The organism is Ruegeria sp. BHSC029, from assembly GCF_059613085.1.
This window is the reverse complement of sequence record NZ_JBXWRU010000003.1, coordinates 282,446-337,474: the sequence shown is the minus strand read 5'-3', so window position 1 is coordinate 337,474 and position 55,029 is coordinate 282,446. Positions and strand designations below refer to the sequence as shown.

Here is a 55,029-nt window from a genome sequence, read left to right as displayed (position 1 = left end):
TGGATGCATCTGATCGGCAACATGCTGTTCCTGTGGATCTTCGGCGACAACATGGAAGACGAGATGGGCCACCTGCCCTTCCTGCTGTTCTACATGGTCGCGGGTATCGGCGCCGGGCTGGTCCATATCGTTACGGCTCCCGGGTCGCTGGTACCCACCATCGGCGCGTCCGGCGCAATTGCCGCAGTGATGGGTGGGTACCTGCTGATGTTCCCAAAGGCGCGCGTCGATATCCTGCTGATTCTGATCATCTACTTTCGGGTCTTCACCATCCCGGCCTTCGTGATGCTGGGCGTCTGGCTGGGCATGCAGTTCCTTGGCAGCGTGTCCAGCAACCCTGACGCCGGCGGTGTGGCCTATTGGGCGCATACGGGCGGTTTCGTGATCGGTTTGGTACTGTGCATCCCACTGTGGCTGAAACGCGGCGGGCCGGCCTATTGGAACCGCACCCACGGCCAACCGCCGCATCCCGAACACCGCTACAAGCTCAGCCAGTCCCGCATACCAAGAGTGCCACGCCGATGAGCCAAATGACCGCCACCTGCCATTGCAGCGCCGTGAAGATCGAGGCCGAGTTCCCCGGTGGCCTGTCCACGGCTGCCCGATGCGACTGTTCCTTCTGCATCCGCCGCGGGGCCGCCGCCGTGACCGCCATAACCGAGAGCCTGCGCATTCTTGAAGGCGCCGAGAACCTGAGCCTCTACACGTGGGGAACGCATACGGCGAAACACTATTTCTGCAAGACTTGCGGGATTTACGTTTATCACCAAAGACGCTCGGATCCGGCGGAGTGTGGCGTCAACCTTGGCTGCATCGAGGGCGCAAACCCCAGAACCCACGGGCCGATTCCCTGGAACGACGGGGTCAATCACCCCTCTGATCGGCCTGACTGATCCGGACTTTGACCACCGCTCAACCGCGTGATCTCTTGCGCAGCCTGAACGACGTGGGCGGCAAGCTCGGGTGCCCGGTCCGGATTGAATCGCGCGGTCGGCCCCGAGACAGAGATTCCGGCACAAGGCTCCTGCTTGTCGTTGAAGATTGCGGCTCCGATGCAGGACATGCCCGAGTGGCGCTCCTCTCGATCATAAGACCATCCGCGCAGCCGCGTTTCGGTCAGATCCTCGCGCAAGGTATCCAATGTGGCGCAAGTATTGGGCGTATATGGCACAAGCTGGGTGTCGGCCAACACCTTGGCCCGGGATGCCTCGGTCATGGCCGCCAGGATCGCTTTGCCCGTACCCGAGGCATACATCGGCGTACGAGCGCCCGGCGGAAAGAACGCCCGGATCGGGTTCGATGTCTCGACTTGCCCGACAAACACAACTTCCGACCCGTCGGGAACTGCAAGGTTCGCAGTTTCTCCGCTGTCCTGCATCAGGCGTCTAAGAACTGACCGGCCGATCTCGACAACGCTGTTGTGCCGCAGAAACGAAGCGCCTGTGCGATAGGCTTCGACTCCGATCATCCATTCCTGACGTTCTTCGCTGAAGCTGACGAACCCATGCTTTTGCAAGGTCGTCAGGATGCGATGTGTGGTTGCAGTAGGCACGTCGATCTCACGCGCGAGGTCGCTGAGCGCGGTGCGTTCAAGCCGTGCGACCGTGGTCAGGACCCCCAGCGCACGGTCCAACGCCTGCATGGTTCCGGCCGAGCTTTCCTTGAACAACGACTTGGGCCGTCCGCGCGGCCGCTTCTGGGCTGACATTGTGATTCTCCCTCATTTTGGCCGAACGGCCGTCTGGCTTTCTCAGCTGATCACAAACACTCAGCGAAATGAGAAAGTGAATATCCTGCATTTATGGCAGGTTACGCATTTTAACAAAATAATGAAAATATTTTTCAAGAAAATTGCATCACCGCCGACGCGGAGACAGACTTGGGGCAAAGCGGAGGACATGATGATGTCAAAACAGAACCCGGTCTTCATTCCCGGCCCGACGAATATCCCGGATCGCCTCCTGCGCGCGATGCAGGTCCAGACCATTGACCACCGCGCGCCGGATTTCGTTCAGGCCTTTGCTCCGGTACTCGAGGGCCTCAAGCAGGTCTTCCGGTCGACCACGGGTCAGATTGTGACCTTTCCATCCAGCGGCACAGGTGGGTGGGAAGCTGCGATCAGCAACACACTGAGCCCGGGCGACAAGGTTCTTGTGGCCCGCCATGGCGTATTCAGCCATCGCTGGATCGACCTTTGCCAACGGCATGGGCTGGACGTGCAAGTCATCGATTGCCCTTGGGGCAGCGGGGCACCTGCCGAACGGTTTCAGTCGATCCTCGCCGACGACCGAAACCACGACATCCGGGCGGTTCTGGTGACGCATAATGAAACGGCCACCGGCGTGCGCTCGGATATCCTGTCGGTCCGATCGGCGATGGATGCCTCGGCGCACCCTGCCCTGCTGATGGTCGATTGCGTCAGTTCGCTGGCCTCGATGCCGTTCGAATTCGATGGCTGGGGCGTCGATATTGCGGTTTCGGGGTCGCAAAAGGGGTTCATGCTGGCCGCTGGAATGGCAATCCTGTGCGTCAGCCCCAAAGCGCTGGCAGCGATGGATGGTGCGCGGCTGCCCCGCACCTATTTCGACTTTCGGGACATGTTGGACGCCAATGCCTCGGGCGGGTTTCCTTACACGCCGCCGCTGCAACTGATATGCGGGCTGCAGGAAAGCCTGTCGATTCTGTTCGATGAAGGCCTGGACAACGTCTATGCCCGTCACTTCCGTCTGGCTGAAGGCGTGCGTCGGGCCGTCGACGCGTGGGGATTGAACCTGGTCGCTCAATCGCCGGACCTCTACTCGGACACTGTCAGCGCAGTCTATGTACCCGATGGGTTCGACAGCAATGTCCTGACTAACCATACCTATGACACCTATGGAGTGTCCTTCGGGATCGGCCTGGGCCAATTGAACGGCAAGGCGTTTCGCATCGGTCACCTGGGCAGCCTGACGGACGTCATGGTTCTGTCCGGCCTCGCCACGATCGAGATGGCGATGGCCGATCTGAACTACCCGATACAACTGGGCAGCGGCGTGGCGGCAGCGCAGGAATACTTCCGTGCAAACGGCACCAACCGCTCGCGCGCTGCGGCATGAGGAGATCGGTATGTTGGACACGCTTTCGGCTGCAGATCTGACGATCGACGACATGCGCGCAGCGCATGAACGGATCAAACCACATATCCGGCGTACACCCGTCCTGTCGTCGGAGTATCTGAACGCACAAACCGGCGCACGGCTCTTTTTCAAGTGCGAGAACCTGCAAGAGGCCGGAGCCTTCAAGGTTCGCGGCGCCTGCAATGCGGTATTCGGATTGCCCGACGAGATCGCCGGCAACGGCGTCTGCACCCACTCCAGCGGGAACCATGCACTGTCCCTGTCATATGCTGCCGGTCGGCGGGGCATTCCCTGCAACGTCGTCATGCCACGCACCGCACCTCAGGCCAAAAAGGACGCGGTCCGCAGGTTTGGTGGCACGATCACCGAATGTGAGCCTTCGACAACATCGCGCGAAGCGACCTTTGCCCAGGTGCAGGCCAAAACGGGTGGCGAATTCGTGCACCCCTACAACGATCCGCGTGTCATTGCAGGACAGGCCACATGCTCGGCCGAGATGCTGGAACAAACAGGTGGGCTTGATGCCGTTATCGCTCCGATCGGCGGCGGCGGTATGGTTTCGGGCACGTGCCTGACAGTATCGAATCTGGCCCCTGACACCGCGATCTATGCCGCGGAACCTCAGCAGGCTGATGACGCATACCGATCTTTCAAAGCCGGTCGGATCATCGCCGACGACGCACCCAAGACGGTGGCCGACGGCCTTCTGGTTCCGCTCAAGGAAAACACCTGGCACTTCGTGTCGCGGAACGTTGCCGACATCTTCACGGCCTCCGAAGACGAAATCGTGGCGGCCATGAAACTGGCCTGGAAACACCTGCGACTGGTGATTGAGCCATCTTCGGCCGTTCCGTTGGCAACCATTCTCAACAACCCCGAAGTTTTTCGAGGCAGACGCGTCGGCGTGATCCTGACCGGCGGCAATGTGGATTTGGACAAGCTGCCCTGGCTGGCCGGGCAAGGAGGAGAAGGATGAACAGACCCGTGAACATCGATCAATTGGACGTCGGCTTCGACATCCCCGCAGCAATCGGCATGGATGAAAGCGAAATCCAGACTCCTTGCCTGATACTGGACCTCGACGCGCTGGAGCGGAACATCCGCAAGATGGGCGACTACGCCAAAGCGCATGGTATGCGCCATCGGGTGCATGGCAAGATGCACAAGTCTGTGGACGTCGCGCGCCTGCAGGAAAAACTGGGCGGCGCAGTTGGCGTGTGCTGTCAAAAGGTCTCGGAGGCCGAGGTTTTTGCGCGTGGCGGGATCAAGGACATCCTTGTGTCAAACCAGGTGCGCGATCCGGCCAAAATTGACCGCTTGGCTCGGCTGCCGAAGCTGGGCGCGCGAACGCTGGTCTGCGTTGACGACATCGAGAATGTGCCCGAGCTGTCCTCTGCGGCGCAGACCCACGGAACGCAGCTGGAGATCCTGGTCGAGATCGATTGCGGCGCGGGGCGCTGTGGGGTGACCAGTACGGTTGACGTCATTGCCATCGCCCACGCGGTCGAGGCGGCACCAAACCTGAAGTTCACCGGCCTCCAAGCCTATCAGGGCGCGATGCAACATCTCGACAGCTATGACGCGCGAAAGGAAAAACTGGATGCAGCAATCGCCATGGTGCGGGACGCTGTCGACGGGTTGAAGGCGGACGGGATTGAGTGCGAACTGGTCTCGGGCGGCGGGACGGGATCCTATTATTTCGAAAGCAATTCGGGCGTCTACAACGAATTGCAGTGCGGATCCTACGCGTTCATGGATGCCGATTATGGGCGGATTCTGGACCGGAATGGCCAAAGGATCGATCGGGGCGAATGGGAAAACGCCCTGTTCATACTCACCAGCGTCATGAGCCACGCCAAACGGGACAAGGCGATCTGCGACGCAGGGCTCAAGGCACAGTCGATCGACAGCGGTTTGCCGGTGATTTTTGGCCGCGATGGTGTCGAATACCTGAAATGTTCGGACGAACACGGTGTGATCGGCGACCCCAACGGCGTGTTGCGGGTGAACGACAAGTTGCGTCTGGTCCCCGGGCACTGCGATCCGACCTGCAACGTGCACGACTGGTATGTCGGCGTGCGCAACGGAAGGGTCGAGACCCTGTGGCCGGTCTCTGCTCGCGGCAAGGCGTTTTGATCATGAGGGACGAGATGAACGCTGAAACCAATCTGATACAGATCGTTGGCGAAGACCTATGCAAGCAGCTGGTCAACCGCAAGCTGGCGTTTGACGCAATCCAAGACGTGTTCTCAGCGATGGCACGCGGCGGAGCGCGCAACTTCCCCGTCATCCGCGAAGGGCTGGGTCATGCCGGCGCCGTATATGGGTTCAAATCCGGCTTTGACGCCGAAGGCTTGGTTCTGGGTGTCAAATCTGGTGGCTATTGGCCGGGAAACACCAATCGCGGACTGACCAACCACCAATCCACCGTCATCCTGTTCGATCCCGATACCGGACAGCCTTCCGCGTTGGTCGGTGGAAACTATCTTACGGCTATCCGCACGGCTGCGTCCTCGGCAGTGTCGATCGCGCACCTGGCCCGTACGGACGCCAAGGTGCTTGGCATGGTCGGCGCGGGCCATCAATCGGCCTTTCAGTTGCGCGCCGCCGCCTATCAACGCGACTTCGAAAAGGTGGTGGCATGGAATCCCCATCCCGAAATGCTTCCGAAACTGGCCGCCGTCGCGCAGGACATCGGACTGGATTTCGAATCCGTCTCGCAGCGGGAACTGGGGGCACAGGCCGACGTTATCATCACGATCACATCGGCGTTCGAACCGTTGTTGATGCGCGATTGGATCAAGCCCGGAACGCATCTGGCCTGCATGGGCACCGACACGAAGGGCAAGATGGAAGTCGACCCCGAACTGGTTGCTTCCGCTCAGGTCTTCACCGACGAGGTTGCCCAGTCCGTCACTATAGGTGAGGCGCAACACGCCGTGGCTTCGGGCGCGCTGGATCCTGACGCCATCACGCCGATTGGAGCAGTCATTAATGGCGATCATCCCGGCCGAACAAAGGCTGACCAGATCACCTTGTTCGATGGGACCGGTGTTGGGTTACAGGACCTGGCCGTGGCATCCGTGGCCGCGCGGCTGGCCTCCGAGGCAGGTCTGGCAAGTACTGTACGGCTTTGAAACAAAACGCGCGGCCCATTCGGCCGCGCGAACTTAGAAATTGGTTCTGGTCGTTTCCAGCCGCCGTATAGGCGGATCAGCCGCGGATCACCTTGGCGAACTGGTCGAAAATCGGTTCGTTGGCGCAGATCACTTCCCCGTCAGACAGAATGCTGCTTTCGGGGTTCAACGGTTGAACGAACCCACCCGCTTCTTTCACGATGATGATGCCGGCGGCCAGATCCCAGGCATTCAGGCGACGCTCCCAGAAGCCTTCGTAGCGGCCAGCGGCAACATAGGCCATATCCAGCGCAGCTGCACCCCAGCGGCGCACACCCGCGCAGGCGGGCATCAGACGGGCCAGGTCCTGCAACGTGGCCGGCAGGTCCGAGCGGCCACCAAACGGCAAACCGGTCGAGAAGATCGATTCGATCATCCGGCTGCGGCTCGACACGCGGATACGCATGTCGTTCATCCAGGCACCCTCGCCCTTTTCGGCAAAGAACATCTCGTCCTTCGCGGGATCGTAGATGACGCCCGCGACGATCTTGCCCTTGTGTTCAAGTGCGATCGAAACCGCCCAATGTGGCAGGCCGTGCAGGAAATTGGTCGTCCCGTCCAAAGGATCAACGATCCAACGCCGGGTCGGGTCTTCGCCCTCGATCACACCACCTTCTTCAGCCAGCCAACCGTAGGTGGGTCGCGCGCCCAGCAGTTCTTCTTTCAGAATGTTCTCGGCTGCAATGTCGGCCTTCGAGACGAAATCGCCCGCGCCCTTCATCGACACCTGCAGGTTCTCGACTTCGCGAAAGTCTTTTACCAGCGATCGGCCCGCTTTGCGCGCGGCCTTGATCATGATGTTGAGATTTGCACTGCCAACCATAGTTCCGAGGCTCCTGTCCGGTCAAACCGCGCGTATACTGGCGCAACGCCCCCTTGCCAAGAGGAATGATGCGCATAGCAGCATGCCGTTTCCCGCGTGGCCAAAACCTTATTGCTGCTGCAGCTTGCGCGCCTCTAGGCTGGCCAGCTTGACCAATTCCTGCACAAAGGGTTTTTCCATGTCCTCGGTACGCACCGCGGCATACAGCCGACGCGTGATGCCATCCTTGGTCAGCGGGCGGGTCACATAGTCCGAGTTGTACTTGACCTCGCGCACCACCCAGTCGGGCAGAACGGATATTCCACGGTTTGACGCCACAAGCAGCAGGATCACGGCGGTCAACTCGACTTGCCGGATCGCAGCAGGCTCAACGCGGGCCGGGATGAGAAGCTGGCTGAAGATATCAAGCCTCGTGCGTTCGACCGGATAGGTGATCAGCGTTTGACCGCGAAAATCCTCGGCCTCGATATACGCTTTCCCGGCCAGAGGGTGGGTCGAGGCGGCGACAAAGACAGGATTGTAGTCGAACAGTTCGATGAACTCGACGCCCGGCAGGTCTTCGGGGTCCGAGGAGACGACCAGATCGACCTCTTCCTTCTGCAGCGCGGGCAGCGCGTCAAAGGCCAGACCCGGCCGGATATCGACATCCACATCCGGCCAAGACTTGCGGAAGGCCTCGAGCACCGGGAACAGCCATTCAAAACAGGCGTGGCATTCGATCGCGATGTGCATCCGCCCCGTGCGCCCGTCGCGCAGCGAGGAAAACTCCTCCTGCATCGCTTCGACCTGCGGCAGAATCTGCTCGGCCAGACGCAGAAGGCGCAGCCCAGCGGCCGACAATTTCATCGGTTTCGACCGGCGCAGGAACAGCTCGACGCCGGCCTGATCCTCCAGCCCTTTGATCTGATGACTGAGCGCGGACTGCGTGATGTTCAGTTGATCCGCCGCACGGGCCAACCCACCACATTCATGGATGGCTTTGATCGTGCGCAGGTGTCGAAATTCGATATGCATCTTTCGCGTCATTCATGTTGTTCTTGAATAATATGAGTTTGTCTCACAAAGAACTCCATGGCACAAGAGCCGCAACACAACCTGCGAGACTGCCATGACCCAGCCCGAGATTTCCTTCGAATTCTTTCCGCCTCAGACGCTCGAAGCGTCGTTTCGCCTGTGGGATACGGTTCAGACACTGGCGCCACTGGCACCCCGTTTTGTCTCGGTCACATATGGTGCGGGGGGCACCACCCGCGAATTGACCCGCGATGCGGTGGCGACGTTGCACAATTCCTCGGGATTGAAAGTCGCGGCCCATCTGACATGTGTCGACGCTTCACGCAGCGAGACCTTGGCCATTGCCGACAGCTTTGCCGCGGCCGGCGTCACCGACATCGTTGCGTTGCGCGGCGACCCACCCAAGGGGCAGGAACGGTTCGTCCCGCATCCCGATGGGTTCGCCCACTCGGTCGAATTGATCGCAGCACTGGCGGAAACCGGCAGTTTCACCATCCGCGTCGGTGCCTATCCCGACATTCACCCCGAAGCGCCACATGCACAGGCTGACATCGACTGGTTGAAAGCCAAGTTGGACGCCGGCGCAGACGAGGCTTTGACGCAATTCTTCTTCGAGGCCGAAACGTTTTTACGCTTTCGTGATGCCTGCGCCAAAGCCGGGATCGACAAGCCGATCGTGCCGGGCATCCTGCCAATCGAGAACTGGGCCGGTGCCAAGAAATTTGCCAAACGCTGTGGCGCGCAGGTGCCGGACTGGGTCGACCAGGCCTTTGACAAAGCAATCCGTGACAACCGGCACGACTTGTTGGCCACTGCGCTATGCACCGAGCTGTGTTCGGACCTGATCGACGAAGGCGTGGACAAGCTGCATTTTTATACGCTGAACCGCCCCGAACTGACCCGCGATGTGTGTTTTGCCCTTGGGGTCACGCCCAAAGCCGATCTGCAAAACGTCGCCTGACTGTTCCCTGCATTTGCACAAGCCAAAGGGGGATTGCCCCCCTGCGACCCGCTGCAAGGTGCGAACAATTCGCCATGCAACGGCGCACTGTCCCCGCCAAGCCTACCAATTCACTGGATAATTTGACAGAAACTCAAGGCTCCGGAAAATAGGAGCCAGTTGTTTTATCGAGTGATTTTGGTATGGAGCCAGTCGAGAAAATTCAGGCTCGCGTAGAAGCACTGCACGTCTTGGGCCTTGATCAGACCGCCACCGCATCGGACATCCGGAATGCGTGGCGTGACATCGCCTTTCATGCACATCCCGACCATACAGGCGGCGACTGCAATCAGTTTGCGCAGGCGAAGTCGGCCTATGACTATCTGCGCAAAAACGGGTTGGCAGGAAAAGGCGCCGGGCCGGCCCAACCACGACGCCCGAAACTCAAAAAGCGTATCATCGAGCTGGACGAGAAGGATATTTCCGCCTGCCTGAAACTGCTCGATCCAAGTCGCGCCCTATCCTTTGGCGAGACCAGCGCGGAAGATTGCCCGCTATCGACGCGCAATTCGGACCATGTACCAGAGGCGATCGGCTGCTATGGCCGCGACCTGACCTATTTCGTTGCGACGCCGGTTTGCGAAGGTGAAAACCGCGTTGCCCTGCCGACATCCGTTCTTGCCGGCTTTCGGACGGTCGAAACCGAGATACTGTCCTTCCAGGCCAAGAATGGCGGAGCGGGCGAGGTCGTTGTTCCCGACACCATTCGAGAACGCAAGTTTCCCGGCGCGCGCAGCGTCCGGATCCGGTTTGAGGCGGATCAGGCCACTCGGGAACAGTTCTGGCAGGCTTGTTGAAGACCAAGCATTGAAAAAGGCCCGGCGGGTCTGCCGGGCCTGCAACGCGCGTAACGTCAGTTCGCGATCGGGCCCTCGGACGTGAATTTCGGGATCACGTTGGTCGAAGCGTCATTGCCCTCGAGCCCCGGCCAGTTCCCCTCAGCAAGGTTGATGTTGCCCGGGACGTCTTCCTCCCAGAATCCGACCACGACATCGGTGATGTTCAGATACAGCTTGTCGTCAACGATCCGCCAAAGGTTGGGGTTGCCGGGAACCTTGCCACCCTTGGACACGCCATAGGCGCAATGGCCATCATATTGCGGCGCATAGAACGCGGGTTTTTCAAGGAACTTCGCGCGGTTTTCTTCGCTCGCAAAAGCCCAGGTCGCCCCGTTGTATTCCGCAGTGATATCCGACCGTCCGCGCACGCCTTCGGGCTGCGACTGTCCGATCGGCGACTGTGCAAGCCCACGGTAGGCCACCACATCATATCCGGACACGGCGAAGCCGGTCCCATCGACATATTGCGGGCCGGCAAAGGCGGGCACGGCCAACGCCATTGCAGCAGCAAAGGTCAGAGCAAATCTGTTCATGTTTCATGTCCTCGTGTCTTGACGGGTTGCAGGGCCAGAGTGGCTGTCTGCAGAGACAATAAGCAATTCCCTTCGTCGGCGAAGACCCGTTAACGCCGCTGTGACCATTGACGAGCAAACGTGAGCAGTCTTGCCGCAATTGTTACAGAACAGCCGCCACGTCGGGGGTTGGCGTTCTTGTTCTGCAACACTAACTCTTGTCGGGCCGGGCGCGGCTCGGCTCTGGGACGAAAGGCAGAAGATGAGCGACACCACCACATACACCCCACCAAAAGTCTGGACATGGGATAGTGAAAGCGGAGGGCGTTTCGCGAATATCAACCGCCCCATCGCAGGGGCGACCCATGACAGGGAATTGCCCGTCGGCAATCATCCCTTGCAGTTGTATTCGCTTGCAACGCCAAACGGGGTGAAAGTGACGGTCATGCTGGAAGAGCTTTTGGCCCTGGGTCACGCGGGCGCGGAATATGATGCATGGCTGATCAATATCGGTGACGGCGATCAGTTCGGCTCGGATTTTGTCGCGATCAACCCGAACTCGAAAATCCCCGCCCTTATGGACCGCTCGGGTGAAGCGCCGATACGGGTGTTTGAAAGCGGCTCCATCCTTGTCCATCTGGCCGAAAAGTTCGGAGCATTCCTACCCGCATCCGGCCCTGAGCGCACAGAAGTGATGAACTGGCTTTTCTGGCAGATGGGCAGCGCGCCTTATCTGGGTGGTGGGTTCGGGCATTTCTACGCTTATGCGCCAGAGAAATGGGAATACCCGATCAACCGCTTTGCGATGGAGACCAAACGCCAGCTGGATGTTCTGGACCGCGAGCTTGCCGACAAAACCTTTATCGCCGGCTCGGACTATTCGATCGCTGATATGGCAATCTGGCCGTGGTATGGGCAACTGGTTCTGGGTCGTTTGTACGACGCGGCCGAGTTCCTTGATGTGACGTCCTACAAGAACGTCATGCGATGGGCGCAAGAGATTGACGCGCGGCCAGCCGTGAAGCGGGGCCGCATGGTCAACCGCGCCTTCGGAGAGTTGCACACCCAACTGCGCGAACGGCATAACGCAAGCGACTTCGAAACCCGTACGCAGGACAAGCTGGAGACAGCTGCCGAATAAATCTGTTCATTTGGCGCAGGGAGCAAACCATCCCTGCGCCGAAGCCTCGATTTCACTTCAAGATCGGGGGACTGTCCGGGTCGCTTCCGGGCGAAGGTCGGGACCCGGAGGCGCGCACAGGCTCGGGGATATCAAATCGCAGGCCCACTTTCGCCAATGCTGCGGCGGCAGGATCGCTGGCCGCGAAAAAACCGACATCCATGGCACCAGCCTCAATCCCCGAAAATGTCAGAGCTTCGGACACCGCCTTGGCCAAGGCCGTCTGGGCACCGGGCACCGCGTCCACGAAACCAAGAAGATGACCCTGCCCACCGCCCTCGGCGCGGGTTCCGGCGAGATATGCGGCGGAGGCCAGACCTGAAGCTGTGGCCAGTTTGGTGTCCAGCGCCGTCAGCAAAATGTCGGGCAACCCCGCGGGCGGAAGGAACTCCGTCAGACGGGATTGCACTTCTTGCGGGGCATGGCTGAGGGTTTCCGCAAGCCAGGCCAACGCTTCGGCAGGGATGAGCATCGACGACGGCGCCACCTCGAGGTTCAGCCCCAACCCGATGCCCTGCCCTGCAAGCATCCCCGCCAGAACACGTCCGGACAGAGCGGCATAAGGGGCAGGACGGCCCGCAAACTGCGCCAGTCTGTCTTCGCGGTCAAAGGCCAGCACAAACCGTCCATCTGCCACGTCAAACAGCTCGGGCGAGATGTTTTCGTCTCGCGCCTCTTCGGTCAGCAACAGAAACAGTTCGTTGTCCGCGAGCCGTTCGAAAAACCTCAGCCGCGCGGCATCGCTCTGAGGGTCGGCCTCCATCTGGGCATGCGCAATGTCCAGCGCGGTCGTGTCAGTCATCCATCACCTCTTTGACCCGGGCACGCAGCACCGGCAACAGGTCCGTTTCGAACCAGGGATTCTTCTTCAGCCATGCCGTATTGCGCCATGACGGATGAGGCAAGGCAAATACCCGCGGCGCATGCTGTCGCCAATTGCGCACCGTATCGGTCACCGAAGCTTGTGCGCCCAGATGGAATTTCTGCGCGTGGCCACCGACAAGAATGGTCAACGGAACATCGCCAAGTTCACTCATGACCCTGTGATGCCAGGTCTTCTTGCAGATCGCCGGCGGCGGCAAGTCCGCCTTTCGCGCATCGTACCCCGGAAAACAAAACGCCATCGGAACGATCGAAACCCGCGCCTGATCGTAGAATTGTTCTTCCTCCAACCCCAGCCAATCCCGCAGCCGGTCGCCTGAAGGGTCGGTGAACGGTCGGCCGCTCTCATGGACTCGTGCCCCGGGAGCTTGCCCCGCGATTAGGATGCGCGCACCGGGGCGGAACCACACCACCGGGCGCGGCTGATGCGCGGTCGCAGTCGCAGCAAAGCGGTCGGCGCACAACCGGCACGATCTGATTTCCTCAGCAAGTTGCTTCACCTGATCTCCAGCCCTTTGGCGCTTGTTGCAATCCTAGGATGGATCATAGTCGTTCCCGCAAACCGATCCAGTTGTCGGCTCTATGCGTCACAATTGTTGTCAGGCGTATCGAACGCGCATTGAACATTTGTTTCATATTTCGACATAATGTGGCCAACATGGAGCGGTAGAACACCCGGCCGTCAGCCAGCCACCGGTGGCCGCACCCAAAGCAAAAACATGAGCAGGCAGTGAATGCTTGAGTTCGAGAATGTCAGCAAGTCCTTTTGGACCGGGACTCGCCGCAAGGTGATCCTGGACAGGGTCTCGTTCCGGGTCGAGCTGGGAAAATCACTTGGCGTTCTGGCCCCGAACGGCACCGGAAAAACCACGCTTATCAACATGATGGCCGGCCTCGAAAAGCCCGACGAAGGCGTGATCCGCCGAGAGTGCCGGGTGTCTTTCCCCATGGGCTTTGCCGGCGGCGTTTCCAAGAAGATGTCCGCACTCGAGAATGCCCGTTACATCGCCAAGATTTATGGAATGGACCCCGACTATGTCGAGGCTTACTGCAGCTGGATGTGCGACTTGGGCGAGTATTTCAACCAATCCTTGGCGACATACTCAGCCGGCATGCGCGCCCGTTTCACCTTTTCGTTGATGCTGGCCCTGGATTTCGACATGTACCTGATCGACGAGGGCATGCCTGCCACCACCGATGTCGAATTCAACAAAAAAGCAGGTTCAATCCTGCAGGAACGCTTGCGAACCACGACTTTGGTGATTGTGTCACACAATCCCAAAACCCTCGAAAAATTCGCCCGCCAGGCCGCCGTGCTTGTGGATGGGCAGCTTCATATGTTTGACTCCTTGGAAGAGGCGACGCAGCTATATGACTACCAAACCCAAGGTTAAAAAATACGACCCGAACCATGCCTCGCAGGCCGAAGGCACGGTCGAGGCGCGTACCGAGGCGATTTCGCGCATCAGAAAAGCAACTCAACCGGCCGAGGAAGCCCCGGCCGGAACTGAACTGGATGCCATCAAGAAAGAAGGGTTGACCGGTCGTCAGCTGCGCATAGCCCGACGCCTGGCGCAGAAACACGGTCTGGCTGCGACGTCGGACTACGATGCCGTGCGTCTGCTACGAAAAAAGGGGATCGATCCGTTTCCGCGCTCCAACCTTCTGGATTTTGCGGCGGGTTCTTCCGATACCGCGGATGCGGAAGACCAGCCAAAAGACAAGGTCACGATCCAGCTGCCGCAAACGGTGAAAAAAAAGCAACAGACCCTTCCCGGCCCCGAATGGAGCCCGGCACAGCGGCGCGAATTCGAAATCGGCCAGATTCAGAAGGATATCGCCCGTCGGCGCAGACGAAAGCTGTTTGGTCTGTTTGCCCGTCTATTCGCCTTTGTTCTGCTGCCCACGATTATTGTCGGCTATTACTTCTATCGCATAGCCACTCCGATGTACGCCAGCGAGTCCGCGTTTTCCATTCTACAGGCAGATGGTGGCGCTGGTGAGATCGGCGGGCTTTTGGCCGGGACGCAATACGCAACCACGCAGGACTCGGTCGCGACCCAGGAGTTCCTTGAATCCAAGGATGCGCTCAACCGTCTGGAACGGGACACTGGTTTTGCCGAGATTTTCAAGCAGGACTGGATAGATCCGATTCAAAGACTGCCTCAGGACGCCACGCTGGAAGAGGCGTTCAAACTGTACAAGCGAATGGTCACAATCGGCTATGATCCCAGCGACGGTATCATCCGGATGGAGGTTGCGGCACCCGACCCGGACACTGCCGTCGACCTGTCAAATCTGCTGATCTCCTACGCCGAAGAAAAGATCAACGGCCTCACCGAACTGAAGCGCGAAGATCAGATGCGGGACGCTCTGCAGTCCTTCGAGGACGCTCAGGAAGAACGGCGCAAAGCCCAGGAAGCGCTGATCGAACTGCAGTTGCAGGGTGCCGTTCTGGACCCCGAAAACGTGATTGCCGGGCTGCGCGCCCGCATCAACGAGATCGAGATACAGCTTCAAGACAAGGAATTGGAACTGGCGGCGTTGCTGGACAACCTTCGGCCGAACAAAGCCAAGGTCGACGGCGTTCAAGCCGACATCAACCGGCTTGAGGCCTTGCTCGAAGAGCTCAATGCCGAGATGCTGGACGCCTCCGCCGGCGAAAACTCGCTGGCGCGGTTGAGCGTTCGGATCCAGATGGCACAGGCCGATCTGGCCGCACGGGACATGATGCTGCAATCGGCCATGCAGCAAATGGAAACCGCCCGGACCGAGGCCAACCGCAAGGTTCGATACCTCACCGTTTCCGTGAACCCGGTCGCCAGTCAGGAGCCCACCTATCCGCGAAAGTTCGAAAATACGATTTTGGCTTTCCTGTTGTTTGCTGGTATCTACCTGATGATTTCGCTGACTACGTCAGTCCTTCGTGAACAGGTATCCTCGTAGAGCTCATGAAACATGTAAAAATAGCCAACGTCACCGTTGGCAACGACCTTCCGCTGACCATCATCGCGGGCCCTTGCCAGCTTGAAACGGCGGATCACGCACAGATGATCGCGGGAAGGATGAAAGAAGCCTGTGAAGCCGCGGGGGCACAGTATGTGTTCAAGGCCTCATATGACAAAGCCAACCGTACGTCCCTGTCCGGGAAACGCGGCATGGGGATCGAGGCCGGGCTGAAGGTGCTGGATGACATTCGCAAAACGATGGGTATTCCGGTCCTGACGGATGTCCACACTGAAGCGCAATGTGCCATCGCGGCCGAAGCAGTGGATATCCTGCAAATCCCGGCCTTCCTGTGCCGCCAGACAGACATGCTGCTGGCAGCCGGAGAAACAGGCAAGGCCGTCAACGTCAAGAAGGGTCAGTTCCTGGCCCCCTGGGAAATGCCGAACATCGTCGAAAAGATCGAAAGCACGGGCAACCACAACATCCTGCTGACCGAGCGCGGAACCTCGTTTGGCTACAATACGCTTGTCGCCGACATGCGATCCCTGCCGCAAATGGCGCAAACCGGGTATCCGGTTGTCATGGATGCAACCCATTCCGTTCAACAGCCCGGTGGCCGAGGCGGCTCGTCCGGCGGGCAGCGGGAATTTGCACCGGTAATGGCCCGCGCGGCCGTGGCCCTGGGCGTCGGTGCCGTATTCATTGAAACGCATCAGGATCCGGACACGGCGCCGTCTGATGGGCCGAATATGATCCCGTTGGACCAAATGGGCCAACTGATTGACACATTGATGCGTTTCGATGCCCTGGCCAAGGCCAACCCAGTTCAGATTTAACGATCGAGATTTTCCATGACCAAACCAATCCCCGAGGTGACCCCGAACACCTGGAGCTTTCTGCGCGATGCGATGATCAAACCCACCGGGTTTCGTGAATACGATGCCCGCTGGAAATACCCGGACGAGATCAACCTGCCGGGGATGACGGCTCTTGGTCTTGGTTTGGGCACTCAGATGCACAAGCGTGGGATCGAGCCGCTGATCGCGGTCGGCAACGACTACCGCGACTATTCTCTGGCGATCAAGAATGCGTTGATTCTGGGCCTCATGCAGGCCGGTATCCAGGTCAAGGATATTGGCCCTGCGCTGAGCCCGATGGCGTATTTCGCCCAATTCCACCTGGATGTTCCCGCGGTCGCCATGGTGACGGCCAGCCACAATCCCAACGGCTGGACCGGGGTGAAGATGGGCTTTGACCGTCCTCTGACCCACGGCCCTGACGAAATGGCCGAGCTGCGCGATATCGTGCTGAACGGCGAAGGCGTGGCACGCCCCGGCGGGTCCTATGAATTCGTGGACGGCGTGAAAGAGGCCTATATCGACGATCTGGTCGGTGATTTCAAAATGTCGCGCCCCCTCAAGGTGGTCTGCGCGACGGGGAACGGCACCGCATCTGCCTTTGCCCCCGAGATCTTTGAGCGGATCGGCGTCGAGGTCGTACCCAGCCACAACCGGTTGGATTACACCTTCCCCAACTACAACCCGAACCCCGAAGCGATGGAGATGTTGCACGACATGGCAGACGCCGTCAAAGCCAGCGGGGCGGACCTCGCGCTTGGGTTTGACGGAGACGGCGATCGCTGCGGTGTGGTCGATGACGAGGGCGAGGAGATCTTTGCCGACAAGGTCGGTGTCATCATGGCCCGCGATTTGGCCAAGCTGCATCCCGGCGCGACCTTCGTGGCCGACGTTAAATCGACCGGCCTGTTTGCAAGCGATCCCGAACTGCAGGCCCATGGCGTCAAGGCGGATTACTGGAAAACCGGCCACAGCCACATGAAACGGCGCGTGAAGGAAATCGGCGCGTTGGCGGGGTTCGAAAAGTCGGGCCATTACTTTCTGGCCGAGCCAATCGGGCGTGGATACGACTGCGGAATGCGGGTCGCGGTGGAAATCTGCAAACTGATGGACCGCAATCCGGGACAGAGCATGTCCGATCTGCGTCGCGCCCTGCCCAAGACATGGTCGACCCCGACCATGTCGCCCTATGCTGCCGATACCGAAAAATATGACATTCTCGCCCGCTTGGTGGACAAGCTCGTTGCCAAGGCAGAGGCGGGTGAAACATTGGCCGGTCGGCCGATCAAGGAAGTCGTGACCGTCAATGGTGCCCGCGTCATCCTCGACAATGGCAGTTGGGGCCTGGTCCGGGCGTCTTCGAACACGCCCAACCTGGTGGTGGTCTGCGAAAGCAGCGAGAGCGAAGATGAGATGCGGGCAATTTTCGCCGATATCGATGCCGTAATCCGCACCGAGCCGGGTGTGGGCGACTACGACCAGACGATCTGAGCAAAAAAGGGGCGCTGCGGCGTCCCTTTCTCAATCCCGTCCGAGCAGTTTCAGCAAGCCCTTCTTGGCCTCATCTTCAAGCTTCTGCTTTAGCGCGTCTTCGACCTGTTCGCTGTCGGAAATGGTTGTATTCAACTCCTCTCCGACCTTTTTCAGCGCCTTGTCCTTCGCGTCCTGCTCCAGTTCCTTGAGCTTCTCTTCTGTCGCAGCTTCGATCACCTTGCTCAGGTCGGGCTTGATCGACGGATCGCTCCACGGCCCCTTGATCCGCACGGGCACGGCAATGCCATTGCCGCCGTTCGCCCGCAGCGCGACCGGCGTGAACACATAGTCGATATCCCGCGCACCCAGCCCGACACGGCCCGCGCCATCGGCACGGAAATTGTCAAGCTGCATCAGAAGATCGTTGTTCGTCAGGTTGCCGTCCTGCATCGTGTAGGTGGCAGTCAGGCTGTTGAAGACGGTGGTCCCTCCACTGCCTTCGCCGCGCCCCATCAAACGATCCAGATCAAACCCGGAGATCACCCCCTTGTCGACGTCCACGCTGCCCTTGCCGCTGAGTGAGCGCATGATCTGCGCTTCGGTTTGCCCCACCCCCAGGAATTGCAACGTTCCCGACGCAGTACCGGACAGACGTTCGACACCGCCCAACGTGGTCAAAGCCTGCTTGAGGTCGATACCCGTGGCGGTCAGGTTGCCCCCGACCGACAGTCCGTTTCTATTGTTGGCCACGACTTCTCCGGTCAGCTTTCCGGAAAACAGCGTGGCCGGTTCCATTTTCAGAACCGCACGCGACCGATCCAGGCTGAGGCTCAGATCGCTGGGACCAAAGGTCATATCAGGAATGGCGATCGAATTGGCTTTCAACCGGATCGTTCCATTTGCCAATGCAAGGGGTGACGCGTCGATCGGCGCCTGGGACCAGCCTTCGGGCGCCTGTTTCCCTCCGCCCGTGCCGCCGCCGCTGCTGGGCGCGCTGCCGGCTGTTGCCTGCGTCAGGTCAAGGTCACCAGTACTCAGCCGCGCAGTAATCCTTGGTGGGTTTGCGATAACAATATCTGCGGCACCGTCAAAACTGTTCTGATCCAAAGCGGCGCGCATATCCCGCAAGGAAATGCGCCCATCCTTGGTGTAGGTCATCTTGCCGGACACATCCGCGACCCGTCCAAGTCCCATGGGGACTGACACCCCACCCTGACCAAAAGCGGCCAGCATCGCGTCGGTGTTTGTGGTCCGGACATGAGTTTTGCCGTCCATTTCACCGGCCAGGTTGACGCGTCCGTCAAAGTTGATCTCTCCGCCCAGCGCTGTCAGGCCAAGAACCAATGGCGTCACCGCGCCACTGGAAAATGCAGGTAAATCAGGAATTTCCAGATCAACCTCAACTGCGCCACCGGGCACCGGCATTGAGGCGCTCATCTTCATCGGCGCAGTGACATCAGGCCAGCTGGCCTTCAGATCGACCCCGGAAAAATCCATCTGAGGGACACCGTTTTCCACATAAACCAGACGCGCGTTGCTGAGCTCCAGTTGGTCAAGGGTCACGGTTCCGGTCTCGGCCGGTGCCGCAGAGTTGGGTGCGGGCGCATCTGCATTGCCAGAACCCGTGTTTGACGCCCCGGATTGCGGCGCCGACATTTCCCAGTTGCCCCGCCCTTGCGACAGTTCCAGCCGCAAGACGGGATCCTCGGCCACGACGCGCCGGATGCGCACATCCCCCGCCAACAGCGCTGATGCGTCCACGCCAACTGCCAGGCTTTGCGCGCTCAGCATCGGTTCAGAGCTGGCCCAAGGCGCGTTCCCAAACGTAACCGGCCCGGTTTCCATTCCCAGAACCGGCCAAAAGGACAGGCGAACATCGCCGGACAACGTCAGCTCACGCCCGGTCTGCGCCTTGACCTGTTCGGCGAGGATTTTGCCCAGCTTGTCGCCGGGCATCAAAAGCAACGCCCCGATCACCAGCCCCGCGACCGCAACCAGAATGAATAGAATGCGTATCAGCCACTTCATGATTTGCTCTCTGCCTTGCCGGCTTTTTGCCTCAGCTTCGATGTTCCTCGCGTGCGAAGGATTTGCAAGGGGAAGATTTCCCCACTATATGCCGCGCAATGAGCACCAACCCGCCAAACCTACGCCCCGATCTGGCACCCGCAGCCCGGATCATCGACGCACCGCGCAGCGGCCAACCCACCATCGGAATGGTGTCCTTGGGATGTCCCAAGGCACTGGTCGACAGCGAGCGCATCCTGACGCGCCTACGCGCCGAAGGATACGGGATCTCGCCCGACTATTCAGGTGCGGATGCCGTGATCGTGAACACCTGCGGGTTTCTCGACAGCGCCAAGGCCGAAAGCCTCGAGGCAATCGGCGAGGCGCTGGTGGAAAATGGCAAGGTCATCGTGACCGGGTGCCTGGGCGCGGAACCTGACTACATCCGCGAACATCACCCCCGGATCCTGGCCGTGACCGGGCCGCACCAGTATGAACAGGTGCTGGATGCCGTTCACGCCGCCGTTCCGCCTGATCCCAATCCGTATGTGGATCTGTTGCCGGCTTCGGGCGTGAAGCTGACCCCGCGCCACTACAGCTATCTCAAGATATCCGAGGGCTGTAATCACAAGTGCAAATTCTGCATCATCCCGGATATGCGCGGAAAACTGGCCAGCCGACCGGCCCACGCCGTTCTGCGCGAGGCTGAAAAACTGGTCGACAGCGGTGTGCGCGAATTGCTGGTGATCAGCCAGGACACCTCGGCCTTTGGCCTGGATCGAAAATACGACGTGAACCCCTGGAAAGACCGGGAGGTGCGCAGCCACATTACCGATCTGGCCCGTGAACTGGGCCAACTGGATGCGTGGATACGACTGCACTACGTCTACCCCTATCCACATGTGCGCGAGTTGATCCCGCTGATGGCGGATGCAGGCAGCAACCTTTTGCCCTACTTGGACATCCCGTTCCAACACGCGCATCCGGACGTTCTGAAACGAATGGCGCGCCCCGCTGCCGGCGCCAAGACACTGGACGAGATCGCCGCCTGGCGCGCGATTTGCCCCGACATCACGCTGCGATCGACCTTCATTGTCGGCTACCCGGGGGAGACCGAGGCCGAGTTCCAGACCCTGCTGGATTGGATGGACGAGGCGCAGTTGGATCGCGTCGGGTGCTTCCAATACGAAAACGTTGAAGGGGCCCGCTCGAACGACTTGCCGGATCACGTCCCGGATGAGATCAAGCAAGAGCGCTGGGAGCGCTTCATGCAAAAGGCCCAGGCGATTTCCGAAGCGAAACTGGCGACGAAAGTGGGCCAGAGGATCCAAGTGATCGTGGATGAGGTGGATGCCGAAGCCGCCACCTGCCGCACCAAGTCAGACGCGCCCGAGATCGACGGCAACCTGTTCATCGACGACGGTCACGAAAACCTGAAACCCGGTGACATCGTCCTTGTTCAGGTCGACGAGGCTGGTGAATACGATCTGTGGGGGAAGCTGGTGCGCTGAACCGCCATCCGGCGGAAGAAGGCAGACGGCCCCCAAATCGGGACCGTCTGCAAAAAGCTTATTGAGTGACCGGGTTACACACGGTCTGGCCGGCCTCGGTGGTGGCCAGTTCATAGCCTGCCGAACAGCTGGGCGAGCCATATTTGTCATAGCTCGGCTGAACGTAAACCGGGGTGGGCTCTTCCTGCTGCGAGCAAGCAGTCAGGATCAAAACAAAGGCGCCGGCGGCAGCGAATTTCAGTTTCATGTCCATCAATCCTTTAATACTTTTCTGATATTGCCCAACTTTTCGGGGCCAGGTTAAGGATACGGGCAGTTCGGCTTTCTGGCAACAGATACGGTCACATCCGTGTGATCAGAGGCGAATCCACGCCTGCACCGCGACGTGCCACCGCCGGACCGGGACGCGCGAACTACACATTTCTCTGCGTTGGGCTAAGCTCTCGGATGTCCCTTTCAACAGCCGGAGCGCCAGAATGCCAAATGGATCTCAAATCGCCCAGAAATCGCCCTACCCCATCGAAGTGACTGAAGGCAAAAGCTACTTCTGGTGCGCTTGCGGACGCTCCAAACGTCAGCCATTCTGCGACGGTTCGCACAAGGAAACCGGGATCGAGCCGGTAAAATATGTAGCAGAATCAAGCAAGAAGGTCTTCTTCTGCGGATGCAAGCAAACCGCTAATCCGCCGCTGTGCGACGGAAGCCATTCCAAGCTTTAGGCCAATCAGGTCAGCGCATTCAAAGCCTTGGCATTCGCGCAAAATTCCGGGGCGGCGGTCGCCCGGCTCTGTTGGCACGCAAGCCAGACGGCACATCTTTCGCTGCAGTCAGCGGCTCGACAACGGGTCACCATTTCGCTGTATCCCTGCGCGGTCAGCCGCCCTTCGGCGATGGCTTCGGACAGCGAGATTTCCATGCAGCGCGCAACCGACCGCGTCAGCCAGAAGTGTTTTTCTATGTCTCCGAGTCGCACAAGTTTCATTGTTTTTCCTGATTCTGCAGCGTCTTAAGTTTGGCGAATCGGTTCCTGTTCGGACATGTCTCCGGGGCCTCAACCCTATCACCTCGGTGCGTCTGCCAGTCGCTACAGTCGCAAGCCCACTCGCAGCCCCGGCACCGTCCCACCATGCGCGCCCATTCGTCGGGACTGAGCCGACCCGTGAGATGGGCATCTACAAGGTCAACGCCGGTCGCCTGCCCCATCCGCAGAACAAGGCGTACATGCTTCATGGTCTGGCCAAGGACGTTCATGGTTCTGCCCGTCCGCGCTAGGGTGCAAGCCTGGCCAGCAAATCCTGGTTTCGGCAATACTCCGGTGGCCGTCCGTCGCTGTTTTGAAGCGCCAACGCGCGGTCGCAGTGATAGGGGTTTGTACAGCCTGTACAGCGCAGCACCGCGTCGGTGATTTCGTCGATGGAAACCGAACCGCCGATTGCGGCCTCCTGCAGGTCAACGCCCAGTTTCAGGGCCATTCGATCCACCAAAGCGGCGTGGCGGCGCAATTCTTCGCGTCTGGACATCCGAGTTCCTTTCGCTGTCTCGCTGAAAAGAACCCTAGCGCCATAACCCCACGGCGCCCTTGATTCAGGTCAAGAGACGATCCCCAGGTCGTCCAGGTAGGCCCGTGTGGCGTCCTGGACCCGCCTGAAACGATCTCCGCCCAGCTTTTTGCCGCCATACCATCGGGTCACAATGACCACGTGATCCTGCACACCGGCGCGTTCCAACATGCGCAATATGACCATCCCCGCACCAGTTTCGCCATCATCTGCCTTGAGAGCGCCGGTCGGCAAAATCGCGGCCCACGTGTTATGGGTCGCCTTGGCATATGCCTTGTCCGATTTAAGGTCGCGCAATACCGCATCGACCTCATCCCGCGACCTGACGGGAGCACCGCTCACCGCGTATTTCGAGCCTCGATCCGTCAGAACAACCCCCATCCGCTGGATCTGGGTCATTGGGTCAGGCCGAGCTGGGCGGCTGTTTCCAGAACAACTTCGATGCGCTTGGCATTGGGCGGATGAGACGCCAGAAAGCGGTCACCCGGATCTGGAATCCGGCCGAAATAGGCCATGCCGACCAGCGGATTGTACCCAGCCGAATAGGTGATCAAAGTTCCCATCCGGTCCGCTTCCAGCTCGAATTCTTTCGTGTAGCTCTGAACTCCGACTTCAGCACCCAGCTTCTGAGCACGTTCAATTCCTGCCGCGTCCTCGCCTTGCGCCTCAGCCAGTTCTCCGAAAATGCGGGCCCCTTCCTTGGCGTTTTTTACCTGCCGGGCGATGTGGCCCAGGATGTGATGCGCCGCCTCGTGTCCCATCACGAACGCCATCTCGTCAGCGTTCTGCGTCGACTTGACCATTTCCTGCGTGAAAATGATGAACGGGCGCCCATCCTTGTCCAACGTCTGGAACGCATTTGGCTCGGCAAACGGATCCGTGTCGATCAGAATCCCGAAATCGCAGTTTTGCCCCCGTGTCTCGCGCTGACAGACTTTTTGCGCGGCTGCCCCGACCGACCTGCTGACCTGCTGAAACGTCAGTGCCGAGTCGCGCAGTTCGGGCGAGGATGGTGACCAATCATCAACAGCAATGAACCCGCCCGCAGTGCACGCGGACACAACCAAGACCAGCAAAAACCTGAGGCGGTGCATTCCGGATCCTTTCTGTTCGTGCCGGCAGGAAAGCTTAGCGCGATGTGGCCTCCCTGACCACAGCCCGAAACCCAATCAGCGGGTTGCATTGCGATCGCAGGCTGGGCAGTCTGGGAACATGTTTTCGATTGAGCATGAATTCGACTCGACAGTCATTACCCTGGTGGACGAAGGCCCGGAGCCTTTGCAAGAAGACGTGGTGATCAACAGTTTCGCCGAGTGCGTAACGATCGAGCAGTTGGACCCCCGAACGGACCAGATGCAGAAAATCACCCTTTCGCCCGAACAGGTGCGCGACCTTGCCGCCGCTCTGGATCTGCCCGAAGGGGTGTATCAAATCAGGGAGACACCAGCCTAGGGATCGTAGACAAAGACCTTGTCGCGCCCTGTATGGCCTTTTTTCAGCGTCAAAGCCGACGGTGAGGCACCCATGACCCGGGCCAGCAGCTTGACCACGGCCTGGTTCGCCTTTCCATCCTCGGGCACGGCGGTGACAGCGATGTGCACTGTCGCCCCGTCGAAAGAAATCCGGTCCTGCGCAGCTTTGGGAGTCACCCGCACGGGAATCGATTGCCCGGGTCGCGCCAGATGCGCAAGGTCCGGCAGGTTTCGCAGTTTCGGTTTTGCCACCACATTCTCTTCCGCATTTGGACGGTGCCAGGTGGCACAATATCCAACAGTTTTACATCTTGCCCTTGAAACCGGCGCGTGTCTGCCCGAGATACGACAGAACCATGTAAAGGAATTTAACATATGACGCTGAAAAACCCGGCTGCGTTCGAGTTCCTGCAGTCGCGCAGGTCGCGGCCCGCCAAGACGTTGATGGCCCCGGCGCCGACCCGCGACGAATTGATCCCGTTGCTGACCGCAGCCGCTCGCAGCCCCGATCATGGCAAGTTGGAACCTTGGCGGTTCATCGTCATCGAAAAAGGCGCGATGCCGCGATTGGCCGATCTGACCGAGGAACGAGGCGTTGCGCTGGGGAAAAGCCCCGAAGACATTGCCAAGGCCCGTAGTCAGTTCGATATGGGGCATCTCGCCGTTGCCGTCATCGAAGTGCAAAAACCATCGCCGAAAATCCCGGAAATCGAACAAACCTACTCGGCCGGGGCGGTCTGCCTTGCACTGCTCAACGCAGCCCTTGCTGCGGGTTGGGGTGCCAACTGGCTTTCAGGTTGGCAGTCGCACGACCGCGAATTCTGCGAACGCGGTTTGGGCTTGGCCGACAATGAACGCATTGCCGGACTGATTCACATCGCAACCGAAGGGGCCACTCCGCCCGAAAGGCCCCGCCCGGACGTGGCCGCGATCACCGAGTGGGTGACGGAATGATTATCCTCAACGCGTTCTTCGCGGCTTTGGGGCAGCTCGGCGATTCTCGTTTCAGATCGGTGCTACTGCGCGGTGTCGGCCTGACGATAGTGCTGCTTGTTGTTGCCTGTGCGGCGGCGATTTGGGGCATCAACGCCCTTGCTGGTCAGGAGATCTCGCTGCCATTTGTCGGCGACGTCCCGTGGTTGAACGACGTTCTGAACTATTCAGGGATCTTTCTGGTTCTGATCCTGCCGGTCTTTCTGATGGTGCCGGTGGCCTCAGCCATCACATCGATGTTTCTGGATGAGGTCGCACAGGCCGTTGAAGACCGGCATTACCCGAACCTACCCCCTGTTCCGTCCGTCCCGATCTGGGATGCGGTGCTGGACTCGCTGGGATTCTTGGGCGTGTTGATTATTGCCAACGTATTGGCGTTGGTCCTTTACGCGCTGTTCACACCCCTCGCTCCGTTCATCTTTTGGGGGATGAACGGGTTTTTGCTGGGTCGGGAGTATTTCACGCTGGCGGCAATGCGCCGGATCGGGCGCGACGGTGCGCGGGCGTTGCGGGCACGCCATGCCGGGACGATCTGGGTCGCCGGAACCTTGATGGCCATCCCCCTGTCGGTCCCGCTGGTGAACCTTTTCATTCCGATCATCGGAGCCGCAACGTTCACGCATATCTTTCATGGGCTGTCGCGACAGGCCGAGCGCTGATTACTCGCGCGGTTCCATCTGGTTCAACCAGTCGAAATCACGAACTGAGATTACGCCAGAAACAATGATCCCTGCGATCACCGCCCACAACACGATAGAAATACCGGTGGTGATCCAGATCTTTTTCTTCATGTGGTGAACTTCCGGAGCGCCCGCATGGGTCCCCGGCACGATGTCGCCCAGGTCGCCTTGCGTCTTGATGCGGACCGGCAGCACGACCAACAAGGTCATGAACCAGATCACGGCGAACAAAACCAACGCAGCAGTGATTGTCATTTCGACGCCTCCTCAGCCCAGCTCAGACTTGCTCCAGCTCCACAAGGCACCCGTTGAAATCCTTGGGGTGCAAAAACAGCACAGGCTTGCCGTGGGCGCCGATTTTGGGCTCTCCGGTTCCCAGAACGCGGGCACCGGTCGCCTTCAGGTGATCCCGTGCGGCGATGATGTCCTCGACCTCATAACAGACATGGTGGATGCCACCCGCCGGGTTCTTTTCCAGGAAGCCGTTGATCGGGCTGTCGTCGCCCAGCGGGTACAGCAGCTCGATCTTGGTATTGGGCAGTTCGATGAAGACAACCGTCACGCCATGATCCGGTTCATCCTGAGGTTCACCAACCTTGGCGCCCAGCGCGTTGCGGTATTGGGCGGATGCGGCCTCGAGGTCGGGCACGGCGATGGCGACATGGTTCAGGCGGCCAATCATGGCGGTCTCCTCTGTTCTGCGTTGCAGCGTTTATGGGGGCTGCCCTGTCAAAGGGCAAGTGCGCCAAAACGCGCGTTAACCCTGTGTTAGCCAGGAGTTCCTAGCGTGAGGCATCTGCTGAAAGGAGTTCTGCCATGGACGATTCGGTGCCGTTCGCCCCATCCACCGTCGCCCCCAGCGCCACCCGGCCTTTGCTGGGTCAGACCATTCTGGTTGTCGAGGACAGTCGTAATACCTGTGATGCAATGCGACTGATGTGCCTGCACAGCGGCGCCCGCATCCGCCGGGCCGATTGCCTGAGGTCGGCGCGCAGGCACCTTCAGATCTATCGCCCGTCGGTGATCGTGGTGGACATGGGCCTGCCGGACGGCTCCGGCGCAGACCTGATCGCGGAACTGAACGCGGTTTCCCCACGTATCAGCGTCATCCTTGGTATGTCCGGCGATGACTGCGCCGAAACGCTTGCCTTGCAAGCCGGAGCCGATGGCTTTCTAGCGAAACCGTTGAATTCGCTGATCAGCTTCCAAAGGGCCATCCTGGAAAATCTCCCCGAAGACCGCCGTCCGGGTTCACTCCAATCCGTCAAAGACGAACAGATCTGCCCCGATCCGCTGGCTTATCAGGATGACATGGCGCATATCGCAGATGTTCTGACCGGGCCGGCGGATTCACGCACTCTGGACTATGCCGCTCAATTCCTGCGCGGTGTTGCCCGAGATGCCGAGGATACGGTTCTGGAACAGGCAGCCCATGACCTCGCATCCTCGCGCGCCAAGAGCGCTCCGGTAACAGCCTTGGCCGCGCGGGTTGCCGGCCTTGTCCAAAGCCGTCTTGAAAGACGAAAGGCGATCTGAATGACCTTGGCCTACTTCGTGACAACGGCCATGCTCTGCGCTTGGTGGTATTGGCACACCCGCAGATCCGCGCGGACCATTCGCGCCAACCGCGAGAAACAGCCGAACTGGGTGGACTGAATTCGAGTTCAAGGGGTTTTAGCCACTTGGAAAACGCGGGCACCGATAAGCACTGAAGTGCTTGGCGGAAAGTTCGCTTCGCGCCACCGCAGTAGTTTTGACCGCACCCAAAGGTTTTTCACACTTTGGGTACGGTCCTTGGCTCATTCCTGAGGGATGACCCGTAGGCCCAGTTCCATCAGCTGATCCGAGGTCGGGTCCGACGGCGCCTGCATCATCAGATCTTCGGCGCGCTGGTTCATCGGGAACATCATGACCTCGCGGATATTGGCCTCATCCGCAAGCAGCATAACGATCCGGTCGATGCCGGCGGCGCAGCCCCCGTGCGGCGGAGCACCATAGTGGAACGCGTTGAACAGCGCGCCAAAGCGGCTTTTGACCTCGTCCTCGCCGTAGCCAGCCAGTTCGAAGGCCTTGAGCATGATTTCGGGCTTGTGGTTCCGGATTGCGCCCGACACCAGCTCGTAACCGTTGCAGGCCAGGTCGTACTGATAGCCCTTGACCTCAAGCGGGTCGCCCTGCAGCGCCTCCATGCCACCTTGCGGCATCGAGAACGGGTTGTGTTCGAAATCGATTTCGCCGGTTTCCTCGTCCTTTTCGTAGATCGGGAAATCCACGATCCAGGCAAAGGCGAACCGGTCCTTGTCGGTCAGACCCAGTTCCTCGCCGATAACATCGCGCGCCTTGCCGGCGACTTTTTCAAAGGCTTTGGGCTTACCACCCAGGAAGAACGCCGCGTCACCTTTGCCCAGACCCAGTTGCAGACGGATGGCCTCGGTGCGTTCGGGGCCGATGTTCTTGGCCAGCGGGCCGGCTGCTTCCATCCCGTTCTCGCCCTCGCGCCAGAAGATGTAGCCCATACCCGGCAGGCCTTCCTTCTGGGCAAAGGCATTCATGCGGTCGCAGAACTTGCGGCTGCCGCCACCCGGCGCGGGGATCGCGCGGATCTCGGTGCCTTCCTGTTCCAGCAGCTTGGCGAAAATCGCGAAACCGGACCCGCGGAAGTGTTCAGACACCACCTGCATCTTGATCGGGTTGCGCAGATCGGGCTTGTCGGTGCCATACCACAGCGCCGCGTCTTTGTAGGAAATCTGCGGCCATTCCTGATCAACCTTCCGGCCACCGCCGAATTCTTCGAAGATTCCCGTCAGAACTGGCTGGATCGTGTCGAACACGTCCTGCTGGGTTACGAAGGACATCTCGAGGTCGAGCTGGTAGAAATCCGTGGGTGACCGGTCGGCGCGCGGGTCCTCGTCACGGAAGCAGGGCGCGATCTGGAAATACTTGTCGAAGCCCGACACCATGATCAGCTGCTTGAACTGCTGCGGCGCCTGCGGCAACGCATAGAACTTACCCGGATGCAGGCGCGAGGGCACCAGGAAGTCGCGCGCGCCCTCGGGGCTGGACGCGGTGATGATCGGCGTCTGATATTCGCGGAAGCCCTGATCCCACATGCGGCGGCGCATGCTGGCCACCACGTCCGAGCGCAGTGCCATGTTGCGCTGCATCGCCTCGCGACGCAGGTCCAGGTAGCGATAGCGCAAGCGGGTTTCCTCGGGGTATTCCTGATCGCCGAACACCATCAGCGGCAGCTCCTCGGCCGCGCCCAGCACTTCCAGTTCGCGGACATAGACCTCGATCTCGCCGGTGGGCAGCTTTGGGTTCACCAACTCGGCATCGCGCGCCTTGACCGTGCCGTCGATGCGGATGCACCATTCCGAGCGCACTTTCTCCAACGCGCTGAACGCAGCACTGTCGCCGTCGCACAGAACCTGGGTCACGCCATAGTGGTCACGCAGGTCGATGAACAGCACGCCGCCGTGATCTCGCACCCGATGAACCCAACCCGACAGGCGGACGGTTTCACCGACATTGGCGGCGGTCAGATCGGCGCAGGTGTGGCTGCGATAGGCGTGCATGGATGATATCCCTTCGGGCGCTGAATTCGTCGCGCCGATACACCGCGATCGGGTCGGGAAGTCAAGGGTTGGAGCACGATGCGCCTCCATCGGAGCCCGGAATGCAGACAAATTCGAAAAAATCGCTATCTTTTGGACATGTGAACTCGAATAGTTTTCCCGGCACGCGGGAGCCAGGCCCCTTGAGCAAGGAGGTGTTCGGCCGATGTGGCAAACTGTTTTGGATCGCGTATTGCGGGGTTTCATCACCCGCGGAACTCTGCGGATCACCTATCCTGACGGGACGGCGCGCACCTATGGCGACGCCACGCAGCCCGAGGCGCATATCACCCTGCATGACCCCGCATTGATGGCGCGCTTGGTGCGCAATCCCGAGATGGCTTTCGGCGAGGGCTACATGAATGGCACCCTGACCGTCGATGAGGGCGGCCTGGAAAGTGCCATGCGGATCGCGATTCGATGCGCGGCCAGCGGGTCATTGCCCTTGCTGCAGCAGATCCAGGACTGGGCGGGGTATCTGCTGCGACCGATCCTGCAGCGCAACTCGGTCCACTCGGCGCGGCGCAATGTGGCGCATCACTATGACCTGTCCGACGACTTCTACCGGCTGATGCTGGACCCTGACATGCAGTACAGCTGCGCCTATTTCCAGCAGCCCTGGATGACTTTGGAACAGGCACAAGCCGCCAAAAAGGCGCATATCGCGCGTAAGCTGTGCCTTGAGCCCGGAATGCGCGTGCTGGACATCGGCTGCGGCTGGGGCGGTCTGGCCCTGACGCTGGCGCGTGACCACGGCGTGCAGGTGACCGGGCTGACCCTGTCGCAGAACCAGCACCGTACCGCGACCGCGCGGGTGCAGCAGGCCGGGCTGACCGACCGCATCGACATTCGGCTGATGGACTACCGGCAGATGCAGGATCAGTTCGACCGGATTGTCTCGGTCGGGATGCTGGAGCATGTGGGCGCGCCACAGCTGCGCACCTATTTCGACCGGGTCGCAGCCTTGTTGAAGCCCGACGGCGTGGCATTAATCCATTCCATCGGCCGCAACGGGCCGCCCACCGGCCAGTCGCCCTGGCTGAACAAATACATCTTCCCGGGCGGCTATGTCCCGTCGCTCGAGGAAATCGTCAAACCCGTGGCACGCACCGGTCTGTGGTTTCTGGATGTCGAAAGCCTGCGGCTGCATTATGCCCTGACCCTGCGCGCCTGGCGCGACCGGTTCGAGACCAACCTGGACCAAGTGCGCGCGATGTATGATGACCGGTTCATCCGCATGTGGCGGTTCTATCTGACCGCCTGCATACTGGTGTTCGAAGAGCGCGACCAAACCGTGTTCCAATTGCAGCTGGGCCACCGGCGCGACGCGGTGCCTTTTACGCGTGACTATCTGTACCAGCCCGATCAGGACATGCGCGACGCCGCCGAGTAATGCCCCTAAAACGGGCGCTGCACGTTGCCGGAATAGAAGAACACGCCAAGCCCGGCGGCAAAGATGATGTTGCCGGCGATCGCGTGCAGCAGCACCGCATAGAAGAACGACCCGCGCTTGCGGTAGGCCCAGGAAAACAGCAGCCCGCCAGCGAATGTCATCACGGTGACGATCCAGTTCCAATACATCAGGTGCGCAAAGGCGAACAGCCCGGCGTTCAGCAGCGGCAAGGCCGCGCCGTCAGGCAGGATCGCGTGATAGCGGCGATAGAACAGCGTGCGGAACAGCAGCTCTTGCGGCAGCGCCGACAGCAATGGATAGCCCAGCCAGATCACGGCCAGAAATTCGGGCCGGTTCAGCAGCAGAAAAAAGGCCGCATCGGGGCGCGTGGCCATCACCAGGGCCGAACAGATCGCCGCCATTGCCAATGAAAACCCGATCACCTCGGCCCAGCGCCAGTTGCGCCAGCCATAGCGCAGCTCGGCCCAGGAAAAGCCCGGGGTGCGGTGCAGCAGGGCGATCCCGACAGCGGTGAAGAAGAACAGAGCCGGAAACATCCAGTCGGGTGGAAACAGAACCGCGATCAGCAAGGGGACCGCGACATAGAACGCCACGAATTCAGCCTTCAGGCGCAGGTTCGATACCTGCAATCCACGCGCAGAGCTGCGGTCGCTCATGGCAGCATCACCTTGGCCGGTATCAAACCGCGCAAGGAATTGCCCATCCAGATCCGGTGCGCGGCGGCCAGGTCACGCAGGGTCAGGACCGCCTCGGCCGCGCGTCCGGTTTCGAGCAACTCCTCGCGCAGGATCCCCGGCAGCAGGCCCGCCGCAACCGGCGGTGTCAGCAGACGCCCGTCTTCCGTTTCGACGAACAGGTTGGTGATGGTGCCCTCGCACAGTTCATCCCGTTCGTTCAGGAACAACATCTCATCCACGCCGTCGGGTAATTCCGCCCGCGCTTGATCGTAGATCGCGCGGCGGGTGGTCTTGTGGCGCAGCCAGATGTCCGAGGACGTCAGCCTTGTTGTCGCCAGACCCACCGTCCAGCCCGGCGGGTTGTCTGCCAAAGGCCCCGAGGTGATCTTGGGTGCACCGGTCAAGTCCAGAGTCAACCGGCACCGCAGCGGGTCCGCGCCGGACAGGCCGGCCACCACCTCGCCCACGCGCCGCAGGTCGAACTGAACACCCAGCCAGTCCGCTGTCCGCGCCATGCGCCGCAGGTGGCGCTCCAGCCGCACGACCCCCTGCCCGGGCCGAAACGCAAAGGTTTCGATCAGGCGGAAATCAGGCTCAGTTGGTGCGCGAACCGGGCTTTCCATAGCGCTTCCTCATATTCCGACGCGGCGGTGCTGTCCCAGACGACACCTCCGCCGACGTTCAACGTGGCCCGATTGCCCTCGACCATCAAGGTGCGGATCGCGACGTTGAACTCCGACCGCCCGTCCGGGGCGGCCCAGCCGATGGTGCCGCAGTAGATGTCGCGCGGCCAGGGCTCCAGATCCGACAGAATCTCCATCGCACGGATCTTGGGCGCCCCGGTAATCGATCCACAGGGAAACAGCGCCCTCAGGATGTCGGACAGCCCCGCCCCTACCTGCAGCCGCGCCTGCACCAGCGACACCATCTGATGCACGGTGGCGTAGGTCTCGACCTTGAACAGCTCGGGCACCTGAACGGTTCCCGGCAGCGCCACGCGACTGATGTCATTGCGCAGCAGGTCCACGATCATCAGGTTCTCGGCCCGGTTCTTTTCGTCCGAGGACAGGAAATCGCGCCGCCGCGCGTCCTCGGCCAGATCGGCGCTGCGCGGCTGGGTGCCCTTCATCGGCCGGGTCTCGATCATCCCGGCGGCATCGGTGCGGAAGAACAGCTCGGGCGAGCGGCTGAGCAGATCGGGCAGCCCGTCCTGCTGGACCAATGCGCCATGGCCGACCGGCTGTCCGGCGGTCAGCGCGGCATAGAGCGCGGCGCTGTCGCCCTCGGTTTCCAGGTCGATGGGAAAGGTCAGGTTGGCCTGATAGATGTCCCCGGCCCCGATCGCATCATGCACGGCGCGGAAGGCTTCGGCATAGCGCGCCTCGCTCCAACGCGGCTGGAACGCAGTCAGCCCGGCCGCACCGAACGGCAGGTCCTGCACGCTCGGGCCGTCGAACACCCCAAAGCACAATAGCGGCAATCGACGGGTCGCGGGCAGCCTTGCGGCCAGCTTGGGCTCAAGCGCATAGCCAAGCTCGTAGCTGGCATATCCGGCCAGCCAGCCGCCCTGCGCGCGCGCGTCATCCAGCGCCGCCAATGCCTGGGGCACCTGCTCCGCCCGGTCGGCGCGGATCACCTGGGCAGGCCGGTCGAAACCGGTGCCCGGACCGGCGGGTCCATGATCGAAACGAATGCGCAATTGCTTCCTCATCTGTCGTGCAGCGGCATATAGAGAATACGGTGCCAAGGGAAAGGGGGGAAAGCGGCAATTTCGCTTCCGTTTCCGATCCCCCTTGCACCTTTTGCCCGGGTCCCTATAACGCACGACAATTTGGGCGCATGGGCGGCGCCCGCGACTCGTGCAAAATCGAAGGGGCCAGGCCATGCCGAAGAGAACCGACATCCAGTCGATCATGATCATCGGGGCGGGGCCCATTGTCATTGGGCAAGCTTGCGAATTCGACTATTCCGGCGCCCAGGCCTGCAAGGCGCTGCGCGAGGAAGGGTATCGGGTCATCCTGGTGAACTCGAACCCTGCCACGATCATGACCGACCCGGAACTGGCCGACGCCACCTATATCGAACCGATCACGCCCGAGGTCGTCGCCAAGATCATCGAAAAGGAACGCCCCGACGCCCTGCTGCCTACGATGGGCGGGCAGACCGGCCTGAACACCTCCTTGGCGCTGGAGGAGATGGGCGTGCTGGAAAAATTCGGCGTCGAGATGATCGGGGCCAAGCGCGAGGCCATCGAGATGGCCGAGGACCGCAAGCTGTTCCGCGAAGCGATGGACCGCCTGGGCCTTGAAAACCCAAAGGCCACCATCGTCACCGCCCCCAAAAAAGCCGACGGCTCTGCCGATCTGGATGCCGGCGTGCAGATGGCCCTGGACGAGTTGGAAAACATCGGCTTGCCCGCGATCATCCGCCCGGCCTTCACTCTGGGCGGCACCGGCGGCGGTGTGGCTTACAACCGTGAGGATTACATCCACTTTTGCCGCTCGGGCATGGATGCCTCGCCGGTGAACCAGATCCTCGTCGACGAAAGCCTTCTGGGCTGGAAAGAATATGAAATGGAGGTGGTGCGCGACACTGCCGACAACGCGATCATCGTCTGCTCGATCGAGAACGTCGATCCGATGGGCGTGCATACCGGTGACTCGATCACCGTGGCCCCTGCGCTGACGCTGACCGACAAGGAATACCAGATCATGCGCAACGGCTCGATCGCCGTTCTGCGCGAGATCGGCGTCGAAACGGGCGGATCGAACGTGCAATGGGCGATCAACCCGGCAGACGGCCGCATGGTCGTGATCGAGATGAACCCGCGTGTGTCGCGCTCGTCAGCGCTGGCGTCCAAGGCGACAGGCTTCCCGATCGCCAAGATAGCCGCCAAGCTGGCGGTGGGCTACACGCTGGACGAGCTGGACAATGACATCACCAAGGTCACGCCTGCGTCTTTCGAACCGACCATCGACTATGTCGTCACCAAAATCCCGAAATTCGCTTTCGAGAAATTCCCCGGATCCGAGCCTTACCTGACCACCGCGATGAAATCGGTGGGTGAAGCCATGTCCATCGGTCGTACCATCCACGAATCGATGCAAAAGGCGCTGGCTTCGATGGAATCGGGCCTGACCGGGTTTGACGAAGTTGAAATTCCGGGCCTGAGCATCGGCCCATGGGATGCGGTCGAAAGCAGCGACGACAAGGCACATGTCATCAAGGCCATCAGTAAGCAGACACCCGACCGTTTGCGCACCATCGCGCAGGCGATGCGCCACGGTCTGACCGACGACGAAATTTTTGCCGTCACCAAGTTCGACCCGTGGTTCCTGGCCCGTATCCGCGAGATCATCGAAGCGGAACGCACCGTCCGCAAGGACGGCCTGCCGATGACCGAGGACGGCCTGCGCCGGCTCAAGATGCTGGGCTTTACCGACGCGCGTCTGGGCAATCTGGCCGGCCGCGACGAGGCCAACGTGCGCCGCGCCCGCCACAATCTGGGCGTCACCGCCGTTTTCAAGCGGATCGACACCTGCGCCGCCGAGTTCGAGGCGCAGACGCCCTACATGTACTCGACCTACGAGGCCCCAACGATGGGCGAGGTAGAATGCGAGGCGCGCCCCAGCGACCGCAAGAAGGTCGTCATTCTGGGCGGCGGCCCCAACCGGATCGGCCAGGGGATCGAGTTCGACTATTGCTGCTGCCACGCCTGTTTCGCGCTGACCGACGCGGGCTATGAAACCATCATGGTCAACTGCAACCCCGAGACGGTGTCGACCGACTACGACACCTCGGACCGGCTGTATTTCGAGCCGCTGACCTTTGAACACGTCATGGAAATCCTGCGGACCGAGCAGCAGAACGGCACACTGCACGGTGTGATCGTTCAGTTCGGTGGTCAGACCCCGCTGAAGCTGGCCAATGCGCTCGAGGCCGAAGGTATTCCGATCCTGGGCACCACGCCCGACGCGATCGACCTGGCCGAAGACCGCGAACGGTTCCAGGCACTGGTCAACGATCTGGGCCTGAAACAACCCAAGAACGGCATCGCTTCGACCGACGCGCAAGCGCTTGAGATTGCAGAAGAGATCGGGTTCCCGCTGGTGATCCGCCCGTCCTACGTGCTGGGCGGCCGCGCGATGGAGATCGTGCGCGACATGGATCAGCTGAAGCGCTACATCAACGAGGCCGTGGTGGTCTCGGGCGACAGCCCCGTGCTGCTGGACAGCTACTTGGCCGGGGCGGTCGAACTGGACGTGGACGCGCTGTGCGACGGCAAGGATGTCCATGTGGCCGGCATCATGCAGCATATCGAAGAGGCCGGCGTGCACTCGGGCGACTCGGCCTGTTCGCTGCCGCCCTATTCGCTGTCGAAAGAGATCATCTCCGAAATCAAGGACCAGACCTACAAGCTGGCCAAGGCGCTGAACGTCGTGGGCCTGATGAACGTGCAGTTCGCGATCAAGGATGACGAGATCTACCTGATCGAGGTCAACCCGCGCGCCAGCCGCACCGTGCCCTTCGTGGCCAAGGCGACCGACAGCGCCATTGCCTCGATCGCCGCGCGGGTGATGGCGGGCGAGCCGCTGTCGAACTTCCCGCAACGCCCACCCTACAAGGAAGGCCAGGACACCAAGATCGCCGACCAGATGACCCTGGCCGACCCGGACATGCCCTGGTTCTCGGTGAAAGAGGCGGTGCTGCCCTTTGCCCGCTTCCCCGGTGTCGATACCATCTTGGGTCCCGAGATGCGCTCGACCGGTGAGGTCATGGGCTGGGACCGCGATTTCCCGCGGGCCTTCCTCAAGGCGCAGATGGGCGCGGGCATGGTGCTGCCGTCCAAGGGACGGGCTTTCATCTCGATCAAGGATGCCGACAAGGGTCCGGCGATGATCGAGGCTGCGCAGGTTCTGGTCGAGCAGGGATTCTCGCTGGTGGCTACCCGCGGAACACAGACATGGCTGGAGTCCAAGGGCGTGCCCTGTGACGTGGTCAACAAGGTCTACGAGGGCCGCCCCGATGTGGTGGACATGCTGAAGGACGGTCAGGTCCAGTTGGTCATGAACACCACCGAAGGCGCGCAGGCAGTTGAGGACAGCAAGGCCATCCGCTCGATCGCGCTGTATGACAAGATCCCCTACTACACCACGGCCGCGGCCAGCCATGCCGCCGCGCTGGCCATCAAGGCGCAGGCTGAAGGGGATGTGGAGGTCAAATCGCTACAGGGTTGAAGCCCGCAGCGGACAAGCAAAAAGCCCCGGCCTTTCGCCGGGGCTTTTTTTGGGGATCATGCAGTCTGGGCCGCCAGCCTGCGCTGTTCTTCCCGAGTGAAGAACAGCAGGTAGAACACCGGCGCGGCGACCATGGTCAGGATCGTCGCGAAAGCCAGACCACCCATGATCGTCACTGCCATCGACACGAAGAACGCGTCGGTCAGCAGCGGCGCCATCCCCAGGATCGTGGTGATCGCTGCCAGCATGACCGGGCGTAGACGCGAGACCGAGGCTTCGATGATCGCGTCGCGCAGAGGCTTGCCCGTGGCGCGGACAAGGTCGATCTCTTCGACCAGAACAATACCGTTCTTGATCAGCATCCCCGACAGGCTGAGAAGCCCGAGAAGCGCGGTGAATGTAAATGGCAGGCCCGTGCCCAGCAGCCCGATCACCACGCCATTCACCGACATCGGCACCAGCAGCCAGATGATGACCGGTTGCCGGATCGCGTTGAACAGCAGTACCGAGATCAGAACCATGATCAAAAGGCTCAGCGGCAACTGTTTGCCAAGGCTGGCTTGCGCTTTGCCGGAATCCTCGAACTCGCCGCCCCATTCCAGCTTGTAGCCCAGCGGCAGTTCCATGTCCTCGATCGCATCGCGAATCTCGGAATGAACCTGTGCCGCGGTCAGGCCAGCCGGGATGTCTGCGCCCACCGTGACGGTCAGAACGCGATCGCGCCGATGCACCAGTGTATTGAGCGCTTTGTACTGGAACCCGTCCACCATCTGCTCGATCGGCACGAATTTCTGTGACTGGTCCGAATACACCACTTGATCCACAATCGAGTATTCTCCGTCCGCCGGGCGACGCAAGATAATCGGGATCAGGCGGTCCCTCTCGCGGAACACGCCGCCGGTGATGCCATCCGTCGAGAATTGCAGGGTGGCGGCGATGTCTTCGCGGGTAACACCGGCCGTCTGCGCACGTTCGGTCGCATAGATCGGCTGGACCGCCAATTCCATTTCCCGCCAGTCGTGATGCACGTCTAGCGCATTTGGCGATGCAGCCGACATGCGCCGCACCGCCTCGTCGGCCAGTTGCCGCAGGACGACCGGATCGCTGCCCGAGAACCGCGCCTCGATCGGGGTACCGCCGCCGGGGCCGAACACCAGACGCTTGGTCCGGAATTCGCCTTCGGGGAATTGGGTTTCACCAAAGGCCTCCAGATCAGCACGCAGGACGGGAATGTCCTCGAGCGTTTCGGTCCGGATGATCATATGCCCATAGCTTGGGTTGGGCTTCTCGGCCGAATAGGTCAACATGAACCGCGTCGCGCCCTGCCCCACGAAGGTGGTGACCGAGACGACATCATCCCGCTGGGCCAGCCAGTCCTCGAAGACTTGCATATCGGCACTCGTCCGCGCGATCGGAGTCCCCTGCGGCAGCTTGTAATGGACGAAGAACAGCGGCGTGTTGGAGTCCGGAAAAAACTGCTGTTTCACCATCGCGAAGCCGGCATAGCAGATCACGGTAACCCCAACCAAACCGGCCACCACCAGCCACCGGAACCGCAATGCCCAGCGCAGGATCGCCCCGTAGGTTCGGAACAGGATGCCGCTATAAGCGTCGACATCCACGTCCTTGCCCTGTTTGAAGAAATAATGCCCCAACAACGGTGTTGCTGTGATGGCCAGCACCCAGCTCAGCAGCAACGAGATCGCGATCACCGCAAACAATGAGAACAGGAATTCGCCCGTCGCATCCGGGCTGAGCCCAATCCCAGCAAAGGCCATGATTCCGATGACCGTGGCCCCCAGAAGGGGGATCTGGGTCTTGGACGCGGCCTCGTCGGCAGCATCGCGCGAATTTTTTCCCTTGAGCATGGAGATCTGCATCCCCTCGGCCACCACGATTGCATTATCGACCAGCATCCCCATCGCAATGATCAGCGCGCCCAGCGAAATGCGCTCCATCTCGATGGAAAACAGCGCCATGAACAGCAGGGTCCCGACAACGGTCAACAAAAGGGTCGAGCCCACAACGACCGCCGCGCGCCAACCCATGAATATTCCAAGCACCGCCACCACGATGGCAACCGACATGGCCAGGTTCACTAGAAAATCGTTCGAAGCCTGCTCGACCACGACGTGCTGCTGGTAGATCGGCAATACATCGACGCCCGCGGGAATTTCCACATCCAGTTCGGCCAGCTTGGCGTCGACGCGCTTTCCGACCTCCACGATGTTTTCCGTCGATAGGCCGGCAATACCCAGGGTGAAGGCTTCGACGCCGTTGAACCGGATCATGATGTCAGGATCGGTCTGGCGGGCCCGGTAGACATCGGCCATGTCAAAGAGGTTGATCACTTGCCCCTGAGAGCCAACCGACAGCCCTGCGATCTCGGACACGCTGTCCGATCCGTCCGCCGTCAGGATCGTGGTTCGATCGTCGTCTGACCGAAGCGTCCCTGACGACTGAACCGAATTGGCGTTGGCGATCGCTTCGTTGATCGACTGCAACGGCACGTTCTGGTTGACCGAAATGGCCAGGTCCGGCTCGATGAAAATGGCTTCGTCTGGCAAACCCTGCACTTCAACGTCCGCAACGCCCTCAACGGTCAGCAACTCGCGCCGCAAGAAGGTCGACAATTCGTGCTTTTCGGCGTCGCTGAACCCTTCCGCGGTGACCGCATAGAAAAGACCGAACACGTCACCGAACCCGTCATTCACATAGGGCTGGCTGACACCGGACGGCAATCCACGGGCCGCATCCCGGACCTTGGCGCGCAGTCGGGTCCAGATATCCGGCAATTCGCTGCCATCGTAGGTGGACTTGATCTCGACTTCGATCAGCGATTGACCGGGACGGTTGACCGAGGTGATGACATCGACCTCGCCCATCTGCTGGATGGCAGATTCCAAAGGCTCCGAGACCTCCTCGGCCACCTGTTCAGCCGTCGCACCAGGATACGTGGTCAACACTACGGCGTTCTTGATGGTAAAGGCCGGATCTTCGAGCCGCCCGAGCGACGAAAATCCCCAGATCCCACCCAGCAAGGCGATCAGGATCACCAGCCACGTATAGATCGGCCTGTCGATCGAAGCGCGTGCGATATTCATCATCGCCCCCTTCAGTTCGCAAAGCCGGCAAAGCGGCGCACGGTCTGCCCATCGGTCAGAACGGACCCGCCGGCCACCACGATTTCGTCGCCGTCCGACAATCCGGTCAGAACCCGGACGTCTCCTGTCTGGGTTGGTTCGATGGTCACGGGAACACGCCGTACGGTGCCGACATCCGCACCGACCGGCGAAAAGACCATGACGCCCAGATTGCCCTCGGCGTCGGCGACAATCGCGGTCGGAGGAACGATGATGCCAATGCGTTTGTCATCGACCTGAACATTGACGGTTACCGACGAGCCGGGCAGCACCCGCAAGTCTTCCGGCGGCGTGAGGCCGAACTGAATCCGGAACGTCTGGCCGACGCTCGAAGTTTCAGCGTCGAATTCGCGGATTTCCAACGGGAAGACCTCGTCACTTGCGGGGAATTTTGCCGTGATCGAAATGCCATCTTCCTGGCTGGTCCTCTGGAACAGGATTTCGGGCACATCGACCTCGATCCTCAATTCGGACAGATCGTGGATCCGGACGATCGGCGTTCCGGCGGCCACGGTGGTGAAGTTTTCGACCTCACGCCGCGATACCAGCGCATCGAACGGCGCGGTCAGAGTCGTGTGCTCGAGGTTGTACTCGGCGTCACGCACCGCGATTGCAGCCAGTTGGGCGGCGGTTTCAGCGTCATCGACAGCGACCTGGCTTGCAGTCGTCCCCCGCAGGCGCGACAGGCGGGCCACGGTGCGGTCAGCCTGATCCTTCTGAAGACGCGCACGTTCCAGTGCCAGTTCGAACGGCTCTTGGTCCAGCTTTGCAATCAGGCTGCCCTTGGGCACCTGGAACCCTTCGTTGACGGGCAGTTCCACGATCTGTCCGGCGACCTGAAACGCCAGATCGACAGTCTGCCGCGCGGCCACGCGCCCGAAGAACTGGCGTGAGAATCCGGGAGCGGTCTCATGCACCACCATAAGTTTTACAGGCTTGGTGTCGTCTTGCGCCGCAAGCGGTGCGGCCAGTACGGCAAGGGCAAGGCCCAGCGAAGTCAGCAGCTTCATTTCGTCAATCCCTCGGGTATTCCCGTTTTCAGAATGTTGTCCCGGATCTTGCGGGCAAGCCGGGCAAATTGAGCAGTTTCCTCGTCATCCAACCCAGAGGCACGGTGAAACAGCTCACCGGCGGTGGTGACCAGCATGTTGCGGGCCTCGGCACCTTTGTCGGTCAACACCAGCAACCACGCACGGCGATCATCGGGGTCCTGTTGGCGGGTCAGATAACCGGCCGCCTCAAGCGCATCGGCGGTGGCTGTAATCGTCGACGGCACGGTCAGCATGTCGGCCGCCAACACTCCCATCCGCTTGGGCTGATCCAACTTGATCAACATATGGCATTCCTGATGGCTGAGATCGGTATCGATGCAGCCGAAACTCTCTTCCAGTTTCCAGTACAGCGCATAGACGCCCATCATCGCCTGGATCTCAGGGGTCAGTCGGGCCAGCCGTTCACTGATGTCTTTGGTCATGGATGCTCTCCGCACGAGTCGAGCGGTGATATACTTCGGATTCCGAACTATTCAAGATGTGAAGTTGAATTTGCGCAAACCTATGCCGTTCCCTTGGGTCAACATCTCTTGATCTGGGGGCGCTGTGACTGCATTTTGGGCGAATCCGAAACATTCAGGACCCGACATGTACACGCCCGCAATCACCGGTACCGGGGTTTTCACGCCCGAAAACGTCATCACCAATGCCGAGCTGGTCAAAGCCTTCAACGCCTATGCCGACAAGATGAATGCTGCCAACGCCGATGCCATCGCCGCGGGCGAGATGGAGCCGATGCAGCACTCCTCGGAAGAGTTCATCGTCAAGGCCTCGGGCATCGAGAACCGCTACGTCATGGACAAGACCGGCGTGCTGGACCCGGACGTGATGCATCCCCTGCTGCGCCAGCGCAGCGATGACGAGCCGGGCATCATGACCGAAATGGCGCTGGACGCCTGCAACAAGGCGCTGGCGCAGGCCGGGCGGACGGCGGCGGATGTCGATCTGGTGATCTGTGCCGCGTCGAACCATGAACGCGCCTATCCCGCCATTGCGGTCGAAATCCAGAACGCGTTGGGCATCGCTGGTTTTGGGTTCGATATGAACGTGGCCTGTTCTTCGGCGACGTTCGGCATTCAGGCCGCGGCCGACATGATCCGGTCGGGGTCCGTACGGGCGGCGCTGGTGGTCAACCCCGAGATCTGCTCGGGACACCTGGAATGGCGCGACCGGGATTGCCACTTTATCTTCGGTGACGTGGCCACCGCCACGCTGATCGAGCGGATCGAGGATGCAAAGGGCCCGCATTTCGAAATCCTGTCGACCCGCTGCGCAACCGAGTATTCGAACAACATCCGCAACAACAACGGTTTTCTGCGGCGCACCCGGCCCGACGGATTGAAGGACCGCCGCGACATGCAGTTCATGCAGAACGGCCGCAAGGTGTTCAAGGAAGTGCTGCCGATGGTCAGCAAACACATCAGCGACCACATGGATTCCGAAGGGATCGAAAGCGGCGATCTCAAGCGGCTGTGGCTGCACCAGGCCAACAAGACGATGAATGATTTCATCGGCAAAAAGGTCTTGGGCCGAGAGCCGGAGCCGGGCGAACAGCCCAACATCCTGCAGGACTATGCCAATACATCGTCCGCCGGGTCGATCATCGCCTTTTCCAAATATTCAGACGATCTTCAGGATGGCGATGTCGGCCTGATCTGCTCGTTCGGTGCAGGATATTCGGTGGGGTCCGTCATCGTCAAACGCCACGCCTGACACGCCGGCGCCGCCGGTCCACGTCCGGCGCAACAAGCGATAACCTCGAATATTTCGCCCGCGCAGGCGGACTGTTTTTGTATTCCTAAAAACTTCTTCAGAATTGATACAGCGCAACTTAACCCGCGGCCTCCATCTGGAAGGCCATGCAATTCCGCATGTCAGGTGACGCTAGGTTAAGAAAGGTGCGCCATGTTCAAGAGTTCTAAGTCAGGAATGGCGGCCTGGGTTGTCGCCCCGTTTTTGGGGGTTGCTGCAGCCAGCGCGGCCATGGCCGAGCCCCAGGTTTGCAACGCCAACACAGCACGGATTGCAGCCAACAATGGTGACTATGCGGCCCTTTGCGGCTGTTCGCAGGTTACGCCCAGTTTCCTCTCGCATCTGCAACAACGGGCAGATTTCGGGTCGGTTCTTGCCAATACCTCGCAGCAATGTCCGGGGCTGGCCAATCTGCTGAGCGATTTGCCGACCGGATCGATTTCCAACGCCAACAGCTTTGACGGCCGCGAAAACGACCCCAGCGGGTTTCAACCCGCATCCAGCACCGGCCCATCCGCCGGCGGCGGATCCGGGTCGGGCGGCGGAAACAGCGGCCCCGGCAATGGCGGGGGGAACGATGACCCCGGTGATGGCGGATCCGACGATCCGGGCAACGGCGGCGGGAATGATGATCCCGGCAACGGCGGCGGCAAGCCTGGCGATGGCGGTGGCAAGCCCGGCAAGGGCGGCGGCAAGCCCGGCCATGGTGACGGCAAGCCCGGCAAGGGTGGCGGTCACGGCGGCGGCAAAGGCAAACACGGTGACGGGAAAGGCGGCGGCAAGGGCAACAACGGGGGCGGAAATGGGCCCGAAGGCTCAAGCCCCGGACGCGGAAACAATGCCAACAACGACGAAAACTGACAAAAGCTAAGAGCTACTTCAGCTCAGCTTGAAGAAGGCGATGCTCACATCGCCTTTTTCACCGCCCCATGGCGGCTTTCCGGAAACTAGGTCAGCTGACGCTTTCCTCTTCGAGGTGCAATTTCATCTCGATCAGAACCTGTTGCAGCAACGAAGTTTCTTTCAGCAGACGCTTGGCTTCGTTGACGGTAATGATGCCATCCTCGATCGCGGCCTGGTATTCGGTCATCAGCATCGCAAACCGCTGGCTCAGTGCGATCACGTCCGAATTGACGCCCCCGGTGCGCGTACGGGTCGAATTGCGCTCATCATAGGACAAGGTGATGTTCTTCAGGTCCGCCAGGGCCGAGGTCACATGCGGGTAGCTGGCCGCGTTTTCGAGACGTGCGACCGCATCCACCGGCATGAACCGGTCGCTGTGCTCGGGATTGTCGGAGTAATACCGGCCCAATGTGGCCTTGGATTTCCCTGTTATCTCGCATGCTGCCTCGATCCCCACGTCCTTGACCAAAGCTTCGGTGTGCTTTTTCAGATAGGCCCCGATATCTGCCATTTTTGTACCTTTGTTCGCTGCGCCCTCTTGCCCGGCTGTCCGCACCGGGGAAAGGGAGGGGAAATTTCCCATACTCGAGTCATAATTGAAATGTCATATGTTGGCTATCCCTCAGATATGCGGGGGTTTTGTGAGTGAGTGGCGGCAGTTAATGCCGGTAAAGAGTGTTTGCGGGGCAGTATTTCAGGCCCTGCGCTGTTTCGGCCATTTCGTGGCCGGCGGTGTCGCTGTTGCGGAAGCGGGGTTATCCATCCCCAAGAGCATCTGCTCGGCCTCTGCGACTGCAATGGCGGCGTCGATTTTTTTCAGGACATTGACGACTTGCTCGCGCAGCGTGAGCCGATTAGACCCAGCCCATGGCCAAGCTGTACTTTAACTACTCAACCATGAACGCAGGCAAGTCCACGGTGCTGCTTCAGGCGTCGCACAACTATCGCGAGCGGGGCATGGACACCTATCTGATGACCGCAGCCATTGACGGGCGCGCGGGCCAGGGGCGCATCGCATCGCGGATCGGAATCTCGGAACAGGCCGATACGTTCAATCCCAACGACAATGTGTTCGCGATGATCCAAGACCGTCTTGATCAGGGGAAAGTGGCCTGTGTTTTTGTGGACGAGGCGCAGTTCCTGACCGAAGAACAGGTCTGGCAATTGGCTCGTGCGGTGGATGACCTGAAAGTACCGGTTCTGGCCTACGGGTTGCGGGTGGATTTTCAGGGCAAGCTGTTCCCAGGATCAGCGGCTCTGCTGGCCCTGGCCGATGAAATGCGCGAGGTCCGCACCATCTGCAGATGCGGGCGAAAGGCCACGATGGTGATCCGTCAGGACGAAAACGGCAAAACCATCACCCAAGGCGCGCAGGTGCAGATCGGCGGAAACGAGACCTATGTTTCACTCTGCCGGAAACACTGGCGCGAGGCAGTGGGCAGTTAGACCAGATTTGGCAGCGGTCGCCCGGCGACAAAAGCCGCCACATTGTCCAATGCCATGTGCCCCATATCCGTGCGCACTTGCTCGGTCGCAGTGCCCAGATGCGGCAGCAGGGTGACATTCTCCATCTCGCGCAGCGCCTGCGGCACGGCGGGTTCAAACTCGTAGACATCCAGCCCGGCCCCGGCGATCTGGCCGTTATTCAGCGCATGGATCAGTGCAGCTTCGTCCACGACTTCTCCGCGAGCGATGTTGACCAGAATGGCCGACGGCCGCATAGCTGAAAGAACCGAAGCGTCTATGAGGTGGAAGGTGTCAACACCACCGGGGACGGCGACGACCAGAAAATCGGCCACAGCAGCCAGGGCCGCCAAATCGGGAACGAACTCGGCAGGGAAATCCAGATCCTTGGGCGTGCGGGATTGATAACTGACCTGCATCCCGAATCCGAAATGACAGCGCCGGGCAATGGCTTGCCCGATCCGTCCCATTCCGATGATTCCGACCCATTTTCCGGTGACGTGCTGTCCCAGCATTTGGGTCGGGTGCCAGCCCTGCCAATTGCCGGACCGGACCAGCCGTTCACCCTCGCCCGCGCGGCGGGCCGTTGCCAGCAGCAGAGTCATGGCAATGTCCGCCGTTGCATCCGTGACCGCCCCCGGTGTGTTGGTCACGCGAACACCAGCAGCCTGCGCTGCCGCCACATCAATGTGATTGAAACCCACCCCAAAATTGGCCAGCAGTTTGCACCGCGGAGCCGTGACCATTTCAAAGACATCGGCCGAAAAGACATCACCCAAAGTCGGAACGACCACGTCGTAGTCCCGCAATGCGCGCGCCATCTCATCAATGCTGAGCGGTGCGTTGCTATCTCGGATATCGACGTCGAACTCATCCCGCGCGCGGGCCGTGACCGCGGGGGTCATCGGTCGGGTGATCAACAGCTTCATCAGTGCATCCGCCCGCCCACGGGAACTTTGCCATCAGGACCGATCAAAACAATCTCGCCCGATTCGTCCGGCAGACCCAGAACAAGAACCTCGGACATGAACCGCCCGATCTGACGCGGCGGGAAATTGACCACGGCCAGCACATGTTTGCCGACAAGGGATTCGGGCGTGTAATGCGCGGTAACCTGCGCCGAGGTCTTGCGCTCGCCGATCTCGTCGCCGAAGTCGATCCACATTTTGATCGCGGGCTTGCGGGCCTCGGGATAGGGTTCGGCCCGGATGACCTCTCCTACGCGAATGTCGACCTTGAGGAAGTCGTCGAAGGAAATTTCACTCACCGGACAGCTCCTTGGATCGATCGGTTGCCGCCTTTACGGCACGGTGCAACAGGTTTGGAAACCCATCCTGTTCATGCATCAGGACTTCCAGTGCTGCCTGCGTCGTGCCGTTGGGTGACGTGACATTGATGCGCAATTGCGAAGGATCTTCCTCGGACGCCATGGCCAGAGCCCCTGCCCCGGCGACGGTCGCCTTGGCCAAGCGCATGGCCAAATCATGCGGAAGGCCTTGCGCCTCACCAGCGGCGGCCAGCGTCTCAATCAAATGAAAGACATAGGCCGGGCCCGAGCCGCTGAGACCGGTGACCGCGTCCATCTGCGCCTCATCCTGCAGGCGCACGGTATCACCGATGGCCGAAAGCAGATCTTCGGCCAGGGTCATGTCAGAGCCCGACGTGCTGGCATTTCCAATCAGCGCGGTGATGCCCTGCCGGATCGCCGCAGGCGTGTTCGGCATGGCCCGAATGATCGGAGTACCAGCACCCAGAACACGCTCGAACGTGGCGATGGAAGTTCCGGCGGCGACCGAGATGAACAGGGTTCCGCCGCCCCCCAACGCCTGAATTGCCGGCAATGCCTCGCCCATCATCTGAGGTTTGACGGCAACCAACACGACGGCAGGTTTTTCAGGAAGTGGGGTGTTGATATTGACCCCTTGCGCCCTGAGCCAGTCGGAAGGGTTGGGGTCGATGACCCATACTGATGCGGCTGGCAGGCCATGTTCCAGCCAGCCGGCCAACATGGCCGACCCCATCTTTCCGCATCCCAGAAGCACCAGCCCCTGATCCGCAACGCGTGACATGTCCATGATTGCCCCTCCCCTGCTTTTGCGGTTTGGGGCAAAGCTTTACGCGCGGCCGTAAGCCTCTGCAATGGCGACTTGCATCGCATCCTCGGGCGTACGGTTGCCCCAGGTTACCAACTGGATCGCAGGATAGTAACGCTCGGCGCTCAGGACCGCGGCGGTGATCATCGTGTCGATCTGTTCGGGGCTGGCCGATTGCCCGCCGCTGAGCACCAGGCCGTAGCGGTAGACCATCAGCTTCTGATTGCCCCAGTAGGTGAAGGCGCCGGCCCAGCATTGGTCGTTCATGCGGTTCAGCAGTTCATAGAGATCAGAAACCCGGCCCTCGGGCGGCTCCATCTCGAACGAGCAGACCATCCGCAGAGTCTCGTCATAGTTGGACCAGGCCAGCGTGATCGAGTAGGTGCGCCACTGTCCTTCGACCGCCATGGCGATCTGGTCGTCTCCGATCCGGTCGAAATCCCAATCGTGGTGTTCAGCCAGATGTTCGACAATATCAATCGGATGAATGTCTTCTTCGAAATACTGCTCGGAAAGTGCCATGGTGCCACCTCACTTAATACCTAGCATTTCGGGGCTGGCAGCGCCCCAGCGCTAGTTGCCTGCTCTACAAGCCGGGCTTCCCCCATAGGCCTGTACTAAATATGGTGCGCTGTGGCTGGGACTCTGGCAACCCCCATTCTTGGGGATAACAGCAATAAGTTGTGGACAGCTGGCAACGGCCACCAAAATATTGGCGCACCCTGCAGCTTTGCCTTGATTTATTTTTGCAATGCGGCAAGACTCCCCACACTGCAAAACCCAGCGCGGGTTGAGCGGTGTAGGGTCTTGCCAAAAATTCTGAAATGCCGATCTGCGGCTGGGCTTATTTGTCCAGCTTCGCTTCAAGCGCGGCGATCCGCGCTTCCAGCGCCGCGTTTTCTTCGCGCGCTTTCTGGGCCATAGCTCGGACGGCATCGAACTCTTCACGCGTGACAAAGTCGCGATCCGCCAGCCAGCGGTCGACCAAGGACTTCATCGCCGTTTCAGCCTCTTCCCGCGCACCCTGCGCCACGCCCATTGCGTTGGTCATCAACTGGGACATATCGTCCAGAAACTTGTTGCGGGTTTGCATGTGTCTACTCCGGAATCGCGAATGCCTTCTATATGGGGGATAGAGAGCCCAGTCTCAAGGTTGACTTGGTCAGCCAACCCCGGGCAATGAGACGCACATGCAAGCTGTTTTGAATTTCCCCGATCTGTCACCCGAGCTGTTCTCGATTTCCGCCTTCGGGATCGAGTTCGCGCTGCGGTGGTATGCGCTGGCCTATATCGCGGGCATCCTGATCGCGTGGCGCATGGCGGTGATGGCGGTGCGCCGTCCCGCTTTGTGGCCGGATCAATCCCCGCCCCTGAGACCGGACCAGTTAGAGGACCTGATCACCTGGATCATCCTTGGGGTCATCATCGGCGGGCGATTGGGCTTTGTTCTGTTCTATCAACCCGAATACTACCTGTCCCACCCGCTTGAGATCCTTAAGGTCTGGCAGGGTGGCATGTCCTTTCACGGCGGCCTTCTGGGTGTGGTGATCGCATCGCTGGTCTTCGCGCGACGCCATTCGGCCCCCTTGCTTTCGCTGGCCGACCTGATCGCCCATACGGTCCCCCCCGGCCTGTTGCTTGGCCGTTTGGCCAATTTCGTCAATGCCGAGCTGTGGGGCCGACCCAGCGAACTGCCCTGGGCGGTGATCTTTCCCGGCGCGGCAGCTCAGGATTGCGCAAATGTCGCTGCCGGACTTTGCGCCCGCCACCCGTCGCAGTTGTACGAGGCTGCACTGGAAGGCGTGCTGTTGGGCCTGCTTTTGTTGTGGCTGGTGTATAGGCGCGGCGCATTTCATTGGCCCGGCCGCATCATGGGCGTATTTCTGGCGGGCTATGGCGCTTCGCGCTTCATCGTCGAGTTCTTTCGTCAACCCGACGCGCAATTCGTCTCGGTCGGAAACCCGCTGGGACTTGCGTGGCATGTGGGCGGCTACGGCCTGACGATGGGCCAGATCCTATCTGTACCGATGATCGCAGTCGGCTTGTGGTTCGCCCTACGGGCACGGCGGGCGGCATGAGCCTGCTTGGCCATCTGACCGACCGCATCCGGCAAGACGGGCCGATGAGCGTGGCGGACTACATGGCCGAATGCCTTCTGCATCCAACGCACGGCTACTACACCACCCGCGACCCGTTGGGCGCGCATGGAGACTTTGTCACCGCTCCGGAAATCAGCCAGATGTTCGGCGAATTGATTGGTCTTTGTCTCGCGCAGGGCTGGATTGATCAAGGCAGACCCGACCGGTTTGCGCTCGCCGAGCTGGGCCCGGGGCGTGGAACACTCATGGCCGATATTCTGCGGGCCACCCGGGGCGTGCCCGGGTTTCACGACGCCGCGCAGGTGGTATTGCTCGAAGCCTCGCCCGTTCTGCGCGGACTTCAGGCCGAGGCCCTGGATGCGCACGCACCGAACTGGATCGTTTCGGTGGGCGATCTCCCAGAGCTTCCGCTATTTCTTGTGGCCAATGAATTTTTCGACGCTTTGCCCATCCGCCAGTTTCTGCGCGACGGCGACGGCTGGTGCGAACGTCTTGTGGGCCTGCAGGGCGATCAGCTGGCATTCGGCCTTGGCCCGAGGGCGACGCAAGCGGCCTTGGCGACGCGCCTCGAGGATACACGGGACGGTGATCTGGTCGAGTTGTGCGCGGCGGCGGTTCCCATCGTGACCGAAACGGCCCGCATCATCCGTAGCCACGGTGGTATGGCTCTCGTCATCGACTATGGCGACTGGCGTTCGCTGGGCGACACGTTGCAGGCCGTCAAGGGGCACGAATACGTCGACCCGCTCGCCACACCGGGTCAGGCCGACCTGACTGCACATGTGGATTTCGAAACGCTGGCATTGGCGGCGGGCGCGACGGGCTGCGCCCATACGCGGCTGACGCCTCAGGGTGTGTTTCTTGAGCGTCTGGGCATCACCCAACGCGCACAGTCTCTGGCCAGCGCGTTGACCGGATCAAATCTGGAAACGCTGGTTCGGGCACATCGGCGGTTGACGCACCCGGAGGAAATGGGAAACCTGTTCAAGGTGCTGGGCCTCTACCCGAAAACTGCGATGCCACCATCGGGACTTGGGACATGACTCTGGAAATTCTGACCTCGGATTTGCTGTCACTGATTCGACACGGGTTCTTCAGTCGCAAGGGCGGCGCCTCGTCCGGTATCTTCAGCGGGCTGAATTGTGGCACGGGCTCGTCCGACCTGAGCGAGGCGGTCGCGCTGAACCGAAGCAGAGTGGCCGAGGCCATGGGCGTCAAACTGGATGCATTGGTCGGCGTGCATCAGGTACATTCCCCACACGTGATCACCGTCGACAAGCCGATTGCAGGCGAGAAGCCAAGGGCCGATGCAATCGTTACCGCAACGCCGGGCCTCGCGCTGACGATCCTGACGGCAGACTGCCAGCCGGTACTGTTTGCGGATCCTCAAGCTAAAGTGATCGGGGCGGCACATGCGGGATGGCGCGGTGCTCTGGACGGTGTCCTTGAGGCGACGCTGGACGCCATGGAGGCGCTGGGTGCGCACCGCAAAAACATCATCGCCGTCATCGGCCCGACGATCTCGCAGCGCGCCTACGAGGTTGGCCCGGAGTTTCTGGAAGACTTCCTTTTGGAAAGCCAGGACAACGCGCGTTTCTTTGCAAATGGGCAAGGCGACCGGATGCATTTCGACCTGCCGGCCTTTGGCCTTCACAAGCTGCGTCAGGCCGGCGTCGGGCAGGCAGAATGGACGCGGCATTGCACCTATTCGGATCCCGACAAGTTCTATTCCTACCGGCGCGCGACCCACGCCGGCGAGGCGGATTACGGCCGCCTGATTTCCGCCATACGATTGTAAAGATCGACCGAATTAAGGCGAAAGCGCCACTTTTCCGCCACATTTATTGTGTCTATCTGTCATCAGAATCGTTGTTAATTTTTGCCAGTGCTCAGATGGTTATCCGTTCTCCGAACGTCTGATTTCTGGCATCCGAACTCAGGGGGTGCCGCAAGACTTCATCATTGTCCTCAATTGATCCCGGAACAGCCACATCGCTGCCGCAAAGACGCGTCACATTGGCTTTACAAAGGGAAAAGGGCTTAGGCCCGAACTTCGAGCAGGACATGAATATGAAGTTGAAATCTCGCTTTCTTCGCGCCGTTGTCGCGGCCACTAGGGACCAACAACCGGAAATGCCCTGGAAGCGGGTTTCCAGTCACTCTGCAAGGGTCGTGCGCCGGTTGGCCGCGCGACGCTGATACGAAATCCCTCTGGGGCCAGCTGCCGGCCTCAACAGGGCAAGACGCGCACCGGAAGCTGCTCTGGGCCGGTGCGTGAACCGAGGCTGGTATTCGCAGCCGACGTTTTTCAGGGCGTTTGTGTGCGGACAATTACGTTCGCAGTGTACGAGTTTGTCTGGGGGGTCATTGTGTTGACCAAACGAATGCGAAATCCATTCGCCATGCGCGGCCATGTCGGTACCCGCGTGGAGGTGGCGCACTTTTTTCAAGACAAAGAATCAAGCTGTCAGGCGGGCCTCCACGGGGATGTTTCCCGCCTGTTCGGCGTATTGGAAGGAACGGAATAATATGACTATTCCAAATTCACTGGCACGTGCCGCGCAGAATGCCCTCGACACTTCGGCATTGCTGCGCGAAGCACCGCGTCCAGGCACCAAACAGAAGGCGCAACTGCGTCGATACGAGGTGAGTGCGCTGCTGAAAAACGGGGAAGTTTCGCAGACACGCCACATCGCACCGGCGCTGCCCGTTTTCGAAGACGCGTTCTGCGCCTTTACACGTGGGTCTCTGGTCGAGACGGAACACGGCCCGGTCGCCATCGAGGACCTGATGCCGGGCGACACGGTCCTGACCCAGACCGGCGCATCCGAAAAGGTTTTGTGGAAAGGCTCGGTCACTCTGGTACCTGGCCGCGAGGACTCGCGCGGGCGGACACGCCCATTGACCCGCATTATGGCAGACACGTTCGGCATGCAAAAACCATTGTCCGGCGTCATTGCCGGCCCCGCAGCCCGCTTGCTGGCGACGCCGGCGCATCTGCGGCATCTTGGAGGTGGCCAGCCGATGCTGACACCCGTTGCCGAATTTCAGGACGGCATGTCCGTGATTGAAACGCAGCCGCCCACTCCGGTCGAGCTGTTCCATATCTGCCTGGAGCGCCACGCGGTTATCAATGTCGATGGGCTGCAGTTCGAAACCTATCATCCCGGCGTGAACGCGGTCCGGATGATGAGCCACTCGCTGCGCTCGATCTACCTGAACCTGTTCGCGCATATCCATTCGTTGCACGATTTCGGTCCGCTGCTCATGGCGCGTGCCGGGGAGGGCGAGATCGACGCCATCACGGCGTGACAGCTTTAACCATCACCACTGCATTTTGGGGGGCAACATGCAGATTTTATTGAGTTGGGCCATTTCTCTGGCCATCGTGGCGGTGCTGCCGCCATGCGCATCGCAAACCAGACGCGCCGGCGTTACGCCGTCCGGTTCATCCGTTCTTCCAATACGTCGAACGGCACGCCGGGTTCGTCTTTTGCACCGCGGATGACAAGCGAAGTCTTGACGCTGGCCACGTTCGGCGTGGTCAGCAACTCACCCGTCAGGAACTGTTGAAAACTGCTGAGGTCGGGGGCGACGCATTTCAGGATGAAGTCGACCTCGCCGTTCAGCATGTGGCATTCCCGGACCAAGGGCCAGTCTCGGCAGCGGTCTTCGAACGCCCGCAGTTCCGCTTCGGCCTGGCTTTCAAGGCCTACCATCGCAAAGACCTGAACTTCGAACCCCAGTTCCCGGGCGTTGACCTCGGCGTGGTATCCTCGGATAAAGCCAGCCTCCTCCAACGTGCGCACGCGCCGCAGGCAGGGTGGGGCCGAGATTCCGACACGTTTTGCGAGCTCGACATTGGTCATTCGTCCGTCTGCCTGCAGTTCTGCAAGGATCTTTCGGTCGATCTCGTCCAGCCGTGTCGTGACCATGCGGTGCTCCTGAAATTTTCGGTTCTTATATCAGCGCAGGTGCCATGCGCAATATTCTTTCGCACCAGCGCAATAATCTTTGTCTGTCTATCAGGCAAGCCGGCACCTTGGAACCACATGACGGACGCGTGAGACGAAGGGGCTTTAAGCCGATCGATGCTGTCGCTATATCGAAGCCCGGCGCCCACGACGGCGCTCAGGCAATAATCGAGTGGGGGTTCCATGGCCGAGACACGACACACCAAGGTTCTGATCATCGGATCGGGGCCTGCCGGATACACCGCGGGCGTCTATGCCAGCCGCGCGATGTTGAACCCGATTCTGGTGCAGGGCATCGAACCGGGCGGCCAGCTGACCACCACCACCGAGGTCGAAAACTGGCCTGGCGACACCGAAGTTCAAGGCCCCGACCTGATGGTGCGCATGCAGGACCACGCCAAGGCCATGGGTTGCGAGGTGATCGGCGACATCATCAACGACCTTGACCTGTCCAAGCGTCCTTTCACCGCCAAAGGCGACAGCGGCTCCGTCTACACTGCGGACGCGGTCATCCTGGCGACCGGCGCACGCGCCAAATGGCTGGGGCTGCCGTCGGAAGAGAAATTCAAGGGCTTCGGCGTTTCGGCCTGCGCCACCTGTGACGGGTTCTTCTATCGCGGACAGGAGATCGTGGTGATCGGCGGCGGCAACACCGCCGTGGAAGAAGCGCTGTTCCTGACCAATTTCGCCAGCAAGGTCACGCTGATCCACCGCCGGGACGAGCTGCGCGCCGAGAAGATCCTGCAGGAGCGCCTATTCAAGAACGACAAGATCGAGCCGCTTTGGTTCCACCAGCTGGAGGAAGTGATTGGCACCGATAACCCGCTGGGCGTCGAAGGCGTGCGGGTGAAGAACGTGAAGACGGGCGAAATCACCGAGATCCCCTGCAAGGGCGTGTTCGTCGCCATCGGCCACGCACCTGCCAACGAACTGGTCAAGGACGTGCTGGAAACCCACATGGGCGGCTATGTCAAAACCAAACCCGGCACCACGCAGACCTCGATCCCCGGCGTGTTCGCGGCCGGTGACCTGACCGACCATGTGTACCGGCAGGCGGTGACCTCGGCCGGAATGGGCTGCATGGCGGCGCTGGATGCCGAACGGTTCCTTGCCGAACAGGAATGACCGCGACGCGCAGCGCCTTCGGCGCTGCGTACCGCCCTCCTCTGGCACCTTGACCCGCACTGCGCGGCAACGCAGACTTGCCCCGAGCGCGGCAGATTTCAGGTGATCTTTTGAACACCCCCCTTTGGCAGGGCAGTTGGGCGACCCGTCTCAGGATCATCAGTGGTCTTGTGCTGTTTGTCTTTGCTTTCTTCCACTTCATCAATATCGGGTTGGGGCTGTTTCACACCGACTACCTGCATGACATGCAGGACTCTCGGAAAACGGTCACGCGCCATTCGATTGGCAGCGCTGTCCTGTATCTTGCCCTGATCGTACATGCGGGTCTGGCATTGGTGTCGATCGCCCAGCGCCGAACCCTGCGAATGCCCTTTCATACGGGCCTGCAGATCGTTCTTGGCCTTCTCATTCCGCTGCAACTGATTTCGCACATCGTACA

The 55,029-nt window shown here is 60.5% G+C and carries 60 protein-coding genes (2 of these 60 only partly in view); 30 read left to right on the top strand and 30 right to left on the bottom strand.

The genetic code is table 11. The features are described 5' to 3' along the window. Positions 1-525, top strand: the 3' portion of a protein-coding gene (locus AC2FML_RS08720) for a rhomboid family intramembrane serine protease (protein ID WP_496782805.1). Its footprint begins 219 nt before the window's first position; only the last 525 of its 744 coding nucleotides appear in the window; its start codon lies off the left edge, out of view; it ends in the stop codon at positions 523-525. Then, on the top strand, positions 522-893 hold the full coding sequence (locus tag AC2FML_RS08715) for a GFA family protein (RefSeq protein ID WP_170585528.1): 372 nt from the start codon (positions 522-524) through the stop codon (positions 891-893). Before AC2FML_RS08720 ends, AC2FML_RS08715 begins: the two co-directional genes overlap by 4 nt. On the opposite strand, the gene AC2FML_RS08710 is transcribed toward AC2FML_RS08715, so the two are convergent. Beyond that, positions 869-1,708, bottom strand: coding sequence for an IclR family transcriptional regulator (locus tag AC2FML_RS08710; protein ID WP_170436545.1), 840 nt, complete (start codon positions 1,706-1,708; stop codon positions 869-871). The genes AC2FML_RS08715 and AC2FML_RS08710 overlap by 25 nt on opposite strands. Positions 1,709-1,904: 196 nt before the next feature. Between AC2FML_RS08710 and bhcA the strand changes: the two genes are divergently transcribed. Genes bhcA through bhcD form a run of 4 tightly spaced genes read left to right on the top strand, consistent with a single transcriptional unit; the run spans position 1,905 to position 6,253 of the window. Next, positions 1,905-3,095, top strand: a complete 1,191-nt coding sequence (bhcA, locus tag AC2FML_RS08705; protein ID WP_496782803.1) for an L-aspartate--glyoxylate aminotransferase BhcA — start codon at positions 1,905-1,907, stop codon at positions 3,093-3,095. 10 nt (positions 3,096-3,105) lie between these two features. Further along, positions 3,106-4,092 carry a beta-hydroxyaspartate dehydratase BhcB gene (bhcB, locus tag AC2FML_RS08700; protein WP_170460394.1) on the top strand — a complete coding sequence of 329 codons (987 nt, stop codon included), beginning with the start codon at positions 3,106-3,108 and terminating at the stop codon, positions 4,090-4,092. Next, a complete protein-coding gene (gene bhcC / locus AC2FML_RS08695; protein ID WP_496782801.1) occupies positions 4,089-5,252 on the top strand; it encodes a 3-hydroxy-D-aspartate aldolase BhcC in 1,164 nt (387 codons plus the stop codon). Before bhcB ends, bhcC begins: the two co-directional genes overlap by 4 nt. Before the next feature lie 14 nt (positions 5,253-5,266). After that, complete coding sequence (bhcD, locus tag AC2FML_RS08690; protein ID WP_496782799.1) at positions 5,267-6,253, top strand: iminosuccinate reductase BhcD; 987 nt, start codon at positions 5,267-5,269, stop codon at positions 6,251-6,253. 76 nt (positions 6,254-6,329) lie between these two features. Here the strand turns inward: bhcD and AC2FML_RS08685 are convergent, their stop codons facing one another. After that, entirely contained in the window at positions 6,330-7,115 is a 786-nt protein-coding gene (locus AC2FML_RS08685; RefSeq protein ID WP_170404728.1) for an inositol monophosphatase family protein, read from the bottom strand. Between the two features lie 108 nt (positions 7,116-7,223). After that, positions 7,224-8,129, bottom strand: coding sequence for a LysR family transcriptional regulator (locus AC2FML_RS08680; RefSeq protein WP_170434488.1), 906 nt, complete (start codon positions 8,127-8,129; stop codon positions 7,224-7,226). A 94-nt stretch (positions 8,130-8,223) separates the two neighbouring features. Here AC2FML_RS08680 and metF point away from each other — a divergent pair, with 94 nt between their 5' ends. Beyond that, a complete protein-coding gene (gene metF / locus AC2FML_RS08675; RefSeq protein ID WP_496782797.1) occupies positions 8,224-9,090 on the top strand; it encodes a methylenetetrahydrofolate reductase [NAD(P)H] in 867 nt (288 codons plus the stop codon). Positions 9,091-9,272: 182 nt separating this feature from the next. After that, positions 9,273-9,926: a J domain-containing protein gene (locus tag AC2FML_RS08670; RefSeq protein WP_170441732.1), complete on the top strand. Its 654-nt coding sequence runs from the start codon at positions 9,273-9,275 to the stop codon at positions 9,924-9,926. Positions 9,927-9,982: 56 nt separating this feature from the next. On the opposite strand, the gene AC2FML_RS08665 is transcribed toward AC2FML_RS08670, so the two are convergent. Further along, positions 9,983-10,501, bottom strand: a complete 519-nt coding sequence (locus AC2FML_RS08665; RefSeq protein WP_496782795.1) for a YHS domain-containing (seleno)protein — start codon at positions 10,499-10,501, stop codon at positions 9,983-9,985. A 241-nt stretch (positions 10,502-10,742) separates the two neighbouring features. Between AC2FML_RS08665 and yghU the strand changes: the two genes are divergently transcribed. Next, positions 10,743-11,621, top strand: a complete 879-nt coding sequence (gene yghU, locus AC2FML_RS08660; RefSeq protein WP_496782794.1) for a glutathione-dependent disulfide-bond oxidoreductase — start codon at positions 10,743-10,745, stop codon at positions 11,619-11,621. 52 nt (positions 11,622-11,673) lie between these two features. Here yghU and AC2FML_RS08655 read toward each other — a convergent pair whose 3' ends face one another. Together AC2FML_RS08655 and AC2FML_RS08650 are read right to left on the bottom strand one after the other, a co-directional pair. Further along, positions 11,674-12,462 (bottom strand): SseB family protein, encoded by a 789-nt coding sequence (locus AC2FML_RS08655; protein WP_496782793.1) that lies wholly within the window; start codon positions 12,460-12,462, stop codon positions 11,674-11,676. Beyond that, positions 12,455-13,042, bottom strand: a complete 588-nt coding sequence (locus AC2FML_RS08650; protein ID WP_496735351.1) for a uracil-DNA glycosylase family protein — start codon at positions 13,040-13,042, stop codon at positions 12,455-12,457. Before AC2FML_RS08650 ends, AC2FML_RS08655 begins: the two co-directional genes overlap by 8 nt. Positions 13,043-13,276: 234 nt before the next feature. Between AC2FML_RS08650 and AC2FML_RS08645 the strand changes: the two genes are divergently transcribed. Genes AC2FML_RS08645 through AC2FML_RS08630 form a run of 4 tightly spaced genes read left to right on the top strand, consistent with a single transcriptional unit; the run spans position 13,277 to position 17,839 of the window. Next, positions 13,277-13,936 carry an ABC transporter ATP-binding protein gene (locus AC2FML_RS08645; protein ID WP_496782791.1) on the top strand — a complete coding sequence of 220 codons (660 nt, stop codon included), beginning with the start codon at positions 13,277-13,279 and terminating at the stop codon, positions 13,934-13,936. Beyond that, positions 13,914-15,488, top strand: a complete 1,575-nt coding sequence (locus tag AC2FML_RS08640) for a KpsE/RkpR family capsule polysaccharide export protein (protein ID WP_496782790.1) — start codon at positions 13,914-13,916, stop codon at positions 15,486-15,488. Before AC2FML_RS08645 ends, AC2FML_RS08640 begins: the two co-directional genes overlap by 23 nt. A 5-nt stretch (positions 15,489-15,493) precedes the next feature. After that, a complete protein-coding gene (gene kdsA / locus AC2FML_RS08635; protein WP_170340066.1) occupies positions 15,494-16,327 on the top strand; it encodes a 3-deoxy-8-phosphooctulonate synthase in 834 nt (277 codons plus the stop codon). Positions 16,328-16,342: 15 nt separating this feature from the next. Beyond that, positions 16,343-17,839 carry a phosphomannomutase/phosphoglucomutase gene (locus AC2FML_RS08630; RefSeq protein WP_170368015.1) on the top strand — a complete coding sequence of 499 codons (1,497 nt, stop codon included), beginning with the start codon at positions 16,343-16,345 and terminating at the stop codon, positions 17,837-17,839. Between the two features lie 30 nt (positions 17,840-17,869). Here the strand turns inward: AC2FML_RS08630 and AC2FML_RS08625 are convergent, their stop codons facing one another. Then, positions 17,870-19,849, bottom strand: a complete 1,980-nt coding sequence (locus AC2FML_RS08625) for an AsmA family protein (protein ID WP_496782789.1) — start codon at positions 19,847-19,849, stop codon at positions 17,870-17,872. A 98-nt stretch (positions 19,850-19,947) separates the two neighbouring features. Between AC2FML_RS08625 and rimO the strand changes: the two genes are divergently transcribed. Continuing rightward, positions 19,948-21,339 carry a 30S ribosomal protein S12 methylthiotransferase RimO gene (rimO, locus tag AC2FML_RS08620; protein WP_496782787.1) on the top strand — a complete coding sequence of 464 codons (1,392 nt, stop codon included), beginning with the start codon at positions 19,948-19,950 and terminating at the stop codon, positions 21,337-21,339. A gap of 58 nt (positions 21,340-21,397) precedes the next feature. Here rimO and AC2FML_RS08615 read toward each other — a convergent pair whose 3' ends face one another. After that, the gene (locus tag AC2FML_RS08615) at positions 21,398-21,586 is read right to left on the bottom strand and encodes a hypothetical protein (RefSeq protein ID WP_244952318.1); all 189 of its coding nucleotides are present in this window, start codon (positions 21,584-21,586) and stop codon (positions 21,398-21,400) included. 229 nt (positions 21,587-21,815) lie between these two features. Between AC2FML_RS08615 and AC2FML_RS08610 the strand changes: the two genes are divergently transcribed. Next, positions 21,816-22,058, top strand: a complete 243-nt coding sequence (locus tag AC2FML_RS08610) for a CDGSH iron-sulfur domain-containing protein (protein WP_496782786.1) — start codon at positions 21,816-21,818, stop codon at positions 22,056-22,058. A gap of 5 nt (positions 22,059-22,063) precedes the next feature. Here the strand turns inward: AC2FML_RS08610 and AC2FML_RS08605 are convergent, their stop codons facing one another. The 5 genes from AC2FML_RS08605 to AC2FML_RS08585 all read right to left on the bottom strand — a co-directional run bounded on the left by AC2FML_RS08605 (position 22,064) and on the right by AC2FML_RS08585 (position 23,992). Then, positions 22,064-22,321, bottom strand: a complete 258-nt coding sequence (locus AC2FML_RS08605) for a DUF6455 family protein (protein WP_170357169.1) — start codon at positions 22,319-22,321, stop codon at positions 22,064-22,066. Next, positions 22,318-22,590: a DUF6455 family protein gene (locus AC2FML_RS08600; protein ID WP_280525634.1), complete on the bottom strand. Its 273-nt coding sequence runs from the start codon at positions 22,588-22,590 to the stop codon at positions 22,318-22,320. Before AC2FML_RS08600 ends, AC2FML_RS08605 begins: the two co-directional genes overlap by 4 nt. Positions 22,591-22,607: 17 nt before the next feature. After that, positions 22,608-22,859 carry a DUF6455 family protein gene (locus AC2FML_RS08595; RefSeq protein WP_170357168.1) on the bottom strand — a complete coding sequence of 84 codons (252 nt, stop codon included), beginning with the start codon at positions 22,857-22,859 and terminating at the stop codon, positions 22,608-22,610. 69 nt (positions 22,860-22,928) lie between these two features. Further along, on the bottom strand, positions 22,929-23,297 hold the full coding sequence (locus AC2FML_RS08590; RefSeq protein ID WP_170357167.1) for a YigZ family protein: 369 nt from the start codon (positions 23,295-23,297) through the stop codon (positions 22,929-22,931). Then, the gene (locus AC2FML_RS08585) at positions 23,294-23,992 is read right to left on the bottom strand and encodes a M48 family metalloprotease (protein WP_170340641.1); all 699 of its coding nucleotides are present in this window, start codon (positions 23,990-23,992) and stop codon (positions 23,294-23,296) included. Before AC2FML_RS08585 ends, AC2FML_RS08590 begins: the two co-directional genes overlap by 4 nt. A gap of 118 nt (positions 23,993-24,110) precedes the next feature. Between AC2FML_RS08585 and AC2FML_RS08580 the strand changes: the two genes are divergently transcribed. Beyond that, positions 24,111-24,350: a DUF8831 family protein gene (locus AC2FML_RS08580; protein ID WP_093964694.1), complete on the top strand. Its 240-nt coding sequence runs from the start codon at positions 24,111-24,113 to the stop codon at positions 24,348-24,350. Here AC2FML_RS08580 and AC2FML_RS08575 read toward each other — a convergent pair. After that, complete coding sequence (locus AC2FML_RS08575) at positions 24,347-24,622, bottom strand: DUF167 domain-containing protein (RefSeq protein WP_170357166.1); 276 nt, start codon at positions 24,620-24,622, stop codon at positions 24,347-24,349. The two genes, AC2FML_RS08580 and AC2FML_RS08575, sit on opposite strands and share 4 nt — an antisense overlap. A gap of 123 nt (positions 24,623-24,745) precedes the next feature. On the opposite strand from AC2FML_RS08575, the gene AC2FML_RS08570 reads away from it, so the two are divergent. Both AC2FML_RS08570 and AC2FML_RS08565 read left to right on the top strand, forming a co-directional pair. Beyond that, positions 24,746-25,324 (top strand): nitroreductase family protein, encoded by a 579-nt coding sequence (locus AC2FML_RS08570; RefSeq protein ID WP_496782784.1) that lies wholly within the window; start codon positions 24,746-24,748, stop codon positions 25,322-25,324. After that, entirely contained in the window at positions 25,321-26,022 is a 702-nt protein-coding gene (locus AC2FML_RS08565) for an EI24 domain-containing protein (RefSeq protein ID WP_480752719.1), read from the top strand. Before AC2FML_RS08570 ends, AC2FML_RS08565 begins: the two co-directional genes overlap by 4 nt. Here the strand turns inward: AC2FML_RS08565 and AC2FML_RS08560 are convergent, their stop codons facing one another. Further along, positions 26,023-26,298 carry a DUF1467 family protein gene (locus AC2FML_RS08560; RefSeq protein ID WP_093964691.1) on the bottom strand — a complete coding sequence of 92 codons (276 nt, stop codon included), beginning with the start codon at positions 26,296-26,298 and terminating at the stop codon, positions 26,023-26,025. 22 nt (positions 26,299-26,320) lie between these two features. Then, a complete protein-coding gene (gene mce, locus AC2FML_RS08555; RefSeq protein ID WP_093964690.1) occupies positions 26,321-26,725 on the bottom strand; it encodes a methylmalonyl-CoA epimerase in 405 nt (134 codons plus the stop codon). Between the two features lie 134 nt (positions 26,726-26,859). On the opposite strand from mce, the gene AC2FML_RS08550 reads away from it, so the two are divergent. Next, positions 26,860-27,579, top strand: coding sequence for a response regulator (locus tag AC2FML_RS08550; protein WP_496782783.1), 720 nt, complete (start codon positions 26,860-26,862; stop codon positions 27,577-27,579). Between the two features lie 263 nt (positions 27,580-27,842). On the opposite strand, the gene aspS is transcribed toward AC2FML_RS08550, so the two are convergent. Further along, complete coding sequence (gene aspS / locus AC2FML_RS08545; RefSeq protein ID WP_496782781.1) at positions 27,843-29,618, bottom strand: aspartate--tRNA ligase; 1,776 nt, start codon at positions 29,616-29,618, stop codon at positions 27,843-27,845. 205 nt (positions 29,619-29,823) lie between these two features. Here aspS and AC2FML_RS08540 point away from each other — a divergent pair, with 205 nt between their 5' ends. Beyond that, positions 29,824-31,050 carry a class I SAM-dependent methyltransferase gene (locus tag AC2FML_RS08540; protein WP_496782780.1) on the top strand — a complete coding sequence of 409 codons (1,227 nt, stop codon included), beginning with the start codon at positions 29,824-29,826 and terminating at the stop codon, positions 31,048-31,050. Between the two features lie 5 nt (positions 31,051-31,055). Here AC2FML_RS08540 and AC2FML_RS08535 read toward each other — a convergent pair whose 3' ends face one another. From AC2FML_RS08535 to AC2FML_RS08525, 3 genes are read right to left on the bottom strand one after another with little or no spacing between them, the layout of a single operon-like run. Next, the gene (locus AC2FML_RS08535; protein ID WP_496782778.1) at positions 31,056-31,727 is read right to left on the bottom strand and encodes a CPBP family intramembrane glutamic endopeptidase; all 672 of its coding nucleotides are present in this window, start codon (positions 31,725-31,727) and stop codon (positions 31,056-31,058) included. Next, positions 31,724-32,371, bottom strand: coding sequence for an aminotransferase class IV family protein (locus AC2FML_RS08530; protein WP_496782777.1), 648 nt, complete (start codon positions 32,369-32,371; stop codon positions 31,724-31,726). The genes AC2FML_RS08535 and AC2FML_RS08530 overlap by 4 nt, the downstream gene beginning before the upstream one ends. Next, positions 32,326-33,447, bottom strand: a complete 1,122-nt coding sequence (locus tag AC2FML_RS08525; RefSeq protein ID WP_496782775.1) for an aminodeoxychorismate synthase component I — start codon at positions 33,445-33,447, stop codon at positions 32,326-32,328. Before AC2FML_RS08525 ends, AC2FML_RS08530 begins: the two co-directional genes overlap by 46 nt. A 184-nt stretch (positions 33,448-33,631) precedes the next feature. Here AC2FML_RS08525 and carB point away from each other — a divergent pair, with 184 nt between their 5' ends. Beyond that, positions 33,632-36,985 (top strand): carbamoyl-phosphate synthase large subunit, encoded by a 3,354-nt coding sequence (gene carB / locus AC2FML_RS08520; protein ID WP_170340032.1) that lies wholly within the window; start codon positions 33,632-33,634, stop codon positions 36,983-36,985. Positions 36,986-37,041: 56 nt separating this feature from the next. Here the strand turns inward: carB and AC2FML_RS08515 are convergent, their stop codons facing one another. The 3 genes from AC2FML_RS08515 to AC2FML_RS08505 are packed head-to-tail and all read right to left on the bottom strand — an operon-like array spanning position 37,042 to position 41,602. Next, positions 37,042-40,089: an efflux RND transporter permease subunit gene (locus AC2FML_RS08515; RefSeq protein WP_496735314.1), complete on the bottom strand. Its 3,048-nt coding sequence runs from the start codon at positions 40,087-40,089 to the stop codon at positions 37,042-37,044. A gap of 11 nt (positions 40,090-40,100) precedes the next feature. Then, positions 40,101-41,138 carry an efflux RND transporter periplasmic adaptor subunit gene (locus AC2FML_RS08510; protein ID WP_496782774.1) on the bottom strand — a complete coding sequence of 346 codons (1,038 nt, stop codon included), beginning with the start codon at positions 41,136-41,138 and terminating at the stop codon, positions 40,101-40,103. Further along, the gene (locus AC2FML_RS08505) at positions 41,135-41,602 is read right to left on the bottom strand and encodes a MarR family winged helix-turn-helix transcriptional regulator (RefSeq protein WP_093964681.1); all 468 of its coding nucleotides are present in this window, start codon (positions 41,600-41,602) and stop codon (positions 41,135-41,137) included. Before AC2FML_RS08505 ends, AC2FML_RS08510 begins: the two co-directional genes overlap by 4 nt. 166 nt (positions 41,603-41,768) lie before the next feature. Between AC2FML_RS08505 and AC2FML_RS08500 the strand changes: the two genes are divergently transcribed. Beyond that, entirely contained in the window at positions 41,769-42,893 is a 1,125-nt protein-coding gene (locus AC2FML_RS08500) for a beta-ketoacyl-ACP synthase III (RefSeq protein ID WP_496782773.1), read from the top strand. 192 nt (positions 42,894-43,085) lie between these two features. After that, entirely contained in the window at positions 43,086-43,793 is a 708-nt protein-coding gene (locus AC2FML_RS08495) for a hypothetical protein (RefSeq protein ID WP_496782772.1), read from the top strand. A gap of 91 nt (positions 43,794-43,884) precedes the next feature. Here AC2FML_RS08495 and AC2FML_RS08490 read toward each other — a convergent pair whose 3' ends face one another. Continuing rightward, entirely contained in the window at positions 43,885-44,346 is a 462-nt protein-coding gene (locus tag AC2FML_RS08490; protein WP_170340605.1) for a hypothetical protein, read from the bottom strand. 356 nt (positions 44,347-44,702) lie between these two features. On the opposite strand from AC2FML_RS08490, the gene AC2FML_RS08485 reads away from it, so the two are divergent. After that, entirely contained in the window at positions 44,703-45,281 is a 579-nt protein-coding gene (locus AC2FML_RS08485) for a thymidine kinase (protein WP_170527716.1), read from the top strand. Here the strand turns inward: AC2FML_RS08485 and AC2FML_RS08480 are convergent. The 5 genes from AC2FML_RS08480 to AC2FML_RS08460 all read right to left on the bottom strand — a co-directional run bounded on the left by AC2FML_RS08480 (position 45,278) and on the right by AC2FML_RS08460 (position 48,485). After that, positions 45,278-46,228, bottom strand: a complete 951-nt coding sequence (locus tag AC2FML_RS08480; RefSeq protein WP_170440593.1) for a 2-hydroxyacid dehydrogenase — start codon at positions 46,226-46,228, stop codon at positions 45,278-45,280. The genes AC2FML_RS08485 and AC2FML_RS08480 overlap by 4 nt on opposite strands. Next, entirely contained in the window at positions 46,228-46,566 is a 339-nt protein-coding gene (locus AC2FML_RS08475) for a tRNA-binding protein (protein WP_170357149.1), read from the bottom strand. Before AC2FML_RS08475 ends, AC2FML_RS08480 begins: the two co-directional genes overlap by 1 nt. Next, positions 46,559-47,374 (bottom strand): pyrroline-5-carboxylate reductase, encoded by an 816-nt coding sequence (gene proC / locus AC2FML_RS08470; RefSeq protein ID WP_496782770.1) that lies wholly within the window; start codon positions 47,372-47,374, stop codon positions 46,559-46,561. Before proC ends, AC2FML_RS08475 begins: the two co-directional genes overlap by 8 nt. A 39-nt stretch (positions 47,375-47,413) precedes the next feature. Beyond that, entirely contained in the window at positions 47,414-47,914 is a 501-nt protein-coding gene (locus AC2FML_RS08465) for a type III secretion system chaperone family protein (protein ID WP_170369634.1), read from the bottom strand. Between the two features lie 322 nt (positions 47,915-48,236). After that, on the bottom strand, positions 48,237-48,485 hold the full coding sequence (locus tag AC2FML_RS08460; protein WP_093964673.1) for an accessory factor UbiK family protein: 249 nt from the start codon (positions 48,483-48,485) through the stop codon (positions 48,237-48,239). Between the two features lie 97 nt (positions 48,486-48,582). On the opposite strand from AC2FML_RS08460, the gene lgt reads away from it, so the two are divergent. The 4 genes from lgt (at position 48,583) to AC2FML_RS08440 (ending at position 52,803) form a co-directional block, all read left to right on the top strand. Further along, positions 48,583-49,470 (top strand): prolipoprotein diacylglyceryl transferase, encoded by an 888-nt coding sequence (lgt, locus tag AC2FML_RS08455; protein WP_093964672.1) that lies wholly within the window; start codon positions 48,583-48,585, stop codon positions 49,468-49,470. Then, the gene (locus AC2FML_RS08450) at positions 49,467-50,534 is read left to right on the top strand and encodes a class I SAM-dependent methyltransferase (protein WP_496782768.1); all 1,068 of its coding nucleotides are present in this window, start codon (positions 49,467-49,469) and stop codon (positions 50,532-50,534) included. The genes lgt and AC2FML_RS08450 overlap by 4 nt, the downstream gene beginning before the upstream one ends. After that, positions 50,531-51,289: a peptidoglycan editing factor PgeF gene (gene pgeF, locus AC2FML_RS08445; RefSeq protein WP_496782767.1), complete on the top strand. Its 759-nt coding sequence runs from the start codon at positions 50,531-50,533 to the stop codon at positions 51,287-51,289. Before AC2FML_RS08450 ends, pgeF begins: the two co-directional genes overlap by 4 nt. 731 nt (positions 51,290-52,020) lie before the next feature. Beyond that, on the top strand, positions 52,021-52,803 hold the full coding sequence (locus AC2FML_RS08440) for a Hint domain-containing protein (RefSeq protein WP_170357143.1): 783 nt from the start codon (positions 52,021-52,023) through the stop codon (positions 52,801-52,803). A gap of 122 nt (positions 52,804-52,925) precedes the next feature. On the opposite strand, the gene AC2FML_RS08435 is transcribed toward AC2FML_RS08440, so the two are convergent. Beyond that, the gene (locus AC2FML_RS08435) at positions 52,926-53,426 is read right to left on the bottom strand and encodes an Lrp/AsnC family transcriptional regulator (RefSeq protein ID WP_093964666.1); all 501 of its coding nucleotides are present in this window, start codon (positions 53,424-53,426) and stop codon (positions 52,926-52,928) included. 222 nt (positions 53,427-53,648) lie between these two features. Between AC2FML_RS08435 and trxB the strand changes: the two genes are divergently transcribed. Continuing rightward, entirely contained in the window at positions 53,649-54,590 is a 942-nt protein-coding gene (gene trxB, locus AC2FML_RS08430; RefSeq protein WP_496782765.1) for a thioredoxin-disulfide reductase, read from the top strand. Positions 54,591-54,700: 110 nt separating this feature from the next. After that, positions 54,701-55,029 carry the 5' end (the start) of an adenylate/guanylate cyclase domain-containing protein gene (locus tag AC2FML_RS08425; protein WP_496782763.1) on the top strand. Its footprint extends 1,363 nt past the window's final position, so the window shows 329 of its 1,692 coding nt (coding positions 1-329); the start codon lies at positions 54,701-54,703; the stop codon falls past the right edge of the window.

Coding starts and splice junctions, on each gene's coding strand:
- AC2FML_RS08715 (WP_170585528.1), top strand. CDS start 522: ATGAGCCAAATGACCGCCACCTGCCATTGCAGCGCCGTGAAGATCGAG.
- AC2FML_RS08710 (WP_170436545.1), bottom strand. CDS start 1,708: ATGTCAGCCCAGAAGCGGCCGCGCGGACGGCCCAAGTCGTTGTTCAAG.
- bhcA (WP_496782803.1), top strand. CDS start 1,905: ATGTCAAAACAGAACCCGGTCTTCATTCCCGGCCCGACGAATATCCCG.
- bhcB (WP_170460394.1), top strand. CDS start 3,106: ATGTTGGACACGCTTTCGGCTGCAGATCTGACGATCGACGACATGCGC.
- bhcC (WP_496782801.1), top strand. CDS start 4,089: ATGAACAGACCCGTGAACATCGATCAATTGGACGTCGGCTTCGACATC.
- bhcD (WP_496782799.1), top strand. CDS start 5,267: ATGAACGCTGAAACCAATCTGATACAGATCGTTGGCGAAGACCTATGC.
- AC2FML_RS08685 (WP_170404728.1), bottom strand. CDS start 7,115: ATGGTTGGCAGTGCAAATCTCAACATCATGATCAAGGCCGCGCGCAAA.
- AC2FML_RS08680 (WP_170434488.1), bottom strand. CDS start 8,129: ATGCATATCGAATTTCGACACCTGCGCACGATCAAAGCCATCCATGAA.
- metF (WP_496782797.1), top strand. CDS start 8,224: ATGACCCAGCCCGAGATTTCCTTCGAATTCTTTCCGCCTCAGACGCTC.
- AC2FML_RS08670 (WP_170441732.1), top strand. CDS start 9,273: ATGGAGCCAGTCGAGAAAATTCAGGCTCGCGTAGAAGCACTGCACGTC.
- AC2FML_RS08665 (WP_496782795.1), bottom strand. CDS start 10,501: ATGAACAGATTTGCTCTGACCTTTGCTGCTGCAATGGCGTTGGCCGTG.
- yghU (WP_496782794.1), top strand. CDS start 10,743: ATGAGCGACACCACCACATACACCCCACCAAAAGTCTGGACATGGGAT.
- AC2FML_RS08655 (WP_496782793.1), bottom strand. CDS start 12,462: ATGACTGACACGACCGCGCTGGACATTGCGCATGCCCAGATGGAGGCC.
- AC2FML_RS08645 (WP_496782791.1), top strand. CDS start 13,277: ATGCTTGAGTTCGAGAATGTCAGCAAGTCCTTTTGGACCGGGACTCGC.
- AC2FML_RS08640 (WP_496782790.1), top strand. CDS start 13,914: ATGACTACCAAACCCAAGGTTAAAAAATACGACCCGAACCATGCCTCG.
- kdsA (WP_170340066.1), top strand. CDS start 15,494: ATGAAACATGTAAAAATAGCCAACGTCACCGTTGGCAACGACCTTCCG.
- AC2FML_RS08630 (WP_170368015.1), top strand. CDS start 16,343: ATGACCAAACCAATCCCCGAGGTGACCCCGAACACCTGGAGCTTTCTG.
- AC2FML_RS08625 (WP_496782789.1), bottom strand. CDS start 19,849: ATGAAGTGGCTGATACGCATTCTATTCATTCTGGTTGCGGTCGCGGGG.
- rimO (WP_496782787.1), top strand. CDS start 19,948: ATGAGCACCAACCCGCCAAACCTACGCCCCGATCTGGCACCCGCAGCC.
- AC2FML_RS08615 (WP_244952318.1), bottom strand. CDS start 21,586: ATGAAACTGAAATTCGCTGCCGCCGGCGCCTTTGTTTTGATCCTGACT.
- AC2FML_RS08610 (WP_496782786.1), top strand. CDS start 21,816: ATGCCAAATGGATCTCAAATCGCCCAGAAATCGCCCTACCCCATCGAA.
- AC2FML_RS08605 (WP_170357169.1), bottom strand. CDS start 22,321: ATGAAACTTGTGCGACTCGGAGACATAGAAAAACACTTCTGGCTGACG.
- AC2FML_RS08600 (WP_280525634.1), bottom strand. CDS start 22,590: ATGAACGTCCTTGGCCAGACCATGAAGCATGTACGCCTTGTTCTGCGG.
- AC2FML_RS08595 (WP_170357168.1), bottom strand. CDS start 22,859: ATGTCCAGACGCGAAGAATTGCGCCGCCACGCCGCTTTGGTGGATCGA.
- AC2FML_RS08590 (WP_170357167.1), bottom strand. CDS start 23,297: ATGACCCAGATCCAGCGGATGGGGGTTGTTCTGACGGATCGAGGCTCG.
- AC2FML_RS08585 (WP_170340641.1), bottom strand. CDS start 23,992: ATGCACCGCCTCAGGTTTTTGCTGGTCTTGGTTGTGTCCGCGTGCACT.
- AC2FML_RS08580 (WP_093964694.1), top strand. CDS start 24,111: ATGTTTTCGATTGAGCATGAATTCGACTCGACAGTCATTACCCTGGTG.
- AC2FML_RS08570 (WP_496782784.1), top strand. CDS start 24,746: ATGACGCTGAAAAACCCGGCTGCGTTCGAGTTCCTGCAGTCGCGCAGG.
- AC2FML_RS08565 (WP_480752719.1), top strand. CDS start 25,321: ATGATTATCCTCAACGCGTTCTTCGCGGCTTTGGGGCAGCTCGGCGAT.
- AC2FML_RS08560 (WP_093964691.1), bottom strand. CDS start 26,298: ATGACAATCACTGCTGCGTTGGTTTTGTTCGCCGTGATCTGGTTCATG.
- mce (WP_093964690.1), bottom strand. CDS start 26,725: ATGATTGGCCGCCTGAACCATGTCGCCATCGCCGTGCCCGACCTCGAG.
- AC2FML_RS08550 (WP_496782783.1), top strand. CDS start 26,860: ATGGACGATTCGGTGCCGTTCGCCCCATCCACCGTCGCCCCCAGCGCC.
- aspS (WP_496782781.1), bottom strand. CDS start 29,618: ATGCACGCCTATCGCAGCCACACCTGCGCCGATCTGACCGCCGCCAAT.
- AC2FML_RS08540 (WP_496782780.1), top strand. CDS start 29,824: ATGTGGCAAACTGTTTTGGATCGCGTATTGCGGGGTTTCATCACCCGC.
- AC2FML_RS08535 (WP_496782778.1), bottom strand. CDS start 31,727: ATGAGCGACCGCAGCTCTGCGCGTGGATTGCAGGTATCGAACCTGCGC.
- AC2FML_RS08530 (WP_496782777.1), bottom strand. CDS start 32,371: ATGGAAAGCCCGGTTCGCGCACCAACTGAGCCTGATTTCCGCCTGATC.
- carB (WP_170340032.1), top strand. CDS start 33,632: ATGCCGAAGAGAACCGACATCCAGTCGATCATGATCATCGGGGCGGGG.
- AC2FML_RS08515 (WP_496735314.1), bottom strand. CDS start 40,089: ATGAATATCGCACGCGCTTCGATCGACAGGCCGATCTATACGTGGCTG.
- AC2FML_RS08510 (WP_496782774.1), bottom strand. CDS start 41,138: ATGAAGCTGCTGACTTCGCTGGGCCTTGCCCTTGCCGTACTGGCCGCA.
- AC2FML_RS08505 (WP_093964681.1), bottom strand. CDS start 41,602: ATGACCAAAGACATCAGTGAACGGCTGGCCCGACTGACCCCTGAGATC.
- AC2FML_RS08500 (WP_496782773.1), top strand. CDS start 41,769: ATGTACACGCCCGCAATCACCGGTACCGGGGTTTTCACGCCCGAAAAC.
- AC2FML_RS08495 (WP_496782772.1), top strand. CDS start 43,086: ATGTTCAAGAGTTCTAAGTCAGGAATGGCGGCCTGGGTTGTCGCCCCG.
- AC2FML_RS08490 (WP_170340605.1), bottom strand. CDS start 44,346: ATGGCAGATATCGGGGCCTATCTGAAAAAGCACACCGAAGCTTTGGTC.
- AC2FML_RS08485 (WP_170527716.1), top strand. CDS start 44,703: ATGGCCAAGCTGTACTTTAACTACTCAACCATGAACGCAGGCAAGTCC.
- AC2FML_RS08480 (WP_170440593.1), bottom strand. CDS start 46,228: ATGAAGCTGTTGATCACCCGACCGATGACCCCCGCGGTCACGGCCCGC.
- proC (WP_496782770.1), bottom strand. CDS start 47,374: ATGGACATGTCACGCGTTGCGGATCAGGGGCTGGTGCTTCTGGGATGC.
- AC2FML_RS08465 (WP_170369634.1), bottom strand. CDS start 47,914: ATGGCACTTTCCGAGCAGTATTTCGAAGAAGACATTCATCCGATTGAT.
- AC2FML_RS08460 (WP_093964673.1), bottom strand. CDS start 48,485: ATGCAAACCCGCAACAAGTTTCTGGACGATATGTCCCAGTTGATGACC.
- lgt (WP_093964672.1), top strand. CDS start 48,583: ATGCAAGCTGTTTTGAATTTCCCCGATCTGTCACCCGAGCTGTTCTCG.
- AC2FML_RS08450 (WP_496782768.1), top strand. CDS start 49,467: ATGAGCCTGCTTGGCCATCTGACCGACCGCATCCGGCAAGACGGGCCG.
- pgeF (WP_496782767.1), top strand. CDS start 50,531: ATGACTCTGGAAATTCTGACCTCGGATTTGCTGTCACTGATTCGACAC.
- AC2FML_RS08440 (WP_170357143.1), top strand. CDS start 52,021: ATGACTATTCCAAATTCACTGGCACGTGCCGCGCAGAATGCCCTCGAC.
- AC2FML_RS08435 (WP_093964666.1), bottom strand. CDS start 53,426: ATGGTCACGACACGGCTGGACGAGATCGACCGAAAGATCCTTGCAGAA.
- trxB (WP_496782765.1), top strand. CDS start 53,649: ATGGCCGAGACACGACACACCAAGGTTCTGATCATCGGATCGGGGCCT.